This window comes from Spirillospora sp. NPDC052242 (assembly GCF_040679555.1).
In the GTDB taxonomy this organism is placed as follows: domain Bacteria; phylum Actinomycetota; class Actinomycetes; order Streptosporangiales; family Streptosporangiaceae; genus Spirillospora.
In genome coordinates this window covers 56990-112454 of record NZ_JBFAUZ010000021.1, presented here as the reverse complement: position 1 = coordinate 112454, position 55465 = coordinate 56990, and the positions used below count along the sequence as shown (strand labels likewise).

The 55465-nt window shown below is 74.0% G+C and carries 53 protein-coding genes and 2 riboswitches (2 of these 55 cut by a window edge); of the genes, 24 read left to right on the top strand and 29 right to left on the bottom strand.

The genetic code is table 11. The features are described 5' to 3' along the window. The 3 genes from AB0L25_RS18990 to AB0L25_RS18980 form a co-directional block, all read right to left on the bottom strand. Positions 1–1263, bottom strand: partial view of an alanine/glycine:cation symporter family protein gene (locus AB0L25_RS18990; RefSeq protein WP_500173778.1) — the 5' portion only. It extends 129 nt beyond the left edge of the window; 1263 of the gene's 1392 nt are visible here — the first part of the coding sequence; the start codon lies at positions 1261–1263; the stop codon falls past the left edge of the window. Positions 1264–1333: 70 nt separating this feature from the next. Further along, complete coding sequence (locus AB0L25_RS18985) at positions 1334–2587, bottom strand: APC family permease (RefSeq protein ID WP_500173777.1); 1254 nt, start codon at positions 2585–2587, stop codon at positions 1334–1336. Between the two features lie 80 nt (positions 2588–2667). Beyond that, entirely contained in the window at positions 2668–3375 is a 708-nt protein-coding gene (locus AB0L25_RS18980) for an SDR family oxidoreductase (protein ID WP_500173775.1), read from the bottom strand. Positions 3376–3461: 86 nt separating this feature from the next. Between AB0L25_RS18980 and AB0L25_RS18975 the strand changes: the two genes are divergently transcribed. The 3 genes from AB0L25_RS18975 to katG all read left to right on the top strand — a co-directional run bounded on the left by AB0L25_RS18975 (position 3462) and on the right by katG (position 6870). Continuing rightward, on the top strand, positions 3462–4028 hold the full coding sequence (locus tag AB0L25_RS18975) for a TetR/AcrR family transcriptional regulator (RefSeq protein ID WP_500173773.1): 567 nt from the start codon (positions 3462–3464) through the stop codon (positions 4026–4028). 175 nt (positions 4029–4203) lie between these two features. Next, complete coding sequence (locus tag AB0L25_RS18970) at positions 4204–4608, top strand: Fur family transcriptional regulator (RefSeq protein WP_500173832.1); 405 nt, start codon at positions 4204–4206, stop codon at positions 4606–4608. 33 nt (positions 4609–4641) lie between these two features. Continuing rightward, positions 4642–6870 (top strand): catalase/peroxidase HPI, encoded by a 2229-nt coding sequence (gene katG, locus AB0L25_RS18965; protein WP_500173771.1) that lies wholly within the window; start codon positions 4642–4644, stop codon positions 6868–6870. A 40-nt stretch (positions 6871–6910) separates the two neighbouring features. Here katG and AB0L25_RS18960 read toward each other — a convergent pair whose 3' ends face one another. After that, positions 6911–7339, bottom strand: a complete 429-nt coding sequence (locus tag AB0L25_RS18960) for a Fur family transcriptional regulator (RefSeq protein ID WP_500173769.1) — start codon at positions 7337–7339, stop codon at positions 6911–6913. A 210-nt stretch (positions 7340–7549) separates the two neighbouring features. Next, the gene (locus AB0L25_RS18955; protein ID WP_500173767.1) at positions 7550–8632 is read right to left on the bottom strand and encodes a glycerophosphodiester phosphodiesterase family protein; all 1083 of its coding nucleotides are present in this window, start codon (positions 8630–8632) and stop codon (positions 7550–7552) included. Positions 8633–8919: 287 nt separating this feature from the next. On the opposite strand from AB0L25_RS18955, the gene AB0L25_RS18950 reads away from it, so the two are divergent. Further along, complete coding sequence (locus AB0L25_RS18950; RefSeq protein ID WP_500173766.1) at positions 8920–9942, top strand: sulfotransferase family protein; 1023 nt, start codon at positions 8920–8922, stop codon at positions 9940–9942. A gap of 12 nt (positions 9943–9954) precedes the next feature. On the opposite strand, the gene AB0L25_RS18945 is transcribed toward AB0L25_RS18950, so the two are convergent. From AB0L25_RS18945 to AB0L25_RS18935, 3 genes are read right to left on the bottom strand one after another with little or no spacing between them, the layout of a single operon-like run. Continuing rightward, a complete protein-coding gene (locus AB0L25_RS18945; protein ID WP_500173764.1) occupies positions 9955–10740 on the bottom strand; it encodes an ABC transporter ATP-binding protein in 786 nt (261 codons plus the stop codon). Next, entirely contained in the window at positions 10737–11795 is a 1059-nt protein-coding gene (locus AB0L25_RS18940) for a FecCD family ABC transporter permease (RefSeq protein ID WP_500173762.1), read from the bottom strand. Before AB0L25_RS18940 ends, AB0L25_RS18945 begins: the two co-directional genes overlap by 4 nt. Next, a complete protein-coding gene (locus AB0L25_RS18935) occupies positions 11792–12805 on the bottom strand; it encodes an ABC transporter substrate-binding protein (protein WP_500173759.1) in 1014 nt (337 codons plus the stop codon). The genes AB0L25_RS18940 and AB0L25_RS18935 overlap by 4 nt, the downstream gene beginning before the upstream one ends. A 37-nt stretch (positions 12806–12842) precedes the next feature. Then, a riboswitch (cobalamin riboswitch) is annotated at positions 12843–13023 on the bottom strand. 55 nt (positions 13024–13078) lie between these two features. Here AB0L25_RS18935 and AB0L25_RS18930 point away from each other — a divergent pair. Continuing rightward, positions 13079–13897 carry a class I SAM-dependent methyltransferase gene (locus tag AB0L25_RS18930; RefSeq protein WP_500173757.1) on the top strand — a complete coding sequence of 273 codons (819 nt, stop codon included), beginning with the start codon at positions 13079–13081 and terminating at the stop codon, positions 13895–13897. 147 nt (positions 13898–14044) lie between these two features. Here the strand turns inward: AB0L25_RS18930 and AB0L25_RS18925 are convergent, their stop codons facing one another. After that, on the bottom strand, positions 14045–14611 hold the full coding sequence (locus AB0L25_RS18925; RefSeq protein WP_500173755.1) for a suppressor of fused domain protein: 567 nt from the start codon (positions 14609–14611) through the stop codon (positions 14045–14047). A gap of 77 nt (positions 14612–14688) precedes the next feature. On the opposite strand from AB0L25_RS18925, the gene AB0L25_RS18920 reads away from it, so the two are divergent. The 3 genes from AB0L25_RS18920 to AB0L25_RS18910 all read left to right on the top strand — a co-directional run bounded on the left by AB0L25_RS18920 (position 14689) and on the right by AB0L25_RS18910 (position 19557). After that, complete coding sequence (locus AB0L25_RS18920) at positions 14689–15330, top strand: hypothetical protein (RefSeq protein ID WP_500173753.1); 642 nt, start codon at positions 14689–14691, stop codon at positions 15328–15330. Continuing rightward, on the top strand, positions 15327–15812 hold the full coding sequence (locus AB0L25_RS18915; protein WP_500173751.1) for a DUF6644 family protein: 486 nt from the start codon (positions 15327–15329) through the stop codon (positions 15810–15812). The genes AB0L25_RS18920 and AB0L25_RS18915 overlap by 4 nt, the downstream gene beginning before the upstream one ends. Before the next feature lie 118 nt (positions 15813–15930). Then, a complete protein-coding gene (locus AB0L25_RS18910; RefSeq protein WP_500173749.1) occupies positions 15931–19557 on the top strand; it encodes a WD40 repeat domain-containing serine/threonine protein kinase in 3627 nt (1208 codons plus the stop codon). A gap of 63 nt (positions 19558–19620) precedes the next feature. Here the strand turns inward: AB0L25_RS18910 and AB0L25_RS18905 are convergent, their stop codons facing one another. Both AB0L25_RS18905 and AB0L25_RS18900 read right to left on the bottom strand, forming a co-directional pair. Beyond that, entirely contained in the window at positions 19621–20496 is an 876-nt protein-coding gene (locus AB0L25_RS18905; RefSeq protein WP_500173747.1) for a M56 family metallopeptidase, read from the bottom strand. Then, positions 20493–20867, bottom strand: coding sequence for a BlaI/MecI/CopY family transcriptional regulator (locus AB0L25_RS18900; RefSeq protein ID WP_500173745.1), 375 nt, complete (start codon positions 20865–20867; stop codon positions 20493–20495). Before AB0L25_RS18900 ends, AB0L25_RS18905 begins: the two co-directional genes overlap by 4 nt. 164 nt (positions 20868–21031) lie before the next feature. Between AB0L25_RS18900 and AB0L25_RS18895 the strand changes: the two genes are divergently transcribed. Both AB0L25_RS18895 and AB0L25_RS18890 read left to right on the top strand, forming a co-directional pair. After that, positions 21032–22003 carry a sporulation protein gene (locus AB0L25_RS18895; protein ID WP_500173743.1) on the top strand — a complete coding sequence of 324 codons (972 nt, stop codon included), beginning with the start codon at positions 21032–21034 and terminating at the stop codon, positions 22001–22003. A 71-nt stretch (positions 22004–22074) separates the two neighbouring features. Then, a complete protein-coding gene (locus AB0L25_RS18890; RefSeq protein ID WP_500173741.1) occupies positions 22075–23400 on the top strand; it encodes a hemolysin family protein in 1326 nt (441 codons plus the stop codon). 67 nt (positions 23401–23467) lie between these two features. Here the strand turns inward: AB0L25_RS18890 and AB0L25_RS18885 are convergent, their stop codons facing one another. Beyond that, a complete protein-coding gene (locus AB0L25_RS18885; RefSeq protein WP_500173739.1) occupies positions 23468–24709 on the bottom strand; it encodes a poly(ethylene terephthalate) hydrolase family protein in 1242 nt (413 codons plus the stop codon). 160 nt (positions 24710–24869) lie between these two features. On the opposite strand from AB0L25_RS18885, the gene AB0L25_RS18880 reads away from it, so the two are divergent. Next, complete coding sequence (locus tag AB0L25_RS18880) at positions 24870–25253, top strand: helix-turn-helix domain-containing protein (RefSeq protein WP_500173737.1); 384 nt, start codon at positions 24870–24872, stop codon at positions 25251–25253. 13 nt (positions 25254–25266) lie between these two features. On the opposite strand, the gene AB0L25_RS18875 is transcribed toward AB0L25_RS18880, so the two are convergent. Next, complete coding sequence (locus tag AB0L25_RS18875) at positions 25267–25869, bottom strand: ClpP family protease (RefSeq protein WP_500173735.1); 603 nt, start codon at positions 25867–25869, stop codon at positions 25267–25269. After that, complete coding sequence (locus tag AB0L25_RS18870; RefSeq protein ID WP_500173733.1) at positions 25866–26489, bottom strand: ClpP family protease; 624 nt, start codon at positions 26487–26489, stop codon at positions 25866–25868. Before AB0L25_RS18870 ends, AB0L25_RS18875 begins: the two co-directional genes overlap by 4 nt. A gap of 9 nt (positions 26490–26498) precedes the next feature. Between AB0L25_RS18870 and AB0L25_RS18865 the strand changes: the two genes are divergently transcribed. The 6 genes from AB0L25_RS18865 to AB0L25_RS18840 all read left to right on the top strand — a co-directional run bounded on the left by AB0L25_RS18865 (position 26499) and on the right by AB0L25_RS18840 (position 33090). After that, positions 26499–26870, top strand: a complete 372-nt coding sequence (locus AB0L25_RS18865) for a hypothetical protein (protein ID WP_500173731.1) — start codon at positions 26499–26501, stop codon at positions 26868–26870. Then, on the top strand, positions 26867–26956 hold the full coding sequence (locus AB0L25_RS18860; RefSeq protein ID WP_500173729.1) for a potassium-transporting ATPase subunit F: 90 nt from the start codon (positions 26867–26869) through the stop codon (positions 26954–26956). The genes AB0L25_RS18865 and AB0L25_RS18860 overlap by 4 nt, the downstream gene beginning before the upstream one ends. Then, on the top strand, positions 26956–28623 hold the full coding sequence (kdpA, locus tag AB0L25_RS18855) for a potassium-transporting ATPase subunit KdpA (protein WP_500173726.1): 1668 nt from the start codon (positions 26956–26958) through the stop codon (positions 28621–28623). The genes AB0L25_RS18860 and kdpA overlap by 1 nt, the downstream gene beginning before the upstream one ends. Next, on the top strand, positions 28623–30791 hold the full coding sequence (gene kdpB, locus AB0L25_RS18850) for a potassium-transporting ATPase subunit KdpB (RefSeq protein ID WP_500173724.1): 2169 nt from the start codon (positions 28623–28625) through the stop codon (positions 30789–30791). Before kdpA ends, kdpB begins: the two co-directional genes overlap by 1 nt. Position 30792: 1 nt before the next feature. Further along, positions 30793–31704, top strand: coding sequence for a potassium-transporting ATPase subunit C (locus AB0L25_RS18845; protein WP_500173722.1), 912 nt, complete (start codon positions 30793–30795; stop codon positions 31702–31704). A 291-nt stretch (positions 31705–31995) separates the two neighbouring features. Then, positions 31996–33090 (top strand): NBR1-Ig-like domain-containing protein, encoded by a 1095-nt coding sequence (locus AB0L25_RS18840; RefSeq protein ID WP_500173720.1) that lies wholly within the window; start codon positions 31996–31998, stop codon positions 33088–33090. Between the two features lie 25 nt (positions 33091–33115). Here the strand turns inward: AB0L25_RS18840 and AB0L25_RS18835 are convergent, their stop codons facing one another. From AB0L25_RS18835 to AB0L25_RS18825, 3 genes are all read right to left on the bottom strand, one after another. Next, complete coding sequence (locus AB0L25_RS18835) at positions 33116–34072, bottom strand: SpoIID/LytB domain-containing protein (RefSeq protein ID WP_500173718.1); 957 nt, start codon at positions 34070–34072, stop codon at positions 33116–33118. A gap of 28 nt (positions 34073–34100) precedes the next feature. Further along, a complete protein-coding gene (locus tag AB0L25_RS18830; RefSeq protein WP_500173716.1) occupies positions 34101–34988 on the bottom strand; it encodes a peptidase inhibitor family I36 protein in 888 nt (295 codons plus the stop codon). A 78-nt stretch (positions 34989–35066) separates the two neighbouring features. Next, positions 35067–35918: a peptidoglycan-binding protein gene (locus AB0L25_RS18825; protein WP_500173714.1), complete on the bottom strand. Its 852-nt coding sequence runs from the start codon at positions 35916–35918 to the stop codon at positions 35067–35069. A 240-nt stretch (positions 35919–36158) separates the two neighbouring features. Between AB0L25_RS18825 and AB0L25_RS18820 the strand changes: the two genes are divergently transcribed. Next, positions 36159–36809, top strand: a complete 651-nt coding sequence (locus AB0L25_RS18820; protein WP_500173712.1) for a nitroreductase family protein — start codon at positions 36159–36161, stop codon at positions 36807–36809. A gap of 22 nt (positions 36810–36831) precedes the next feature. On the opposite strand, the gene AB0L25_RS18815 is transcribed toward AB0L25_RS18820, so the two are convergent. Both AB0L25_RS18815 and AB0L25_RS18810 read right to left on the bottom strand, forming a co-directional pair. After that, complete coding sequence (locus tag AB0L25_RS18815) at positions 36832–37395, bottom strand: TetR/AcrR family transcriptional regulator (protein WP_500173710.1); 564 nt, start codon at positions 37393–37395, stop codon at positions 36832–36834. Continuing rightward, complete coding sequence (locus tag AB0L25_RS18810; protein WP_500173708.1) at positions 37388–38224, bottom strand: alpha/beta fold hydrolase; 837 nt, start codon at positions 38222–38224, stop codon at positions 37388–37390. The genes AB0L25_RS18815 and AB0L25_RS18810 overlap by 8 nt, the downstream gene beginning before the upstream one ends. Before the next feature lie 216 nt (positions 38225–38440). On the opposite strand from AB0L25_RS18810, the gene nhaA reads away from it, so the two are divergent. Beyond that, entirely contained in the window at positions 38441–40324 is a 1884-nt protein-coding gene (gene nhaA, locus AB0L25_RS18805) for a Na+/H+ antiporter NhaA (RefSeq protein ID WP_500173706.1), read from the top strand. Between the two features lie 525 nt (positions 40325–40849). After that, positions 40850–40977: riboswitch (cyclic di-AMP (ydaO/yuaA leader) on the top strand. Positions 40978–41022: 45 nt separating this feature from the next. Beyond that, a complete protein-coding gene (locus AB0L25_RS18800; RefSeq protein ID WP_500173703.1) occupies positions 41023–41808 on the top strand; it encodes a CHAP domain-containing protein in 786 nt (261 codons plus the stop codon). 88 nt (positions 41809–41896) lie between these two features. Here AB0L25_RS18800 and AB0L25_RS18795 read toward each other — a convergent pair whose 3' ends face one another. Continuing rightward, on the bottom strand, positions 41897–42517 hold the full coding sequence (locus AB0L25_RS18795; RefSeq protein WP_500173701.1) for a TetR/AcrR family transcriptional regulator: 621 nt from the start codon (positions 42515–42517) through the stop codon (positions 41897–41899). Positions 42518–42630: 113 nt separating this feature from the next. Here AB0L25_RS18795 and AB0L25_RS18790 point away from each other — a divergent pair, with 113 nt between their 5' ends. Beyond that, entirely contained in the window at positions 42631–43335 is a 705-nt protein-coding gene (locus AB0L25_RS18790; RefSeq protein WP_500173699.1) for a FadR/GntR family transcriptional regulator, read from the top strand. Positions 43336–43357: 22 nt separating this feature from the next. On the opposite strand, the gene AB0L25_RS18785 is transcribed toward AB0L25_RS18790, so the two are convergent. The 8 genes from AB0L25_RS18785 to AB0L25_RS18750 form a co-directional block, all read right to left on the bottom strand. Next, positions 43358–44749, bottom strand: a complete 1392-nt coding sequence (locus tag AB0L25_RS18785) for a GntP family permease (RefSeq protein WP_500173697.1) — start codon at positions 44747–44749, stop codon at positions 43358–43360. Between the two features lie 105 nt (positions 44750–44854). Then, the gene (locus AB0L25_RS18780) at positions 44855–46075 is read right to left on the bottom strand and encodes a glycosyltransferase (RefSeq protein ID WP_500173695.1); all 1221 of its coding nucleotides are present in this window, start codon (positions 46073–46075) and stop codon (positions 44855–44857) included. A gap of 262 nt (positions 46076–46337) precedes the next feature. Then, positions 46338–48071 (bottom strand): ABC transporter permease, encoded by a 1734-nt coding sequence (locus tag AB0L25_RS18775; protein WP_500173693.1) that lies wholly within the window; start codon positions 48069–48071, stop codon positions 46338–46340. A gap of 64 nt (positions 48072–48135) precedes the next feature. Further along, positions 48136–48792 (bottom strand): response regulator, encoded by a 657-nt coding sequence (locus AB0L25_RS18770; RefSeq protein WP_500173691.1) that lies wholly within the window; start codon positions 48790–48792, stop codon positions 48136–48138. Then, entirely contained in the window at positions 48789–49937 is a 1149-nt protein-coding gene (locus AB0L25_RS18765) for a sensor histidine kinase (protein WP_500173689.1), read from the bottom strand. Before AB0L25_RS18765 ends, AB0L25_RS18770 begins: the two co-directional genes overlap by 4 nt. A gap of 5 nt (positions 49938–49942) precedes the next feature. Continuing rightward, entirely contained in the window at positions 49943–50488 is a 546-nt protein-coding gene (locus AB0L25_RS18760; RefSeq protein ID WP_500173687.1) for a hypothetical protein, read from the bottom strand. Between the two features lie 42 nt (positions 50489–50530). Further along, positions 50531–51586 carry an ABC-2 membrane transporter-related protein gene (locus AB0L25_RS18755; RefSeq protein WP_500173685.1) on the bottom strand — a complete coding sequence of 352 codons (1056 nt, stop codon included), beginning with the start codon at positions 51584–51586 and terminating at the stop codon, positions 50531–50533. Further along, on the bottom strand, positions 51583–52467 hold the full coding sequence (locus tag AB0L25_RS18750; RefSeq protein WP_500173683.1) for an ABC transporter ATP-binding protein: 885 nt from the start codon (positions 52465–52467) through the stop codon (positions 51583–51585). Before AB0L25_RS18750 ends, AB0L25_RS18755 begins: the two co-directional genes overlap by 4 nt. A 170-nt stretch (positions 52468–52637) precedes the next feature. On the opposite strand from AB0L25_RS18750, the gene AB0L25_RS18745 reads away from it, so the two are divergent. From AB0L25_RS18745 to AB0L25_RS18735, 3 genes are all read left to right on the top strand, one after another. Beyond that, a complete protein-coding gene (locus AB0L25_RS18745) occupies positions 52638–53501 on the top strand; it encodes an oxygenase MpaB family protein (RefSeq protein ID WP_500173681.1) in 864 nt (287 codons plus the stop codon). Between the two features lie 13 nt (positions 53502–53514). Next, positions 53515–54156 carry a TetR/AcrR family transcriptional regulator gene (locus tag AB0L25_RS18740; protein ID WP_500173679.1) on the top strand — a complete coding sequence of 214 codons (642 nt, stop codon included), beginning with the start codon at positions 53515–53517 and terminating at the stop codon, positions 54154–54156. 123 nt (positions 54157–54279) lie between these two features. Beyond that, the gene (locus AB0L25_RS18735) at positions 54280–54474 is read left to right on the top strand and encodes a CsbD family protein (RefSeq protein ID WP_500173677.1); all 195 of its coding nucleotides are present in this window, start codon (positions 54280–54282) and stop codon (positions 54472–54474) included. Positions 54475–54526: 52 nt separating this feature from the next. Here AB0L25_RS18735 and AB0L25_RS18730 read toward each other — a convergent pair whose 3' ends face one another. After that, positions 54527–55465, bottom strand: the final stretch of a protein-coding gene (locus tag AB0L25_RS18730) for an indolepyruvate ferredoxin oxidoreductase family protein (RefSeq protein WP_500173673.1). The gene runs 2595 nt beyond the window's last position; only the last 939 of its 3534 coding nucleotides appear in the window; its start codon lies beyond the right edge, outside the window; it ends in the stop codon at positions 54527–54529.

The window sequence follows — 55465 nt, the reverse complement described above, 5'->3', positions numbered from 1 at the left end:
CACGTCGGAGAAATTCCACACCACGGTGATCGTGGAGACCGAGCCCACGTAGACCATCGCGATGAAGACCAGCCGGTAGGGCAGCACGGACTTCCTGCCGAACAGGTACTCCATGCAGCGCTCGCCGTAGTACGACCAGCCGAGGATGGTGGAGGAGGCGAAGAACAGCACGCCGAGCGTGACGATGACGCTGCCCCAGTCGCCGGGCAGGCCCTCGTCGAACGCGTAGGCGGTGAACGTGGCCGCCTCGTCCTCGCCGCCGATCTTCCAGGCGTCCGTCACGATGATCGTCAGCGCGGTGAAGCTGACGACGACGAGGGTGTCGATGAAGGTCTGGGTCATCGACACGAGCGCCTGCCGCACCGGGTGCGTCGTCTTGGCGGCCGCCGCGGCGATGCCGCCGGTGCCGAGGCCGGACTCGTTGGAGAAGATGCCGCGCGCGACGCCGTACTGGATGGCGGCGGCGACGCCCGCGCCGACGAACCCGCCGGTGGCGGCCGTGCCCGTGAAGGCGTCGGTGAAGATGAGGCCGAGCGCGCTCGGCAGCTCGCCGAGGTTGAACGCCAGGACGCCGAGCGCGCCCACGATGTAGAAGACGATCATGATCGGCACGAAGGCGGCGGTGATCCGGCCGATGCTCTTGATGCCGCCGACGATCACCACGGCGGACAGGCCGGTGAGCAGCAGCCCGGTGACCCAGGTGTGCACGCCCCACTCGGACTCGACGTTGCTGGTGACCGTGTTGGCCTGGACCATGTTGCCGATGCCGAACGAGGCCAGGACGCCCGCGATGGCGAAGAACCCGCCGAGGAACCAGCCGAGGCGGCCCTTGATCCCCTCGCGGAGGTAGTGCATGGGGCCGCCGCTCTGCTCCCCGGCGGCGTCCTTGCGCCGGAACCGCACCCCGAGGAACGCCTCGCTGTACTTGGTCGCCATGCCGACGAGGCCGGTGCACCACATCCAGAACACCGCGCCCGGCCCGCCGAGCGCGATGGCGGTCGCGACGCCCGCGATGTTGCCGACGCCGACCGTGGCGGCCAGCGCCGTGGTCAGCGCCTGGTAGTGGGCGATGTCGCCCTCGCTGTCGTCGCCGTCGCTGCGTTTGACGAACGCCAGCCAGAAAGCGAGCTTGAAGTGACGGAACTGCAGGCCGCGCAGCAGGATCGTGAGATAGAGGCCGGTCAGCAGAAGAAGGGGGATGAGCAGCCACGGGCCCCAGACGAAGCTGCTCACGTCGGACAGGAAGTTCTCCAGGGACTCCATCGAACCACCGCGCTCCGTGAGACTGACGTTACTGGACGGAACGTAGCCCTCATTTGCGGCTTTGTGAAGATCAAGCGTGTGACGTCGCGAATCGCCGGACCGCGTACCAGGCGGCGCCCGCGGCCAGGACGGCCGCACCGGCCGCGACGGACGCGAGCGGCAGGGCGAACGCCAGCACGAGGCAGCCCGCGAGACCGAGCAGCGGGACGGCGCGCGGCGGCCGGCCCTCGTCCGGTGCGAGCGTCCACGCCGCGGCGTTCGCGATCGCGTAGTACGCCAGCACCCCGAACGACGAGAACCCGATGACGTCGCGGAGGTCGGCGGTCGCGGCGACCGCGGCGACGACGGCGCCGACCGCGAGCTCGGCGCGGTGCGGGACGCCGAACCGGGGGTGGACGGCGGCGAGCGCGTGCGGCAGGTGGCGGTCGCGGGCCATCGCCAGCACGGTCCGCGAGACGCCGAGGACGAGCGCGAGCAGTGCGCCCAGCGCCGCGATCGCGGCGCCCGCCCGGACGACCGGTTCCAGCCCGGGGGCCCCGGCGGCGTCGACGGCCGCCGCCAGCGGCGCGGCCGTCCGCGCGAGGCCGGCGCCGCCGAGCACGGCGAGGGCCGCCGCCGCGACCGCCGCGTACACCGCGAGGACGATCCCGAGCGCGATCGGGATCGCGCGCGGGATGGTGCGGGCCGGGTCGCGGACCTCCTCGCCGAGGGTGGCGATGCGCGCGTACCCGGCGAACGCGAAGAACAGCAGCCCGGCCGCCTGCAGCACCCCGCCCGCGGTGGCGCCGGCGCCGGGGTCGAGCCGGCCGGCGTCCGCCGCGCCGGAGGCGAGGACGGCCGCGACCACGGCGGCCAGCACGGCGAGGACCGCCGCGACGATCACGCGGGTGAGCAGCGCGGACTTGTGCACCCCCGCGTAGTTCACCGCCGTCAGCGCGACCACGGCGGCGACCGCCACGGCGTGCGCGTGCTCCGGCCAGACGTAGCCGCCGACGGTCAGCGCCATCGCCGCGCACGACGCGGTCTTGCCGACCACGAAGCCCCATCCGGCGAGGTGGCCCCAGAATTCGCCGAGCCGTTCGCGGCCGTAGACGTACGTGCCGCCGGACGCCGGGTACCGTGCGGCCAGCCGCGCCGACGACGTCGCGTTGCAGTAGGCGACCGCACCGGCCAGCGCGAGCCCGAGCAGCAGCCCGGACCCCGCCGCGCGGGCGGCCGGGGCCAGTGCCGCGAAGATCCCGGCGCCGATCATCGCGCCGAGCCCGACGACGACCGCGTCGAACGTCCCGAGCCGGCGCCGCAGCTCGTCCGGTGCTTCGCTCACGTCACGGGCCTTCCCACGGCGGACCTGCCCCACGGACGCCGCAACATATCAGCCCGCGTCGATACGACGTGGCGCGGACGTTAGGGGATGGGGGCCGGGGAGTAACGCGCGGGTGCCCGGCCCGGACGGACGACGAGTTCGGTGCCGGGCTCGCCGTCGCGGAGGACGTCCACGATCGCGGCGGCGACCTCGTCGGCGGTGAGCATCGGGACGCCCGCGGCCCGGAAGCGGTCGCGCGCGCCCGCGGTGAGCGGGGTGTCGACGAGGCCGGGGCAGACGGCGGAGAGCCGGATCCCCTCGCGCGCCAGCGGGCCGGACAGGGCGCGCACCAGGCCGATGACCGCGTGCTTGGTCATCGTGTAGATCGGGTCCTGCTCGACGCCGTGCAGCGCGGCGAGCGACGCGGTGACGACGATCGAGCCGCCGCCGCGCCGCCGCAGCACCGGCAGCGCCGCCCGCAGCCCGTAGGTGACCGAGTGCTGGTTCACGCCGACGACGGCCTGGTACCGGTCGAGGTCGAGCGCGGCCGGGTCCTTGTCGGGCGAGTTCGTCCCGGCGTTGAGGACGACCAGCGCCAGCCCGTCGCCCGCCTCCGCGGCGGCCCGGGCCGACAGGTCGGGGTCGGTCAGGTCGCCCACCACGGCGGTGCCGCCGATGGACGCGGCGACGTCCGACACCTTCGGGTCGCGGTCGACGAGCACGCACCGGACGCCGGACGACGCCAGCCGCCCGGCCGTCGCCGCCCCGATGCCGCCCGCCGCCCCGGTGATGATCGCGGTTTCGCTCATGCCGCGCAGCGTACCTACTTACCTGTAGGTAGGGATAGGGGGCGATTTGCGGAGATGGGCCGGTACGGTCGGTCCGTGGAGATCGCATGACGAGGAGCAGGCGCGAGGAGATCGTGGACGTCGCGCTCGGGATGTTCGCCGCGCGCGGCTACCGCGGGACGTCCCTCGACGCGATCGCGGCGGAGGTCGGCCTGACCCGGCAGGGCGTCCTGCACTACTTCCCGAGCAAGAAGAAGCTGCTGGTCGAGATCCTGCGCCGCCGCGAGGAGCTCAACCGCGAGCACCTGCTCGCCGAGCACGCCGACGCGGACTGGCCCGCCCAGATGGCCGAGGTCGTCGCGCACGACCACGCGCACCCCGGGCTGGCGCGGGTCTACAGCGTCCTCATGGCCGAGAGCGTCACCGAAGGCCATCCGGCACAGGAGTACTTCCGCGACCACTACGCGACGGTGCGCGAGCGGATGGTGCGGAGTTTCACCGAGCGGTGGGGCGAGCGGCTGCCGAGCGGCCTCACCCCGCGCGCGGCCGCGACGGCGCTGCTGGCGCTCCTGGACGGCATGCAGCAGCAGTGGCTCCTCGACCGCGGGCAGGACGACCACTCCGAGATCATCGAGGACGTCCTCACCGTTCTGTTCGGCCTCCGCGACGGCTGACCGCGACCACCGGACGACCACCGGACGGCCGCCGGACGGGCGCGCGTCCGGGCGCGTCCGCGCACGTCGCGCGGCATGAGATCAAGGTTTTCCCCCTTATCGATTCCTACTCTTGACTCGTTCAAGAAACTGGGACAGTCTTTCCGACGTGGCGACGGCCTTGGACTTCCAGCGGATGCTGCGCGGGGCCGCTCTGCGCGTGACCCGTCCCCGGACGGCCGTGCTGAGCGCGGTGCGGGCGCACCCCCACGCGGACACGGACACGATCATCGGCGCCGTGCGCAGCCGCCTTCCCAAGGTCTCCCACCAGGCCGTGTACGACTCGTTGCACACGCTGACCGCCGCGGGGCTCGTCCGGCGCATCCAGCCGTCCGGGTCCGTGGCGCGCTACGAGTTGCGGGTCGGGGACAACCACCACCACCTCGTGTGCCGGGCCTGCGGCGCGATCGCCGACGTCGACTGCGCCGTCGGCGAGGCGCCCTGCCTGACCGCCTCGGACGATCGCGGCTACGCGGTCGACGAGGCCGAGGTCGTCTACTGGGGGCTGTGTCCCGACTGCTCCACCGCCCAGAGTTCCTGATTGCCACCCACGCTCAGCACCGGAAGGAATCACATGGCCGACAACGTTCACGACACCGGCACGACGAGCGAAGGCGGCTGCCCCGTCGCGCACACCCGCGCCCCGCACCCGACGCAGGGCGGCGGCAACCGCGGCTGGTGGCCGGACCGGCTCAACCTGAAGCTGCTCGCCAAGAACCCCGCCGTGGCGAACCCGCTGGGCGAGGACTTCAACTACGCCGAGGCGTTCAACAGCCTCGACCTGCCCGCCGTGAAGGAGGACATCGCGCGCGTCCTCACGGACTCGCAGGACTGGTGGCCGGCCGACTTCGGGCACTACGGCCCGCTGATCATCCGGATGGCGTGGCACAGCGCGGGCACCTACCGCGTCAGCGACGGCCGGGGCGGCGCCGGCGCGGGCCAGCAGCGGTTCGCGCCGCTGAACAGCTGGCCGGACAACGCGAGCCTGGACAAGGCCCGCCGCATCCTGTGGCCGGTCAAGCAGAAGTACGGCCGCAAGATCTCCTGGGCCGACCTGATGATCCTGGCCGGCAACGTCGCCCTGGAGTCGATGGGCCTGGAGACGTACGGCTTCGGAGGTGGCCGCGAGGACGCCTGGGAGGCCGAGGAGGACGTCTTCTGGGGTCCGGAGACCGCCTGGCTGGACGACGAGCGCTACAGCGGCGACCGCGACCTGGAGAAGCCCCTCGCCGCGGTGCAGATGGGCCTCATCTACGTCAACCCGGAGGGCCCGAACGGCAACCCGGACCCGGTGGCCGCGGCCCGCGACATCCGCGAGACCTTCGGCCGCATGGGGATGAACGACGAGGAGACCGTCGCGCTGATCGCGGGCGGCCACACCTTCGGCAAGACGCACGGCGCGGCCCCCGGCGACGAGCACATCGGCCCCGAGCCCGAGGGCGCCCCGCTGGAGGACATGGGCCTCGGCTGGAAGAGCACGCACGGCACCGGCAAGGGCCGCGACTCCCACACCAGCGGCCTCGAGGTCACCTGGACGCCCACCCCCACCAAGTGGGACAACAGCTTCTGGGACGTCCTGTTCGGCTACGAGTGGGAGCTGACGAAGAGCCCGGCGGGCGCGCACCAGTGGCGGCCGAAGGACGGTGCGGGCGCCAACACGGTGCCCGACCCCGAGGACGGCACGCTGAACCGCCAGCCGATGATGCTGACGACCGACCTGTCGCTGCGCTTCGACCCGATCTACGAGCCGATCTCGCGGCGCTTCAAGGACAACCCGGACGAGTTCGCGGACGCCTTCGCCCGCGCCTGGTTCAAGCTGACGCACCGCGACATGGGCCCGGTCGTCCGCTACCTCGGCCCCGAGGTGCCGACCGAGGAGCTCGTCTGGCAGGACCCGGTCCCGGCGGTGGACCACGAGCTCGTCGGCCCCGAGGACGTCGCCGCCCTCAAGGCGCGGCTGCTCGACTCGGGCCTGTCGGTGTCCCAGCTGGCCGCCACCGCGTGGGCGGCGGCCGCGTCGTTCCGCGGCACCGACAAGCGGGGCGGCGCCAACGGCGCCCGCATCCGGCTGGAGCCGCAGCGGAACTGGGAGGTCAACGACCCCGACCAGCTCGCGACCGTCCTGCGCACCCTGGAGCAGGTGCAGGAGGCGTTCAACGCCGAGCAGACGGGCGGCAAGCGGATCTCGCTCGCCGACCTGATCGTGCTCGGCGGGTGCGCGGCCGTCGAGAAGGCCGCGAAGGACGCCGGCCACGACATCGAGGTGCCGTTCACCCCGGGCCGCACGGACGCGTCGCAGGAGCAGACCGACGTGGAGTCGTTCGAGGTGATGGAGCCCACGCACGACGGGTTCCGCAACTTCCTGAAGAAGGGGAACCAGCTTCCGGGCGAGTTCCTGCTGGTCGACCGGGCGAACCTGCTCACGCTGAGCGCGCCCGAGATGACCGTCCTCGTCGGCGGCCTGCGCGTCCTCGGCGTGAACCACGGGCAGACGTCCCTGGGCGTCCTCACCGACACCCCCGGGAAGCTGACGAACGACTTCTTCGTGAACCTGCTCGACATGGGCACGGTGTGGAAGCCGGTGGACGAGAACTCCGAGACCTTCGAGGGCCGCGACGCGTCCGGGAACGTCCGCTGGACGGGCAGCCGCGCCGACCTCGTGTTCGGCGCGAACTCCGAGCTCCGCGCGGTCGCGGAGGTCTACGCCGGCGACGACGCGAAGGAGAAGTTCGTCACCGACTTCGTCGCCGCGTGGGACAAGGTCATGAACCTCGACCGGTACGACCTCGCCGCGCTCGCCTGACCGACCGTTCCGGGCCGGCCCGCACGGGCCGGCCCGGCCGTCAGGCGGCCCGGCAGCGGGGGCACAGGCCCCAGAACGTCACATCCGCCTCGTCGACCAGGTACCCGGAGTCGTCGACCGGGTCGAGGCACGGCGGGTGCCCCACCGCGCAGTCGACGTCCTTGACGGCGCCGCACTTGCGGCACACCAGGTGATGGTGGTTGTCGCCGACGCGCCCCTCGAACCGGGCCGGGCTCCCGGCGGGTTCGATGCGCCGCACGAGGCCCGCCGCGGTGAGCGCGTGCAGCGCCTCGTACACCGCCTGCAGGCTGATGTGGCCCACGCGGTCGCGGACCCCCGACGCGATCGCCTCGACGCCGAGGTGGTCGCCGGCCCGGACGGTCTCGAGCAGCGCGACGCGGGCGGCCGTCACCCGCAGGCCGGCACCGCGCAGCTCCTGGGCGGCGTTCGGGGTCTGGGATGCGGTCATGGCGCCAACCTAACTTCACAAATGCGAACGATTCAAGACAACGAATGATGCGGCCGGGCGCGGCCAGCAGTAAACTACCCGCCCGCATCGACCGCCCGGGCACCCCTCCCGGCCCCGCGGCGGCCCGCCGCGCCCCGCGTCGGCGCACGAAAAGAGCCGGACCGCCCCCCGAGGGGCGATCCGGCTTCCGCGTCCCGGACGTGTCCGGAGTCACCCGGCGCGGACGTCCTCCCGGGGGTGCGGCTTGCGCGCCTCGTACCGCTTCGGCAGCCGGAACCCGCGCTCGTCCATCACCGCGCGGAGCAGGTCGGGCCGGTCGGTGATGATGCCGTCCACGCCGTCATCGATCAGCTTGTTCATCGTGGCCGTGTCGTTGACCGTCCAGGGCACCACCTTCAGCCCGAGCCGGTGCGCCCGCCGCACCATGTCCCCGGTGACGTAGGGCCGGTAGCCGGGGTCGGTGACCTTCCCGTTCTGCGGGAATCCGTGCACCGGCGAGAACGCGGACGCCCCGAACGACCGGACGGCCTTCAGCGGGTCGCCGCCGAAGTCGTCGATGTCGATGCCGCCCAGCCACGGCGACCGCCCGGGCTGACCGGTCTGCAGGAAGTCGTAGTTGGTGAGCGCCACCAGCTCCAGCCGCGGCTCCACCTCGCGCATCCGCATCAGCGCGCCCCAGTCGAAGCTCTGGATCGTCACCTGCCGCAGCATCCGCGCCTTGCGCACCTCGTGCGCGGTGATCCGGACGAACTGCTCGCGCGGCGCCGTCTCGTGCGGCGCCCCCGCCTCGACCTTCGTCTCGATGTTGAGCTTCACGCCGTACGCCCGGTACCGGTGCACGAGGTCGAACACCTCGCCGAGCAGCGGCATCCGCGCCCCCGGCACGGGCCGCTGGCCCGGGTGCTCCGGCAGCGTCAGCGACCCGCAGTCGAGGGTCCGCACCTGCCGCAGCGTCAGGTCCTTGACGTACTTCCCGACGTACGGGTACTCGGGGTCGCCGGGGAACGCGGGCCCGGTGTCCCGGCACTTGCGCGCGCTGACCTGCCGGTCGTGGGTGACGACCGCGCGCCGGTCCGCGGTGATCTGCACGTCCAGCTCCAGCGTGCTCACGCCGAGCTCCAGCGCGTTCGCGAACGCCGCCGTCGTGCTCTCCGCCACCAGCCCGAGCCCGCCCCGGTGCGCCTGCAGGTCGAACCGCGTCCCGCGCCGCTCCCCGGCCTCCGCGGGCACCGCGAGCCCGCCCGCCAGCACGGCCGCCGCGCACACCGCCGCCGCCCTCCGCCACATCCTCATGAGCGCTCTTCCTTCCGCCACGGCGCCGCGCCGGGGCGGCCACCACCCTCGACGCCGGCCGCTGCGCCCGCCCGTGCACCGGATGACGCGCACATGATCACCGCCTGAACACCCGACCACGGCCCTCGGCGCGCGCGGCCCTAAGCGGCTACCGGCACAATGTGCGGGGTGTCCTACTTGTGCCACGGAGCCGCCCACCAGGGCCGACCGGGGTAAGAGGGTGCAGGATTCCACTCGTCATCACCGTGGGCGTGAACATGAACTCTGAGACCGAAGAGGCTCCGGCAGTGCCCGGAAGGCTCCTGAACCTTCGATCCCGGCTGCCCAAGGCGCCGGATCGGCCTCCGACGTCGGTCTTCGTCCTCGGCACCCTGTTCTCGGGGTCGACGCTGATCGGCCGCGACATGACGACCCGGATCAAGAAGGCCCACTACGTGGGCGAGCTGAACAACTTCACCCAGCTCCCCGGGTTCAGCCACAAGGACGCCGGGATGATCTGCGGCCCGTGCTCCCTGCTCGGCCGGGAGTGCCGCCACTTCACCGACGCGCTCCGCGAGCGCGTGACGTACGACGACATCCTCGGCATGCACGGGGAGTTCGCGCGGTCGCTGGGCGCCGCGGCGATCCTCGACGGGAGCAAGTACGTCGCCTGGCTCCGCCGGGCCGTCGAGCAGAAGCAGGCCGACCCGGCGAACCGGACCCCGATCAGCGTCATCCTGACCGCGCGGAACCCGATCGCCTTCGCGATCAGCCACCGCAACCGGACGGGCGAGCCGCTGTGGCAGGGCGCGGGCATCTGGCGGAACACCTACGTCGACGCGCTCCGGACGGTGAACACGCACGGGCTCCCGCACATGGTGGTGCGCTACGAGGGCTACATGGCGCGCCCGGAGCGGCACCTCGACCGGCTGGCCGCCTTCCTGCACCTCCCGCTCCGCGACAAGGCGGACAACAGCCGCATCCACGACGCCGGGGGCAACTGGAGCTCCTTCGTGCCCTACGTCGGCAAGGAGCAGCTCGAGGCGCACATCGGACGGCTCGACGGGCCCGCCCGCGCCGAGGCGGAGCTGTTCGTGGAGAAGGCGCGCCCCTACTGGAACAACGAGAAGCCCAAGGCGGACACCCGCTGGCACCGCAGCCTCACCACGGGCGAGGCCAACGCGATCCTGAGCACCCCCGGGCTGGCCGACATCGCGAGCCTCGTCGGCTACAACGTCGCCGAACTGGTCCACCGGGCCGTCAAGCCGAACCGGCCGCCGGCGGACCGCGGCGGCGTCCCCGCGAAGGGCGCGGAGCCCGCCGCGGGGTGAGCGACGTCCGGCTCACTCCGGCAGGACGGTGATCTGCGGGGCGCCCGTGCGGGGATGCGCGGTGACCTCGGCGTCGACGCGGTACACGTCGGCGAGCAGGTCCGCGGTGAGCACCTCGGCGGGCGTCCCGGCGGCGACCGTCCGCCCGCCGTCCAGCACGTGCACGCGGTCGCAGTACGCCGCGGCGAGGTTCAGGTCGTGCAGCGCGATGACGGCCGTGACGCCGAGGCGGCGGACGAGCCGGAGCGCGTCGATCTGGTGGCGCAGGTCGAGGTGGTTGGTCGGCTCGTCCAGTACCAGCGTGCCGGTGCGCTGGGCGAGCGCGCGGGCGATGAGGACGCGCTGCTTCTCGCCGCCCGACAGCCGGTCGAACGGCGCGTCCGCCAGGTCCGCGGCCTCCAGCTCGGCCAGCGCGCCGAAGATGATCTTCCGGTCGGCGTCGTCGTCGCCCTGGAACGCGCGCTTGTGCGGGGTGCGGCCCATCGCGACGACGTCGTACGCGGTCAGCTCGAAGTCCCCCGGGGCCTCCTGCAGGACGGCGGCGAGCCGCCGCGCGAGGTGCCGGCCGGGCATCCGCCGCACATCGTCGCCGTCCAGCAGGACGCGCCCGGACGCCGGGCGCAGCGCCCGGTAGAACGTGCGCAGCAGCGTCGACTTGCCCGCCCCGTTCGGCCCGACGAGGCCGATGACCTGGGACGGCGCCGCGACCAGCGACACGCGGTCGACGAGCGTCCGGCCGCCGAGCACCACCGACACCGCCTCCGCCTCGAGCGTCCCGGGCTCGATCCCCGCGGTCATCGGGCCGCCTTCCGCCGCATCAGGTACAGGAACACCGGGCCGCCCACCAGGGCGGTGAGGATGCCGACGGGGATCTCCTCCGGGCTGACCAGGGTCCGCGCGGCCAGGTCGGCGGCGATCAGGAAGGACGCGCCGAGCAGCGCGACGACCGGGAGCGCGCGGCGGTGGTCGGCGCCGACCAGCAGCCGGACGGCGTGCGGCATGATCAGCCCGACGAACCCGATCGCGCCGCTGACCGCGACGATCGTCCCGATCATCAGCGCGACCAGCACGAACAGCGCGGCGCGGAAGCGGTGCACGTCCATGCCGAGCGCCGTCGCGGCCTCCTCCCCGGCCAGCAGCAGGTTCAGCGGGCGGGACAGCCCGAGCAGGACCGCGGTGCCGGCCAGCACCGCGGCCGCCGGGATCCACAGCACCGTCCAGGTGGTGCCGCCCAGGCCGCCGAGCATCCAGCGCAGCGCCGACTCCGCGCCGTGCGGGTCGTCCGAGGTGATGACGAGGTAGCTCGCGACCGCCGACAGCACCTCGGCCGTCGCGACGCCCGCGAGGACGAGCCGCACGGTCGTCATCCGGCCGCCCGAGCGGGCGAGCGCGTACACCAGGACGAGGGCGAGGAGGGCGCCGCCGAACGCCGCCAGCGGCAGCGAGAACATCCCGAACCAGGACACGTGGAACACCACGACCAGCACCGCCCCGACCGACGCGCCGGACGACACCCCGAGCAGCATCGGGTCGGCGAGCGGGTTCCGGACGATCGCCTGCAGCGCCATGCCGCACACCGACAGGCCCGCGCCGACGACCCCGCACAGCAGGACCCGCGGGAGCCGGACGTCCAGCACGATCGTCTCGCGGGCGGGCGTCCAGTCCACGGCGGCCAGCGCGGGGTGCAGCCGGTGCAGCAGGACGCCCCACACCTGGTCGGGCGGGATGCCGACGGACCCGACGGCGATCCCGGCCGTCGCGGTCCCGAGCAGCAGCGCGCCGAGCAGCCCGAGGACGAGCGGGTACGGCGCGCGCACGCGGGGGAGCGCGGCCCGTCCGGCGGCTCCGGTCACGCGAAGCGGTCCGGATGGAGCTGGCGGGCGAGCGCCTCCACCGCGCCCGCCGCCCGCACGCCCGTGACCGTCGACGACAGCGGCAGCACCGCGAACCGCTCGTTCCTGATGGCGGGCACGTCCTGCAACGCGGGGTTATCCAGGAGGAACTTCTTCTTGTCCTCGACCGGCTGATCGCCGTAGTCGTAGATGAGGATCACCTCGGGGGCGCGCTCGGCGAACTGCTCGAACGAGACGTCGCCGTACGCGTCGTCCAGGTCGGCGAACAGGTTGGCGCCGCCCGCGAGCCGGATGATCTCGTTGCCGATCCCGGCGCCGCCCGAGGTGAACACGGTCTTGTCGCCGCTGTCGTACACGGCGACCTTCAGCGGGCCGGCGCCCGCCAGCGCGGCGGCGGTCCGCCCGAGGACGGCGCGCATGGCCGCGATCCGCTCCTCGGCCCGCGCCGACACCCCGAAGATCTTCGCGACGGTGCGGATCTCCTCCTCGACCGTCGCCATCGTCACCGGGCCGCCGGGGCACTCCTCGATGTTGAGGTGCGTGTCGATGCCGGCCTCGCGGAGGGCCGCGCGGCTCCGGCCGTCCTTCTCCGCGAACGCGCTGGCCCACCCGCCGTACACGAAGTCGGGTTCGGCGGCCAGCAGCACCTCGAACGACGGGTACTCGTCGGCCAGCACCTCGATCCCGCCGTACGCCCGCTCGAACTCCGGCAGGACGGCGTCGTCCGGGAACGCGGTCCCGACCATCGACTTCTCGAGGCCGAGCGCGAGCATCACCTCGGTCGCGTGCTGGTTCAGCGACACCGCGCGGCGCGGGGGCCGCTCGTAGGAGGTCGTGACGCCGCAGTTCTCGATCGTCACCGGGAAGCCGGGCGGCGCGGCGCCGTCCCGTCCGTCCGCGGCGCGCCCGGACGCGCCGCAGCCCGACACCAGGAGCACGAGCGCGAGCACGAACGCGGGCACCGGCGCCCGTCCGCCACGATCCCGGACCACCGGGATTCCAACGGCCATGTCAGCCTCTCCTCTCTGGGGAGATCCGCCCCAGTTCCCATGAGGAGGCGACCGCGTGAGTCTCCTGGCTCTCGGGTCGTCGCTCGCCCCGGCCTTCCCGCCCCGGGAGGGGCGGTGGCGTGTTCGGGGTCCGCTCGCCGATCACAGTGGCGGGACCGCGCCGGATTCGCACCGGCTTCCTCGTTCCGCCGTCGCCTACGCGGGCCATTGTGACACAGCAGGCAAGCCTCGCCTTCGTGGACATATTGCAAACAACTCGCATTTGCGGCTTAGATGCATCAGGTGGGCGGCGGCGCGTCCATCGACGAGGAGGAGCCCGACATGACGGAGACCGCCGTCTGGCAGGACTGGCAGGACAGCTGGGACCGGCAGCAGGAGTGGTACATGCCGGACCGGGAGGAACGCTTCCGGGTGATGCTCGACATGGTCGAGGCGCTCGCCGGGCCCGAACCGGTCGTCCTCGACCTCGCCTGCGGCACCGGCAGCATCACCGACCGGCTGCTGAAGCGCCTCCCCGGCGCCCGCGCCACCGGCGTCGACATCGACCCGGCCCTGCTCACCATCGCCCGCGGCCACTTCGCCGGCGACGACCGGGTCGAGCTCGTCACCGCCGACCTGACCGACCCCCGCTGGACGGACGCGCTGCCCCGCCGCGGCTACGACGCCGTCCTCACCGCCACCGCCCTGCACTGGCTCGACAGCGAACCGCTGCGCGTCCTGTACGGGCAGGTCAGGGACGTGCTGCGGGACGGCGGCGTCTTCCTCAACGCCGACCACATGACCGACGAGTCGGCCCCGCGCCTCAACGCGGCCGCCGCGGCCCTGCACGCCGCCCGGCAGGAGCGCGCGCGGGCGGACGGGGCGCTCGACTGGCGCGCCTGGTGGACGGCCGTCGCCGACGACCCCGTCCTCGCCGAACCGGCCCGCCGTCGGTTCGCCGCCCTCGGCGACCCGCGCGGCCCCGCCCGCCCCCAGGCCGACCGTCCCACCACCACCCGGTGGCACCTCGACGCCCTGCGCGAGCAGGGGTTCGCCGAGGCGCGGCAGGTGTGGTGCTCGCACTGCGACGCCCTCGTGGCGGCCCTGCGGTAACCGGACCGATGATTTCCGGCTCCCCGCCCGGTCGACCCTCTCGACGATGACGAAGGAAGAACCACCGGCCCCGGCGGCACGCGCGTCCGGCTGGAACCGCTCAAGGACGAGTCCGCGCACTGGTACCGCGTCGTCTACCCGTGACGCCTAGACGGCCGACTTCCGGTGGAGGTCGAGGATGTCGGTGCCGTTGAGCCGCCACACCTCCATCAGGCCGTGGAAGCCGTCCTCCCCGTCGCGGACGAACAGGAACTCGGCGTCGGTCATCGGCACGACCGTCACGAACCGGAGCACGGCCTCCCCGGCGGCGTCGCGGAAGTAGCAGAACTCCTGCGGCAGGAGCGGGTGCAGGAAGTAGGCGAAGGCGGAGATCCGGGTGTCCGGGATGAGCGGCTCCGCGTTCCGGTACCCGCCCCCGTAGCCGTGCCCCCGCCCGTTCTTCACCGCGTTCGAGGCGGCGACGTGCACCAGGTAGCCCGCCTCCCCCTCCTGCCCCGGACGCGCCGAACACACGATCTCCTCCGGGAACTCGAACTCCAGGTCCTGGAACCGGAGCCCGGTGCTCGCGGCCGACACCATCTCCAGCTCGGGGTGCCGGTGGTAGCCGATCGCGAACCCGCGGTTGTACCCGAGGACGTCCGGCGGCTCGGCGTGCGTCACCGGGCCGAGGTGGCGCTCGGCGTGCTCGAACAGACCTTCGTAAGGGGACGTCATCCCCGAACCCTAGGGGCCTTTCGCGTTCCTTTATGCGCGCTTCAGTAGAAAATGGGGACGCACACGGGAGGGCACGCATGATCGTCGGTTTCCTCATGTCGCACGGCATGCTCGCGCACCACGGGGGCGGGGGCAGCTACGACGCGAGCCGTCCGCTCTACCTGCGCGGCCGGGTGATCCAGGCGCGGTACGGGTTCCCGCACGCCCAGCTGCGGATCGAGGTCCCGGCGAACCTGACCGTCCCGTCCCGGCTGCCCGGCGCCGACCGGCTGCGCGGGCACGACGCCTGGGGCGGGCCGCCCGCTCCGGAGGGCGCGGGGCAGGTCCGCGACCTGCTCCTCCCGCCCGACATCACCGGCACGCTGAACGACATGTCCGGCCGCCCGAACGTCGGGGACGAGGTCGCGGCGATCGTCTACCGCCGCTGCGACGCCGAGGGCGACGAGTACTCGGGCGAACTGCGCGTCCAGATGATCTACACCGGGACGGGGACCCACCGGTACCGGGGCAGCATCACCCGCATCGTGGACCGCTGCCTCGACGCCGCCCGCCCCCGCTCGTCCGGTCCCGCCGCCCGCGGCGCCCCCGCCCCGGCGGGCGCCCCCGCGGCGACCGGCGCGGACGACCCGCCGGTCTTCCTGCTGGGCGGGAGCGCGCTCGTGGCGGCGGGCGTCGTCGCGGGCCTCATCCGGCTCCGCAACCGCCGGGCCGGCCGGTGACCCTGGACGGCGTCCTCGCCTGGCTCGAGGCCACCGCCCCGGCCGCCGCCGTCCGGGACGGCCGCTGGACGTACGCGCTGACCGCGTCCGCCCACCTCATCGGCCTCGCCACGATGTTCGGCGCCATCGCGCTCCTCGACCTGCGGCTGCTCGGCGCGTCCCGCCGCCTGCCGGTCGCGACCCTCGCCCGGCACACCCTCCCGCCCGCCCGCGCGGCCTTCGCCCTGACCGCCGCCAGCGGCCTCCTGCTGTTCTCCGCGAACGCCACGCAGGTCGCGCACAACACCGCGTTCCAGGTGAAGATCCTGCTCATCGGCGCCGCGGGCCTGAACATCCTGCTGTTCCACACCGGCGTGTTCCGCACCGTCCGCGACTGGGACACGGGCGTCCGCCCCCCGCCGTCCGCCCGCGCCGCCGCCCTCGTCTCCCTCACCGCCTGGCCCCTCGTCATCGCCTGCGGCCGCCTCATCGCCTACACCTGACCCCGTGGACCCCCGGTGCCCGTCCGGCTACCGTCCGAACAAGCGGTGCCGCCGGAGCGTCTACTCGTTTCGATGATCGGCACTGGACGCGACGGTCTCGGCTCCCCGGGGGATCACCATGGCTGGACTGCATGACGGCGAGCCGCAGCAACTCGGCGGGTACATCCTCGACCGGCGGCTGGGCGAGGGCGGGCAGGGGGTCGTCTACGAGGGGTACGGCCCCGGCCCCGCGCACGCACGGGTGGCGGTCAAGGCGCTGCACGGCGTCCCGGACCTGGGGAACCGGAAGAGGCTCGCCAAGGAGATCGAGGCCTGGCGGCGGGTGGAGCCCCACTGCACCGCGAAGATCCTGGACGCCGAGCTGGACGGCCCGGTCCCGTTCGTGGTCAGCGAGTACGTGCCCGGCCCGAACCTGCGGCAGGCCGTCGACCGGCGCATGATCGAGCCCGACCCGTACGGCCCGGAGGAACTGCGCCGGCTGGCGATCGGGGTGGCCGCCGCCCTGGTGGGGATCCACCGGGCGAAGGTGGTCCACCGCGACCTCAAGCCCGAGAACATCCTGCTCGGCCCGGACGGCCCACGGGTCATCGACTTCGGCATCGCGCGGATCGTGGCGGGGCCCGGCACGACCGGGCTCCTCAAGGGCACCCTCCGGTACATGCCGCCGGAGCGGTACCGGGGCGAGCCCGGCGACGCGAAGGTGGACGTGTGGAGCTGGGGCGCGGTCGTCCTGTTCGCGGCGACCGGCCGGCACGCCTTCGACGGCGCGACCGTGCACCTCGTCGCGAAGGCGGTCGACACCCACGAGCCCGACACGTCGATGCTGGAGGAGCCGCTGCGGTCGCTGGTGTCGGCGGCGCTGTCCAAGGACCCCGCCGGCCGGCCCAGGTCCGAGGACCTGCTCCTCGCCCTGGCCGGCGGGCTGGACCTGAAGGCGGCCACGGCGCAGGCCGCCGCCGCGGGCGCGCCCGAGCCGGTGCCGCCGTCCCGCGCCGAGTCGGCGGAAGAGGTGTTCGCCGGACTGGACGGGCGGGCCCAGGACGCGGTCCCCGGAATCCTGCTGCGCCTGGTGGCCCCCGGCGAACGCGCCGAGGACACGCTGCGGTCGGCGCGCAGGGCCGACTTCTCGGACGGCCGGACGGACGAGGCGCTCGTCGACGAGGTACTGGACGCCTTCGCCGCGGCGGACGCCGTCGTCCGGGACGGCGACGCGTACACGCTCGCCAGCGCCGCGCTCATCCGCGCCTGGCCCCGCCTGCGCGGTTGGGCCGCCGCGGAACGCGGCGGGCTGGAGATCCATCGGGATCTGGCCGCCGCCGCGCGGCTCTGGGACGACCACGGACGCAAGGGCGCCGACCTCTACCAGGGGACCGCGCTGGAACGCGCGCGGTCGTGGGCGGCGACCGGCCGCGTACACCTGACGCTCAACCTCGTCGAGCGCGCGTTCCTGGACGCCGCCGCGGCGGGGGCGCGGCGGCGCGCCCGGCGGCGCGCCCTGGTCGGTCTCGCCCTGGCCGTCCTGCTGGTCATCGCGACCGGCGCCGCCGCCGTCGCGGTCCGGCAGCGGGAGATCGTCGCCGGGCAGCGCGACCGCGCGACCTCCGTGCAGATCGCCGGGCTCGCCCAGTCCCTCCGGCGGACCGACCCGGACCTCGCGCGGCGGCTCGCGGTCGCCGCGGCCCGCCTCGGCCGCAATCCCGACTCGCATTCCGCCCTGCTCACCCTGCGCTACCAGTGGGAGAAGAGCGCCGTCCGGCTGCACGGGTTCCGCGCGGAGCACTCCGCCCTGGACGGCGCCGGGCGGATCCTGGCGGTCGCCGGCGGCACCCGGGTGGAGTTCTGGAACACCGAGACCCGCGAACGCACCGGCGTCTACGCGCCCCCGGCGGAGGTCGTCCACCTGTCGCTCGCGGACGACGGCCGGACCGCCGCGGTGACCGTCGCGAGCGGGCGGACGCGCTTGGTCGACACGTCGGGCGGGCGCCTCCGCGACGAGCGCACCTACCCCGCGCCGGGCACGGGCATCATCGGATTCCGGACGGCCCTCAGCCCGCAGGGCGCCTACCTCGTGATCGGCCGGCCCGACCGGGCCGGCGCCGATGTCTGGGACACGCGGACCGGCAAGAAGGTCGTCACCGTGACCGGTCTGCGCAGCGCGGCGCGGCGGACGTCGTTCACCCACGACGAACGGCTGATCTCGCTCCCCGGGGAGGACGGCGAGCCGTTCACCTGGCTCGACACGCGCACCGGCGACCGGGTGGACGTGCCCGACCTGCGGCCCGGCGTCGACGAACCCGTCGGCTTCAGCCGGGACGGCCGGTTCGCGGCCTTGAACGCCGAGGGCGGCGGGATCCGCCTTCACGACCGCGAGTCCGGCCACGTCGTCGAGCTGCGGGGCGCCGACGAGTTCGCGCTGTTCCCGCCCCGCTTCAGCCATGACGGCCGGTTCGTCGCCCAGGGCGGCATCATCTGGTCGACGGACGGCGTGCGGCGCGACCCGCTCCGGCGCTACGTCACCACCGGAAGCGAGTGCAGCGGCGAGATCGCGCACCCCTTCACCCCTGACGGCTCGGCGATGCGCTGCGTGGGCGAGGACGGAGCCGTCCGGACCTTCGACATCGGCGCGGTCACCAAGGTGCCGCCCATCAAGGGCGATCGCTACGGTTCGAGCTCCTCGCGCGGCGCGGTGAGCGCCGACCGCTCCACCTTCGCGGCGGTCGCCGAGGAGAACATCGAGATCTGGTCCGCGACGGATCAGACCAGGCGCGCCGTCATCAAGGCGGGCACCGGGCGGTCGTCGGCGACGGCCGCCGACGCGAGCGGGAACGCCGCCTCGCGCGCGTTCGTCCCGCTCAGGCGGTACGTCACCGGGATCGAGCTCAGCCGGGACGGTCGTCTCGTGGGGGTTCTCGCCGGCACCGCGGACGGGCCCGCGCCGACCGAGATCGAGATCTGGGACACGGTGCGCGAGGCGCGGCTCGGCAGCGTCCCCACCCCGCTCGGCCGGGACCGGATCGGCCAGGCGGTCCAGGAGTTCGCGTTCTCGCCCGACGGGAAGTCCCTCGCCGTCCACGCCAAGGCCACCGACGGGTACAACGCCCTGGCCTTCTGGGACCTGGCCACCATGACCAAGATCCGGGAGATCCGCGGCAACCTCGGCTACGGCCACGAGTCCGCGCTGGTCTTCCACCCGGACGGCCGGTCGGTGATCGCCGCGCCGAACTTCGGCCGCGTGGAGTTCCCCTCCGGCCGCGTCCTCACGAAGGGCGTCCACGACCTCCGGGTCGACGCGATCGGCGCGGACGGCGCGACCCTCTTCGAGTTCCCGGGGTACGACCGGCCGTTCCTCCGGTCGCGGGACGCCCGCACCTTCCGGGCGTCCGGCGGGGACATGCGCACCGGCCCCGTGCCTCGGTCGGACGGCGGGTCCGTCGCCGCCGGACCGGACGGCCGCCTGTTCGCGACCGTGCACGAGAGCACCGACGGCCCGGACGTCAAGCTGTGGGACCGCACCGCCCGCAGGCAGCTCGGCCCGACCTTCACCGGCCCGATCGACGGGATCGTCGCGATCGCCTTCGCGCCCGACGGGTCCACCGTGACCGCGATGGACCAGCGAAGCAGGTTCTTCACCTATACGGTCGCCCCATCCCGCCTGGTCCGGGAGCTGTGCGAGCGGTCGGGCGCGCTGACCGAGCGGGAATGGCGGGCCCACATCCCCGACGTCCCGTACCGCGACACCTGCTGACCGCCCTCGACCGGAGACGGCGGTTCACGTCCGGGTTCGGCGCGGACGTCGGCGTGGCGGGGGTCAGAGGAGGGCGATGCCGAGGGCGTGGTCGAGCTGCCAGGCGGTCGACGCCAGGACGCCCGTGCACAGGCCGGCGCCGGCGAGGACGACGGGGCCGGTGACGGGGTTCTTGGCGGGGGCGGAGGTGAGCAGGGCCTGGACGCGCCGGACGACGCCGGAGTCGGTGAACGCGGAGAGCGGCGGCGCGGACGGGCCGGCGGACGAGCGGGCGAGGGCGACCCGCGCGATGGTGCGGGCGACGAGTTCGCGGTCGCCGACGGCCTCGGCGGCGTCCTCGTCCGCCCAGCGCTCCAGGTGGAAGCGGAGCCGCCCGTTGAGCCGCCGCAGGAACGGGAGGGTGCCCGCGGCGAGCGCGCCGGCGGCGAGGTAGCGGTGGTGGCGGTGCCGCAGGTGGGACGCCTCGTGGTGGAACACCGCGCGCAGTTCGGCCGGGTCGAGGAGGTCCACCAGCCCGCGGGAGACCAGGACGCCACGGCCGGGGACGGCGAGGGCCAGCGGCACGTCGGAGTCGACGATCGAGCGCGCGGCGCGCCCGGCGCGGCGGACCTCGGCGGTCCAGCGGGCGGCGAGCCGGGCGGCGGCGAGGACGCTCAGGCAGGTGAGCGCGCAGGCCGGGACGCCGAGGGCGGCGTGCACCGGGCGGTCGTCGCCGAACAGCGCCCATTCGGGCAGCCGGTCGGCGGCGTCCGGGAACAGGGTGGCCGCGTAGTTGAGGCCGATGAACAGCAGCGTCCCGATGACGGTCGTCACGGCCGTGCCGGCGACCGTGGCGAGCAGCCGGGCCGTCCAGGACGGGTGGAGCGGCAGCGGGACGGCGCTCAGCGCGGCGGCGAGCGCGAGCGCCAGCGTGGCGGGCAGGAGCGTCAGCCAGATCACGCGGTTTCTCCGGGGGAGCGGCGGGGGTCGGCCAGGACGGCGCGCAGTGCGCGTTCCTCGTCGGCGGTGAGGTCCTGCACGAAGCGGCTGAGGACGCTGGACGGGTCGCTGGCGAGGCGCAGGTGGTCGCGCATCCGGTCGGCGACGAGCCGGGACTCGTCGACGGCCGGCCGGTAGCGGTAGTGCCGGCCCTCCCGCTCCCGGGTGACGAGGTGCTTGGCGTGCAGCCGGAACAGGATGGTGTTGATCGTGGTGTAGGCGGGGTCGCCGGGGATGCGGTCGCGCAGCTCGGCCGTGCTGAGGGGGCCGTCCGCGGCGGCGAGCGCGGCCAGCACCTCGGCCTCCAGATGTCCCAGCGCGCGTCGCGCCACCGGCCGCACCTCCCTCGTCCTGCGGGCGCTGCGCCCGTCCCGGCAGCCTAATCGTGCCCGTTCCCCGCCGCGGATTCGCCGGACTGAAAACTACAAGTGTAATAACGTTGTCCCGGGAGACGCCGGCGGCGGAGCCGGCGTCGCGCGGCGCGAAGGAAGGCGTTGTGGGGTTCAAGAAGATGATGGGCGCGTTCGGGGTGGGCGGCCCGAAGGTCGACACCGTGCTCACCGAGCCGCGCCGCCGGCCCGGCGAGACCCTGGCGGGCGAGGTGCGCATCACCGCCGCCGATTACGCCGTGGACGTCCAGCGGGTCACGCTGGGCCTGGTCACGCGGGTCGAGGTCGAGCACGGGGACGGCGAGTCGACCGGCGCGCTGGAGTTCCTCCGCGCGGACGCCGCGGGGGCCTTCCGGCTGGAGGCCGGGGCCGACCGGGTCGTCCCGTTCGAGCTGGCGCTGCCGTGGGAGACGCCGATCACCGAGGTGCACGGGCGGCCGCTGCACGGCACGGCGATGGGCGTGCGCACCGAGCTGGCGCTGGCGAGGGCCGTCGACAAGGGCGACCTGGACCCGGTCGCGGTGGCCCCGCTGCCGTCGCAGGAGCTCGTCCTGGACGCCTTCGACCGGCTCGGCTTCGGGTTCAAGGGCGCCGACGTCGAGCACGGCCGCGTCCACGGCGTCGCCCAGGAACTGCCGTTCTACCAGGAGATCGAGTTCTTCGCGCCGCCCGCGTACGCGGGCCGGATCGGCGAGGTGGAGCTGACGTTCGTCGCCGACCCGGTCGGCATGGCGGTGGTGCTGGAGGCGGACCGGCGCACCGGCCTGTTCGGCTCGTCCGACCAGGTCTTCCGGCTGCGCATCGGCCACGACGAGGCGGCGTCCCTCGACTGGACGACCGAGCTCGCCCGCTGGCTGGACGACCTGACCGGCGGGCCGTCCGGTCACGGCTTCGAGCACGCGCACCACCACGGCCACCACGGCCACCACGGCCACGACGGCCACGAGGACCGCGGGCGCGGCCCGGGCTGGGCGGGCGTCGCGGCCGGGGCGGCGGCGGGCGTCGCCGTCGGGGTCGCGGGCGGCATGATCGCCGACGAGGTCCTGGAGGAGGTCTTCGAGGACGACGAGGAGGACTGAGCGCCCGCGCCCGCCTACCGTCTACACGTGTAGTTTGTCTGGCGTCGGCGAAGGCGGGTGGACGGGAAGTCATGGGCGATTACTGGGTGAACATCGCGCTGGTCGCGGTCCTGGTGCTGCTGAACGCGGTGTTCGCCGGGAGCGAGATCGCGCTGATCTCCCTGCGCGAGGGCCAGATCCGGCAGCTCGACCGCCGCGGCGGCGCCACCGCGCGCACCCTGGTGCGGCTGGCGCGCGACCCCAACCGGTTCCTCGCCACGATCCAGGTCGGCATCACGCTGGCGGGCTTCCTGGCCTCGGCGGCCGCGGCGGTGTCGCTGGCCGAGCCGCTGGTGGCGCCGCTGGGCTTCCTCGGCGGCGCGGCCGAACCGGTCGCGATCGCCCTGGTGACGGTGGTGCTGTCGTTCATCACCCTGGTCTTCGGGGAGCTGGCGCCCAAGCGGCTCGCGATGCAGTTCGCCGAGCGCTGGGCGATGCTGGTCGCCCGCCCGCTGGACGTCCTGTCGCTGGTCTCGCGCCCGGCGATCTGGGCCCTCGGGGCGTCCACCGACCTGGTGGTGCGGATGCTCGGCGGCGACCCGCGCGCCGACAAGGAGCAGCTCAGCCCGGAGGAGCTGCGGGACCTGGTGGCGGGGCACCGCGGGCTGACCGCCGAGCAGCGGCTGATCATCTCCGGCGCGCTGGAGATCCACGAGCGGACGCTCCGCGAGGTGCTGCGCCCGCGCCGCGAGGTGTTCACCCTGCCGGACGACCAGCCGACCGGGCGGGCGCGCACCGCGCTGGCCGAGTCGGGGCACTCGCGGGCCCCGGTCATCGCGGCGGGGGAGCTGGACGACGTCGTCGGCATCGCGAACCTGCGCGACCTGACGACCGGCGACCCGGCGGCCCCCGTCGCGGCGCTGGCCCGCCCGGCGGTCGTCTTCCCCGACTCGGTGCGGGTGTCGGACGCGCTGCGCCGGTTCAAGGCCGAGCACCAGCAGCTCGCGCTGGTCGTGGACGAGCACGGCGGCGTCGAGGGCATCGTCACCCTGGAGGACCTGCTGGAGGAGATCGTCGGGGAGATCTACGACGAGACCGACCGCGACGTCATGGCGGTGCGGACGGAACCCAACGGGGCGCTGCTGGTCCCGGGCACGTTCCCGGTCCACGACCTCCCCGACCTCGGCGTGGAGGTCACCGATCCGCCCGCCGGGGACTACACCACCGTCGCCGGGCTCGTCCTCGCGAAGCTGCGCCGCGTCCCCGAGCGGGCCGGGGACCGCGTCGACGTCTCCGGCTGGACGATCGAGGTCACCGATGTCGACCGGCACGCCATCACCGGCGTGCGGATGCGCCCCGCCCGGAAGGGCGCGGGAGGGCGCGACGCCGCCGACCCGGCGGACCCGGCGGACCGGTAGGGCGCGGCGCCGGCGCGCGGACGAGCGCCGCCCCGGGCACGCGGGACGGCGCTCGCTCACCGCGGCGTCACCAGTTCTTGTACTGGACGTCGCCGAGGCCGCAGAACGTGCAGCCGGCGCTCAGGAAGTCCTCCGTGCGGCGGAACTCCTCGTCGGCCAGGTGCCACCGCAGCCACGCCGTGATGATGTGCTGGCCGTTGCGCGTGGCGAGGATGTGGTCGGTGTTGTCGAGGATGTTGAACCAGACGGGGACGTCGGTGTTCGTGTAGTCGCGCTCCATGTTGCCGGTGGCGAAGTCGTCGTCGCCGCCGACGTAGAGCGCGGGCTTGCGGAGGCTGTCCGGGCCGTTGCCGTCGAAGGAGCCGCCGGCCACGTGGATCGTCGTCGTCAGGCGCGGCTCCTCGGCCACGTCGAACGTCCCGATCGACCCGCGCGAATGGCCGCCGAACGCGATCTCCGACGTGTCGAGGTCCTGGTAGAGCGGGCTGAGCGGGCTCGCGTTCTGCCCCTCCAGCCAGTCGAGGGCCTCGACCATGTAGTCGCCGCTGCTGGACGACACCTCGCTGTAGACGACGAACCCGTGCGAGGCCCACTGGCGCAGCATGTCCTCGTAGTCGGCCGGGTCGGACCCGGCGCCCGGGCCCCACACGAGGATCGGGTGGTCCACGCCGTTCGCGCCCGCGTTCGCCGGATACACGAGCCATCCGTCGTCGCCGGGGCCCGCGGACTCGTCGATCGTCACCCCGTAGGGGCCCGGCGCGGTGACGTCGTCCACCGGGGGCAGCGACCCGGTCGGGGGCTCCCCGCCGTCCCCGGCCTCGACGCGCACGTCGTCGACGGTGAGCGTCTCCAGGAGGCTGCTCGCGTCGAGCGAGAAGCGCAGCCGCAGGTCCCGGCCGTCCACCGAGGACGGCAGGCGGAACGACGCCGGGCCCGCGGCCGTGCGCGCCGACTCGAGCGTGGTGAACGAGCCGCCGTCGACCGAGTAGGCCACGGTGAAGGACTCCCCGGCGTCCAGCCCGGACGCCTCCCGGGTGTAGGAGACCGTCACCCCCTCGTGCCCGGTCAGGTCGATGGGAGCGGACGTCATGGACGGGTCGGAGAACAGCGACGCGCGCAGCTCGGCGGCGCCGTCGGCGGCGTCGACGGAGCCGCTTGCGGTGAAGGTGCCGAGCCCGCCGGCGAAGTCCTCGCTGTAGACGGGCGTGGCGGCGGATGCGGGGGTCGAGATGGCGCCCGCGGCGCCGATGGCCGTGATGCCGATGGCGACGGCGCCGCAAGTTCGCAGGCGCCCGCTGATGCGCGACATGGTCTGGTGATCCCTTCTGGCCGCGCCGGAATCGGACGATGCCGATTGAAGCCGCGATCCCGCCGCCGGGAATCGGGGAAATCACCGGTGCGCGCCCCGGCCGTTCCGCGGTGGGCGGAACGGGATGGGCCCGGCGGCGCCGCCGACCTACGATGTGCGCATGGCCGAGAGCATCCGACCGGACGAGACGCCGCACGAGCCGACCGCGACGCGACCGGCGGCGGAGCCGCTGTGGCGCGCCGCGCTCGGCTCGTGCCTGCGGCGCCTGCGCCTGGAGCGCGGCGAGATACTGGTCGAGACCGCGCGCCGCGCCGGGGTCTCGCCGCAGTACCTCTCCGAGATCGAACGCGGCGTCAAGGAGCCGTCGAGCGAGATGATCGCCGCGGTCGCCGGCGCCCTGGACACCACCCTCGCCGACCTGACCCTCGCCGTCGCGACGAGCCTGCTGGCCGCCCCGGCCGGCGCCGCGCGGGCGGGGACGGCGCGGGCCGGGTCCGCCCCGGCGAGCCCGACCTGCCGCGCCGCCTACGCCCTGGCCGCCTAGCCGTCCGCGGGCCCTACACGAGGGTCGGCGTGCGCTCCTCGAGCACGTGGTCGAGGAGGCCGTATTCCAGCGCGGCCTCCGCGGTGAACACGCGGTCGCGGTCGGTGTCGGCCCGCAGCGTCGCGGTGTCCCGGCCGGTGTGCCGGGAGAGGATGCGCTCGATGTCCGCGCGCACGCGGACGACCTCGTCCGCCTGGAGGATGAGGTCCGGGATCGCGCCGCGCCCCTGCCCCATCGGCTGGTGCAGGACGACCCGGGTGTGCGGCAGCGCGGCGCGCTTGCCGGGGGCGCCCGCCGCGAGGAGCACGGCGCCGACGGCGACCGCCTGCCCCACGCACGTCGTCGCGACCTGCGGGCGGATGTAGCGGAGCGTGTCGTACACGGCGAGCATCGCGCTCGGGTCGCCGCCCTCGCAGTTGATGTAGAGCTGGATGTCGCGCTCCGGGTCGTCGGACTCCAGGTACAGCAGCTGCGCGACGAGCGCGTTCGCGACGCCCGCGTCGATGGCGGTGCCGAGGTAGATGATGCGTTCCGTCAGCAGGTGCGAGTAGACGTCCATGATGCGCTCGCCGCGGGGGTTGCGCGCGATGACGTTCGGGATCGTGTAGGTGCTCATCGGACGTTTCCTTCCGGGCGGAGCCCGGCGGGCCGGCGGCCGGCGGGCGCTATCTCCTCGAAGTCGTCGACGATGGCGTCGACGAACCCGTACTCCAGCGCCTCCCGCGCCGTGTACCAGCGGTCGTGCAGCGAGTCCTCGAAGACCCGGTCGAGGGGCTGGCCGGTGTCCTCGGCGATGAGCCCGAGGACCGTGTCGCGGGTGTGGCGCAGGTCGCCGGCCTGCAGTTCGATGTCGACGGCGGCCCCGGCGATCCCGGCGGAGCCCTGGTGCATCAGCACGCGGGCGTGCGGCAGCGCGCGGCGCTTGCCGCGGGTTCCGGACGACAGCAGGAACTGGCCCGCGCTGTAGGCGATGCCGAGCACCAGCGTGGACACGTCGCACGGGACGAGCCGCATCACGTCGCGGATCGCGAGCATCGACGGCACCGACCCGCCGGGGGAGTGGATCCACAGCGAGATGTCGGACGACGCGTCCTCCCGCGCCAGCGTGATCAGCTGCGTGGCCAGCAGCGTGCCGTTGTCGTCGTCGAGGGCGCCGTCGAGGACGAGGACGCGCTGCCGGTAGAGCTCGCTCCGTACGCGTTCGTTGAACAACGGGATTCTCTGTTCCTCGCTCATGCCTCCACTGTGCGGTGGCGCGGCCACCGCACCCGGCCCGATCTGCCCACGGCGGATCTGCTCTCAGCAGCGCGACCGCGCCGCGGCGGGCCCGCCGAGCGGCCGCCGGGCTTATTCGGAGGCTTTTTCGGCGCATCCGGAAAATGGCCTGTTTCGGGGCCCGTTAGGGACGCGTTAATTCTGGCCGCGCGCCCGCTAAGAAGCCGTCAAGATCGGTCGAACTTCGCAAAAGAGGCGATTTACTGCAAGCCGGTCCTGGAAGGGCCGCTGCGGAGAACTCTCGACAAGGAACCAACCATGAGTGACGTGGCCTTCGTGCTGCTGACGGTGGCGGTCTTCGCCCTGCTCGGCCTGGTCGTGAAGGGCGTGGAGAAGCTGTGACGGCCGAGAACGCGGTCGGGCTCGGCCTGGCCGTCCTGCTGATCGCCTTTCTGGTGGCCGCCCTCCTGTTCCCGGAGCGCTTCTGATGAGCACGACCGTCGCGGGGATCCTGTTCGTCGGATCCCTCGTGCTCGCCCTGGCCCTGGTCTACCGGCCGCTGGGCGACCACATGTACCGCGTCTACTCCGGGACGAGGCACGCGCGCGTCGAACGCGTCCTCTACCGGGCCGTCGGCGTGAAACCGGACGCCGAACAGACGTGGGCCGTGTACGCCCGGAGCGTCCTGGCGTTCTCGGTCGTCGGCGTCCTGGTGCTGTACGCGCTGCAGCGCCTGCAGAACCGCCTGCTGCTGTCGCTCGGGTTCGACCCGGTGAAGCCCGACCAGGCGTGGAACACCGCGGTCAGCTTCGTGACCAACACCAACTGGCAGTCGTACTCGGGCGAGTCGACGATGGGCCACCTGGTGCAGATGTCCGGGCTCGCCGTGCAGAACTTCGTGTCGGCGGCGGTGGGCATGGCGGTCGCCATGGCCCTGGTGCGGGGCTTCGCCCGCAAGCGGAGCGAGCACCTGGGCAACTTCTGGGTGGACCTCGTGCGCGGCAGCCTCCGGATCCTGCTGCCGATCGCGTTCGCCGGAGCGGTCCTGCTCGTCGCGGGCGGGCTCGTCCAGAACTTCGCCGCCGCCGACGACCAGGTGGTGCGCACGGTCACCGGCGGGGAGCAGGCGATCACCGGGGGACCGGTGGCGAGCCAGGAGGTCATCAAGGAACTCGGGACGAACGGCGGCGGCTTCTACAACGCCAACTCCGCGCACCCGTTCGAGAACGGCACCGCCTGGACGAACTGGCTGGAGATCTTCCTGATCCTCGTCATCCCGTTCACGCTGTGCCGGACGTTCGGCCGGATGGTCGGGCAGAACCGGCAGGGCTACGCGATCCTCGCCGTGATGGCGACGATCGCGCTGGCCGGCGTCACGCTCGTCAACGCGTTCCAGCTCGCGCACCACGGCACCGTCCCGACGGCGGTGGGAGCGTCGATGGAGGGCGTCGAGAACCGGTTCGGGGTGTCGAACTCCGCGACGTTCGCGGGCGCCACCACGCTCACCTCGACCGGCGCCGTGAACTCGTTCCACGACTCCTACACGAGCCTCGGCGGCATGGTCACCATGGTCGACATGATGCTGGGCGAGGTCGCGCCCGGCGGCGTCGGCTCGGGCCTGTACGGGATGCTGATCCTCGCCGTCATCACCGTGTTCGTGGCCGGGCTGATGGTCGGCCGGACGCCCGAGTACCTCGGCAAGAAGATCGGCTCCCGCGAGATCAAGTTCGCGGCGCTGTACTTCCTGATCACGCCCGCGCTGGTGCTCACCGGGACGGCCGTGGCCATGGCCACCGAGAGCGGGCGCGCGGCGATGCTGAACAGCGGGCCGCACGGCCTCAGCGAGGTGCTGTACGCGTTCACGTCCGCCTCCAACAACAACGGCTCGGCGTTCGCGGGCGTCACCGTCAACACCGTCTGGTACGACACCGCGCTCGGACTCTGCATGGCGTTCGGCCGGTTCCTGCCGATGATCTTCGTGCTCGCGCTGGCGGGCTCGCTGGCCCGGCAGGGCGGCGCCCCCGCCTCCGCCGGGACGCTGCCGACGCACCGGCCGCAGTTCGTCGGGATGGTCGTCGGCGTGACGATCGTCCTGGTCGCGCTCACCTTCCTGCCCGCGCTCGCGCTCGGGCCGCTCGCCGAGGGGCTGCAGTGATGACGACACAGACCGTTGAGGCGCCGGATCGGGCGCCGCGGCCGCCGGCCCGCCGCGGCGGCGGCCGGATCCGGGGCGGGCTGCTCGACCCGGCGCAGCTCGCGAGGTCGCTGCCGGACGCGTTCCGCAAGCTCGACCCGCGCACCCTGTGGCGCAACCCCGTCATGCTCATCGTCGAGATCGGCGCGGTCTCGACGACCGTGCTCGCCGCCCTCGACCCGAGCGTGTTCGCCTGGCTGATCGTGGCCTGGCTGTGGCTGACCGTGCTGTTCGCCAACCTCGCGGAGGCGGTCGCCGAGGGCCGCGGCAAGGCCCAGGCGGACGCGCTGCGCCGCGCCAAGACCGACGCGGTCGCCCGCCGGCTCCTCGACTGGACGCCCGGCACGGCCGTCCCGCGCGAGGAGCGGATCGGCGCGACCGAACTGCGGCGGGGCGACCACGTCGTGGTCGAGGCGGGCGAGACCGTCCCCGGGGACGGCGACGTCGTCGAGGGCATCGCCAGCGTGGACGAGTCCGCGATCACGGGCGAGTCCGCGCCGGTCATCCGCGAGTCGGGCGGTGACCGGTCGGCCGTCACCGGCGGGACGAAGGTGCTGTCGGACCGCATCGTCGTCCGGATCACCCAGCGGCCCGGCGAGTCCTTCATCGACCGGATGATCTCGCTGGTGGAGGGCGCGAACCGGCAGAAGACGCCGAACGAGATCGCGCTGAACATCCTGCTGGCCGCGCTGACGGTCGTCTTCCTGCTGGCCGTCGCGACGCTGCAGCCGCTCGCGATCTACTCCACGGGCAACGATCCGGGCGCCGCCGACTCCGCCGCCCTCGGCGCGGACGGCGTGACCGGCATCGTGCTGGTGGCGCTGCTGGTGTGCCTGATCCCGACGACGATCGGGGCGCTGCTGTCGGCGATCGGCATCGCGGGCATGGACCGGCTCGTCCAGCGCAACGTCCTGGCGATGAGCGGGCGGGCCGTCGAGGCGGCCGGCGACGTGAACACGCTGCTGCTGGACAAGACCGGCACGATCACCTGGGGCGACCGGCAGGCGGCCGCGTTCGTCCCGGTCGGCGGCGTCACCGAGGACGAGCTGGCGGACGCGGCGCAGTTGTCCAGCCTGGCCGACGAGACGCCCGAGGGCCGCTCCGTCGTCGTCCTCGCCAAGGAACGCCACGGGCTGCGCGAGCGGACGCCCGGGAAACCGGCGCACGCCACCTGGGTGCCGTTCACCGCGCAGACCCGGATGAGCGGTGCGGACCTGGACGAACCGGGCGGCGCCCGCGGCCTCCGCAAGGGCGCGGCGAGCGCGGTGGCCGACTGGATCCGCGAGCACGGCGGCACCGTCCCGGACGAGCTGGGCCGCATCGTGGACGGCATCTCCGCGTCCGGCGGGACGCCGCTGGTCGTCGGCGAGCGCACGGCCGGCGGGGCCCGCGTCCTCGGCGTCGTCCACCTCAAGGACGTCGTCAAGGACGGCATGCGGGAGCGGTTCGACGAGATGCGCCGGATGGGCATCCGCACCGTGATGATCACCGGCGACAACCCGCTGACCGCCAGGGCCATCGCCGACGAGGCCGGGGTGGACGACTTCCTCGCGGAGGCCAAGCCGGAGGACAAGCTCGCGCTCATCAAGAAGGAGCAGGAGGGCGGCCGGCTCGTCGCGATGACCGGCGACGGCACCAACGACGCGCCCGCGCTCGCGCAGGCCGACGTCGGGGTGGCGATGAACACCGGCACGTCCGCCGCCAAGGAGGCCGGGAACATGGTCGACCTGGACTCCGACCCGACGAAGCTCATCGAGATCGTCGAGATCGGCAAGCAGCTCCTCATCACCCGCGGCGCGCTGACCACGTTCTCGATCGCCAACGACATCGCCAAGTACTTCGCGATCATTCCCGCGCTGTTCACGGCGCTGTTCCCCGGGCTGGACGCGCTGAACGTCATGCGCCTGCACAGCCCGCAGTCGGCGATCCTGTCCGCGGTCGTGTTCAACGCGCTGATCATCGTCGCGCTGATCCCGCTCGCCCTGCGCGGGGTGCGGTACCGGCCCGGCGGCGCCGCCGAGCTGCTGTCCCGCAACCTGTACGTCTACGGGCTCGGCGGACTCGTCGCCCCGTTCATCGGCATCAAGCTCATCGACCTCGTGGTCCAGTTCCTTCCGGGGATGTCCTGACATGCGTTCGCCCATGTGGATCCGGCGGCACCTCGCCGCCGTCCGGGTCCTGCTCGTCCTCACCGTCGTGCTCGGCCTGCTCTACCCGCTCGCCGTGTTCGCGGTCGCGCAGCTGCCGGGCCTGAAGCACAAGGCGGACGGCTCGTTCGTGGAGGCGGACGGCCGGCGGGTCGGCAGCACGCTGATCGGCCAGCCGTTCACCGACGCGGACGGGAACCCGCTCGAGCGGTACTTCCAGAGCCGCCCGTCCAGCGGCGGCCACGACCCGACGGCCACCGGCGCGAGCAACCTCGGGCCCGAGGACGTCGTCGACGTCCTGCCCGACCCGGCGCTCGCCGCCGCCGGGAAGGAGGACGAGGACGCCCGGCAGAGCCTCCTGACCCTGGTCTGCGAGCGCAGTGCGCAGGTCGGGGAGCTGGAGGGCGTGGACGGTTCGCGGCCGTTCTGCACTCCGGGCGGGGTCGGCGCGGTCCTCGCGGTCTTCGGGACGCGGACGGCGTCCGGCGAGGTCCCGCACCCGACCCGGGTCGTCAGCCTGAACGAGCAGGCGGGCGTGGTGAAGGCCCCGTTCACGCCCGTCTACAAGGGCGTGAAGGTCGAGCTGGCCCGGTACGGCGAGGACTACGCGAAGGGCCTCGTGGTGCCGGTCCGGGGCGACGCGCCCGCCGACCCGGCCGTCCCGGCCGACGCGGTCACCGCGAGCGGCAGCGGCCTCGACCCGCACATCTCGCCCGCCTACGCGCGGCTGCAGGCCGACCGGGTCGCCGCGGCCCGGGGCGTCCCCGCCGCGGACGTGGCACGCCTGGTCGAGGGCCACGTGGACGGCCGCGCCCTCGGCTTCATGGGCGAGCCCACCGTGAACGTCCTCGAACTCAACATCGCCCTGGACGACCGCTACCCGGCCCGGAACTGACCCGCCGGACGGAGCGGCGGCGGGTCGCCGGACCCCCGGCGGCCCGCCACCGCGCGGTTATGCGACTCCGCTTCACCCGGTCTCATTTCCGTACCCATTTCGTAGGACCCTTCCCTTTCGGCCGACAATGCCGGTCGCGTGGCGACGCCTTGCCGCCGGGCCGTCCATGACGTGCGCGTTCTTTCCGGCCACTGATCCTTCACGTGGGGGAAACCGTTCTGCCTTGTACCGGACCCCGCCGATACCGATTCGGGCTTGAGCGACGACCGCGGGCGCTGTTAGCTTCACCCGGTGGGCGACAAGCGTGCACAGGCGGCGGCGATCGCGGATTTCGCGGCGGCTCTGCGCGAGTTGCGCAACTCGGTCGGCAACCCGCCTTTCCGGGAGATGTCGGGACGGTCCGGGGCGATCTCCCATACGACCTTGCACGAAGCCACGAAGGGCAACAAACTCCCGAGCTGGGGCACCACCGTCGAGTTCGTGAAGGCGTGCGGCGGCGACCCGGCCGACTACCGGGACCGCTGGGAGAGCGCGAACCGGACGGTCCGGTCCGCGACCGCCAAGGGGGCCTCGGCCGCCGCAGACACCGCCGAGCCCGCGCCGGACGTCCCGACCACCGAAACCGTCCAGGACGCGGCCGTCGTGCAGGACGCCGACACCGTGCAGGACGCCGACACCGTGCAGGCTTCGGACGCGCCCCCGCCCCCGCCCGGCGAGATCGCGGGCGGTGCGGGCGACGGCGTGCCCGCCGCCCCCGTGTCCGGGCGGTGGGGACGTCTCCGGCCGTCCCGCGCCGCCGCGGCGGCGCTCGCCACGGCGGCCGTCGGGATGGGCACGGTGGCCCTCGTCGTGGTCGTCGTCAATCGCGGTTCCGCCGCGGACGGGAACGGGCCGGAGCCGTCCGGCGCCCGGCCGGCGAAGGCCGCGCCGTCCCCGGCCGACTGCCCGGTGCGCGCGACCAACCCGCCGCCGGCCCCGCCCGCGCACAAGGGGGACGCGGCCACGTTCATCACGGACGTGACGCTGCCCGACTGCACGCCCGTCGGCGCCCGCAGGACCGTGACGAAGGTGTGGCGGATCAAGAACGCCGGGACCGTGCCGTGGGAGGGGTATTCGCTGCGCCGCCTCGACCTCCCGCAGCGCGCCGACCAATGCCAGACCATCTCCGACGTGCCGATCGACGACACGGAACCGGGAGAAATGGTCGACATCCGGGTCGACATCGCCACGCCGAAGAAGCCGGGTTTATGTTACGTGCGCTTCAAGATGGTGGACTCCGCCGGAAAGGTGGCGTTTCCCGGGAGCCGGCCGGTCAACTTCCAGGTCATCGTCCAGGGGCCCCGGTTCCCCGTCGTGGACGACACGGCGGGGAGCCGGGGCCGGTGATCCGCGGGATCACGGAATCGGGGGATCAGGAAAGGACGATCCCGCTGTAGTAGGACTTGAGGATCCTGGAGTGGTTCCAGCCCGCGTTCGCCTTGTCACGGGAGCCGTACTGCGACATCCAGTCGCCGTTGACCCAGGCGCCGCACGCCGTCGTCGTGGCGCAGTAGTGGGCCTGGAGGATCTTCCCGCCCCGGGTCATCCGGGTGTTCCACGTGGCGTCCACCGCGGCGCTCGTCGACGCCTTCGCCGAGCCCGGCCGGTAGACCTGGCTGGACGTGGTGTCGTAGACGTCGAAGCACTGGCCGCCCGGCGTCTTGCGCGTCGAGTGCAGCGCCCAGTACCAGCCGAAGCTCTTGACCGCCATCGCCCCGGCCCGCAGGGACTCCGTCGGCCAGCTCGGCACCCACTCGTTGGGCAGGACGTTCTTGACGTAGGTCTTGAAGTCCACCCGGTCCACACGGTTCAGCGACACCCGGTACACCAGGATCGTCGTGGGCAGTTTGCTGTGCGTCCCGTCGGTCTTGCAGCCGGTCGGCGGCGTGGAGTCCAGGAACCGGTGCGAGGCGTTCTGGTTCTTGAGGGTGGCGTTCAGGTTGCCCTTGGCCCCAGGCTTGAAGTCCTGGTAGGCGCCGCCGTAGTTGCTGTTGTAGTAGACCCGGACGGTCTTGCCGCTGCGGTTCCAGGCGGACGCGGCCTCGTTCTTGACGCACTCGCCCTTGCCGTTGCCCGGGCCCTTGAAGTCGTAGCAGGAGGGCTGCTGGGTGCCGTAGTCGGCGACGGAGCCGGTGAAGTCCGAGACCGAGCCCTCGTTGCCGCTGTTGAAGTAGTAGCAGAACTCGCCGCCGTCGCAGACGCCGTCGCGGCCCGCCGCCGACGCGGTCGCCGCCGGGACGAGGATCGTCCCGCCGAGCAGCGCCGCGGCGGCCACTGCGACCAGCCGCGGGACGAGCCGCGGGACCAGCCGTCCGGTTCGTGTCGACACAGTCGTCATCCTCTTCTGCCGGGTGGCGTTATCGGACGTTGTAGCCCTGCGACTGCCAGAACGAGTTCGGGTTCGGGTTGTCGAGGACCGGGTCGCCGACGCTCTTGGCCGCGTGCGTCTGCCGTCCGGGACGCATCTCGACGTGCGTGTGCGCGCCCGAGCTGGACGACACCCCGCGCCACGACTCGTCCGCGATGATCTCACCGCGGCTGATCGCGTCGCCCACGCTCACCCCGGACCGCGGGGCCGTGTGCAGGTAGATCACCGTCTTGTTGAGCGAGGAGTTGTAGACGGAGACCGTGGAGAGCCCGCCGCTGCCGGTGGCCCCGCGCGCGACGTAGATGACCGTGCCGCTCACCAGGGCGTGGACGTCCGAGCCGACGCCGCGGGCGAAGTCGATGCCCTCGTGCCGGCCGGGGGTGTTCTCGTAGCCGTCGAAGGCGGCGGTGAGCCGGCCGCCGCTCGCCTTGTAGAGCGCGTACGACATGTTCGTCCGCGACGACGGCGAGAACTGGTGCGAGGCGTTCTGGTTCTTGAGGGTGGCGTTCAGGTTGCCCTTGGCGCCCGCCTTGAAGTCCTGGTAGGCGCCGCCGTAGTTGCTGTTGTAGTGGACGCGGACGGTCTTGGTGCTGCGGTTCCAGACCGAGGCGGCGTTGTTCTTGATGCACTGGCCCTTGCCGTTGCCCGCGCCCTTGAAGTCGTAGCAGGAGGGCTGCTGGGTGCCGTAGTCGGCGACGGAGCCGGTGAAGTCGGAGACCGACCCCTGATTGTTGCTGTTGTAGTAGTAACAGAACTCGCCGGTTTCGCACACGCCGTTGCGGGCCGCCGCCGAGGCGGGCGCCGCGAGGACGGACGCCGCCCCGCCGAGCGCGATCGCGGCGGTGGACACGGTGAGGATCCTGGTGAACGTGCTCATGCTGGTCTCCTTGCTGTTCGCGGACTGCGACCGTCGGACGGACGGACGGGTGAACGGGCGGGGCGGACGGGGCGGGGGTCAGCGGCGGCGGTACTCCTCCCAGGTGCGGATGGTCACCTTCGGACCGTCGTCGGGGCCGCGGCGGGCGAGCCCGTCCAGGCCGAGGTAGTAGTCGCCCACCTGGTGCTGGGCCTGGCCGGAGAGGTCGGTGTCGCTGATGGCGACCGCGTGGACGTGCCACGGCCAGTCGCCCTGCGCGGGGCTGCGCACCCAGGCGGCGAAGCCGACCCGGCGCAGTGCGCGGGCGGCCGCGGTGCGGTCGGCGGGGCCCATCCCCGCGACCGAGATGTCGACGGCGCCGCCGCCGTCGTGCGTCCCCGCGGACGTCGGGTCGCCGCCGGGGTTGTACGAGCCCTGCTCGAGGACGAACGCGCGGCCGAACAGCCGCTCCGCCTCGGCGAGCATGCTCCGCGTCCGGGTGTTGACGACGACGCCGCCGGTGGACACCCGTTCGCCCGGCCCGATGACGCGGGTGACCCGGAAGCGGCCGGCCCCGAGTTCGGCGAGCGACGTCTTCCCCGGCAGCCCGCTGGCGTCCAGGCCGGTGTAGCCGAGCGACTTCTGGTACTTCGCGTATGCGGCGATCGTCGTGGTGCCGAAGTACCCGTCGACCCACTTGGCGTCGAGCAGGCGGCGGTCGCGCAGCGCCTGCTCGACGAGCAGCACGCTCGCCTCGGCGCCGGGCGTCCGGGTGTCGTCGGCCCTGCGCGGGTCGATCTGGGCGGCCTTGACGGTGGCCTCCATGTCCACGCTCGGCAGGGCGGCGGCCCGCGCGGCGGGCGTCCCGTGCGTCGCGAGCGGAAGGGCGAGCAGTCCCGCCGCGGCGAGCGCGGCGGTGGCGAAGGCGGACGGTCGGAAGGGCAGCTTCATCGGTTCCCCTGGATGCGGGAGCTGGGGGCGAAGCCCATGGCGGATCCACCGTCACCGACCGCTCACGGATGCACAAGAAGATCGTTGTTGTCAGCTTGTCCGCGGCGCCGTTCCGTACGGTCGCGCGCGTCATCTGACAGCCGGAGCCCCTGCCGGAGCGGGGATCGGGGCCGCTGCGAGAGTGCTACTTCCGCGTGATGTAAATTAGATTTCCGAACATCGCGACGATCGGAGCCGGGCATGACGGGACCAGCCGCCGACGTGTGGACGGTGATGTCGACGGCGCGGACGATCCGCCGGTTCACCGGCGAGCCGGTCGACGACGCGACGCTGGGGCGCTGCCTGCGCGCCGCGACGTGGGCGCCGTCCGGGGCGAACGCGCAGCAGTGGCGGTTCGTCGTGCTCCGCTCGCCGGAGGCGCGCGCCGCCGTCGCGAAGGCGGCGGCGGAGGCCCTCCGGGTGATCGAACCCGTCTACGGGATGACCCGCCCGGACGACGGGGACGACGGCCGCCGCGCGCGGGCCGACCGCGCGGTGTACGAGCTGCACGACCGCGCGGGCGAGTTCACGTCCGTCCTGTTCACGCAGAAGCGCTTCCCGACGGCGTCGGAGCTGCTGCTGGGCGGGTCGATCTACCCCGCGATGCAGAACTTCCTGCTCGCCGCGCGCGCCCAGGGCCTCGGCGCCTGCATGACGAGCTGGGCGTCCTACGGCGGCGAACCGCTCCTGCGCGCGGCCGTCGGCGTCCCGGACGACTGGATGCTGGCGGGGCACATCGTCGTGGGCCGCCCCCGCGGCAACCACGGCCCCGTCCGCCGCCGCCCCGTGACGGACGTCGTCTACCTGGACCGGTGGGACGAACGCGACGGCCTCGACCTCGACCCGTCCTGACCCGCCCGGTCCCGGGACGTCCTCAGAGGGTGCGCAGGCCGCGGTCGGCGAAGGCGATCAGCCATTCGAAGCTCTCGTCGACGTCGGCGCTCCACTGGAAGCCGCCGCCCGACTGGAGCGTGGCGAAGCCGTGGAAGAGGCTGCGGAGCAGGCGCAGCGCGTGGTCCACGTCGGCCTCCCCGATCTCGTAGCCGCGCAGGACCGCCATGAACGCGCCGAGCAGCCGCGCGCCCGCGGCGGCCATCGGGTCGTCCGGGCCGGACGGCTCCACGCCGATCGTCGCGGCGTACCGGCCGGGGTGCTCGAGGACGAACGCGCGGAACGCGCGGGCCGCGGCGGCGAGGGCGTCGCGGCCCGCGTACCCCTGGATCGCGCCGCCGACGGCGTCGGCCGCCTCGCCCAGCGCCAGGGCCGCGATGCGCCGGTTCAGGTCCTCCTGGCCGTTGACGTGCTTGTACAGGGACGGGGTCCGCACGCCGACCCGCTGGGCGACCATGCTCATCGTGAGGCCGGCGAAGCCGACCTCGTCGGCGAGGTCGGCGCCCGCCGCGACGACGGCCGCCGCGTCCAGTCCGGCCCTAGGCACGGGCGTCCGCCGAGCGGAGGAAGTCGAGCACGAGCGAGGCCGTCCGGTCGGGGAACTGGTCGTGGGGGTAGTGCCCGGCGCCCTCGATCATCTCGAGGCGGCCGAGGCCGGACGGCAGGGCGTCCACGATCGCCGCCCCCTCGGCGCGCGGGTCCGCCCAGTCGGGGTCGAGGGTGCCCATCACCACCAGGACCGGGCTGCGGACGTCGCCGAGGTGCGCGCCCGCGTCGGTCGGGGCGCTGCGCCCCATGCGCTGCATGGCCTTCATCCGGCCGGGCTCGCGCATCAGGGCGTCGATGCGGCGGAGCCGCTCGTCCCAGTCGTCCGGCTTCGTGCCGGGGTAGGCGACGTCGAGGTAGGAGCGCCACAGCGGCAGGCTGCCGAGCGCGCCCGTGCCGAGCAGCCGCAGCATGCCCCGCCGGAACCGCTTCACCCGCAGGTCGCCGAGCCGGACGGACTGCTTGCGGGTGAACGGCGCCAGCTCGACGACCGCGGTGACCAGCTCGGGCGCCCGCGCCGCGGCGATGGTGGCGGCGCCGCCGGAGACCGAGTGGCCGACGAGGACGGCCGGGCCGCCCAGGTGGCGGATCACGGCGAGCAGGTCGCCGGCGATGGCGGTGCGGCTCCAGTCCGGCCAGTCGACGCTGGACTCGCCGCAGCCGCGCAGGTCGACCGCGGCGACCCGGTGGCCCGCCGCCACCAGCGCCGGGATCATCGCGCGGTACGCGGCGCGGCTGTCGCCCATGCCGTGCGCGAGGACGATCAGCGGGCCGGATCCCGCCACCTCGTATGCGATCGTGCCGCCGTCGACGGCGAGGTACTCGGTCATGACGCCTCCATGGCTAAGAGCATTAGCTAAAAGCTAATGTCATTCGCCGACGGTGTCAACACCCGCCGGGTCATGTTCGGCGGCGATGCGGGAAGAGGTCCCACGCGGTGATCGTTGTAGGGGACCCGGGGACGGACGGGCGGGCGCGGCGGCGCCCGCGGGAGGGGGACGAGCTCATGGCGGACCGTGCACCGGGCACCGGTTGAGCGTCCGACCATGGCACGCGGATCCGGCGACTACACGGGGCGGACGCAGTGCGGGGGCGACGCCCGCACCCCGCTGCGGGACTTCCTGCGCACCGAGACCGGAAGCGCGGCCGTCCTGGTGGCGGCGGCGGTCGCCGCGCTCGTCTGGGCCAACGCGGCGCCCGCGGCGTACGAGGCGTTCTGGGGCACGCACCTGTCCGTGCGGCTCGGCGCGCACGGGATCTCGCTCGACCTGACCGAGTGGGTCAACAGCGGGCTCATGACCCTGTTCTTCTTCGTCGTCGGGCTGGAGGCCCGCCGCGAGTTCGACATGGGGGAACTGCGCGAGCGCCGGCGGCTGGCCCTGCCGCTCGCCGCCGGGCTCAGCGGCATGGTCGTGCCGATCGTCCTGTACCTCGCGATCAACGCGGGGCACGGCACCGAGCAGGGGTGGGGCGTGGCGATGTCCACCGACACCGCGTTCGCCCTCGGCCTGCTGGCCGTCGTCGGCCGCCGCCTGCCGCCGGGCCTGCGGGTCTTCATCCTCACGATGAGCGTCGTCGACGACTTCCTGGCCCTCGCCGTCATCGCCGTCGCCTACGGCGACCGCCTCTCCGTGCCCGCGCTCGCCGCCGCCGCCGTCGCGTTCGCCGCCATCCTGCTCGTGCGGCGCCTCGGCGTGCACCGGGGCGCGGTCTACGCGCTGCTCGGCGTCGTCTTGTGGGCCGCGCTCCTCGAATCGGGCGTCGACCCGATCGTGACCGGGCTGGCCATGGGGCTGCTCACCTACGCCCACCCGGCGCAGCGCGCCGACCTGGAGCAGGCCAGCGGGCTGTTCCGGCTGTTCCGCGAGCAGCCCACCCCCGAACTCGGACGGGACGTGCGCGCCCGCATCGCGTCGGCGATCTCCCCGAACGACCGCCTGCAGCGCATGTACCACCCGTGGACGAGCTACGTGATCGTCCCGGTGTTCGCGCTGGCCAACGCCGGGATCGACGTCGGCGGCGGGGAGCTGGCGCGGGCCTTCACCTCGCCCGTGACCCTCGGCGTGCTCATCGGGTACGGCGTCGGCAAGCCGCTCGGCGTCGTCGCCGCGGCCGCGCTGACCACCGCCGCGTCCCGCGGGCGCATCCGGATCCCGATCGGCTGGGGAGCGCTGACCGCGGGCGGCACGCTGTCCGCGGCCGGGTTCACCGTCTCCCTCCTCATCGCGACGCACGCCTTCCACGGCGAGCACCTGGACGACGCCAAGATCGGCATTTTGAGCACGCTCGTGCTCGCGTTCCTGACGTCCCGGCTCGTCACCGCCGTGATCGCCGTCCTGCCGCCCGAGCCGCGGCTCCGCGCGCTGCTGGGGAAGGCGGAGGCGATCGTCGACCTGGCCGTGCCCGTCGACCCCGACCACGATCACGTGCGCGGACCGCGGCACGCCCCGGTGACGATGGTCGAGTACGGCGACTACGAGTGCCCCTACTGCGGGCGCGCCGAACCCGTCGTCCGCGAACTCCTCGCGGAGTTCGGGGACGACGTGCGCTACGTCTGGCGGCACCTCCCGCTGACCGACGTCCACATCCACGCGCAGCTCGCCGCCGAGGCCGCGGAGGCCGCCGCGCGCCAGGGCCGCTTCTGGGAGATGCACGACGCGCTGCTCGCCCACCAGGGCGCCCTGCGCGCCGGCGACCTGCGCGCGCACGCGGCCCGCATCGGCCTGGACGTCGCCCGCTTCGACCGGGACATGGCCGCCCGCGCCGGCGTCGCCCGCGTCGCCGCGGACGTCGAGTCGGCCGACCTCAGCACCGTCGCGGGCACACCCACCTTCTTCGTCAACGGGCGTCGGCACCACGGCGCCTACGACATCGCGAGCCTGTCCGCCGCGATCCGCGCCGCCCGCGAGCGCGCCGCCCTCACCGGCTGACGGGCCGGCGGGGTGAGGGGCGTCACCGGCGCCGGACCGCGTGCCCGCCGCGCGGCTCGGCCGTGGTGCTCTCCGTCACACGCCCTCCGGTGATCCGTGGGATGTCGGAGCGCCCGGTCGGCCCGGTTTGCGCGGGCTCCTGCGCGCGTCCGGACGGCGGCGGAGGCGGGCGGAACGGGCCGTGTCCGGGCGGATCGGGGCGGGTGGGAAAAGATCGGGAAGAACATCCTGCGGGTGGGTGTTGGTAAGTCCTTGGAAGCTGCTTGACCAGGGAAAAGATCGCTTTTGGTCGGGTTTGCTTTCCTGGGGATGGTTGGTACCTTCAACCTGAACCTCGCAGCAGTTCGAATGCTGCGGTCGGCCGTGCCAGGGATGCGGCCGTCGTCGCGGAGCGGATCACGCACGCGACGCGCGCCAGGAACGCGCGCCTCTTCCAGAGCAGTCGCTCAGAAAATCCCAGAGCCATCGCTCAGCGAAATCTGACAATCCAGCGCCGTATCGCGGCGCGCAGGCCGAGTCCGCACGAGGCCCTGAGGGCCGAGCGGAGCCGGGGACCCGAGTACCAGGGGTGAATCGGCGCGTCCCGAGCGCGCCGTAGGGCTCTTCCATGCCCGAATCCGTCAGCTAACCCGGTAGGCGCCATGGGAGACAAGGAGATTCCCTGCATGACCGGTCGTTTCGATCGTATTAGCGAGTCCGTGAAGCGTCTCAACCCTCAGTCCGCCGTGCAGCGGCTGGCCCCCGTCGCGGCCGTCAAGCGGCTGAGCGCGGAGGAGCGGGCCGTCGGCGTCGCCGTCGGCGCGGTGCTGGCCGGCACCGTCGGGCTCGCCACGTTCCACCCGCTCGGCGGGGCCGACGCGGCCACCGAGGCGCACGGCGCGGCCGGCGGCGGCGCCGTCGCGGTGGCGCAGAACTCCGCGAAGACGGAGGCGTCGGGCGCGATGACCGCGGCCGAGGCCAAGGCCGAGGGCTGGAAGGTCCCGCCGCGCGCCGTCGAGGCGTCCGAGGTGATCGACCTGGCCAAGGAGCAGGTCGGCATCCAGGAGGAGGGCCCGGGCGACATGACCAAGTTCCACGACTGGTACGTCTCGACGCCGCACGCCGAGGCGACCGCGGCCCGCGACGGCGGCTTCTCCGTCGACGCCTACAAGGGCGCCCAGTGGTGCGACATGTTCGTGTCCTGGCTCGGCTCGCAGACCGGCGTCAAGAACATGGGCTGGGACGCCTACACCGTCCAGCACGCGAGCTGGTTCAAGGACGAGGGCCGCTGGGGCCAGAAGGCCAAGCCCGGCGCGGTCGTCTTCTACGACTGGAGCGCGGGCTCCGGCGGCGACATCGGCGCCATCGACCACGTCGGCATCGTCGAGAAGGACAACGGCGACGGCACCATCAGCACCATCGAGGGCAACGTCGACAACTCCGTCCAGGAGAAGACCCGCGACAAGGGCCAGGTCGTCGGCTACGGCTACCCCGACTACGCCTGATCCCCCGATCACGCCCGAAGGCGCCCGGCATCCCGCCGGGCGCCTTCGGCGTCTCCGGACGGCCCCCGGACCCGGGCGCGGTGCCGGGTCACCCGTCCAGCGCGGGGACGACGGACGCCAGGAACGCGCGCAGGCCGTCCTGGACGTCGACGGTCTCGCGGTCGTAGAGCCACTGGGCCTGCAGGCCGTTGAGCAGGGCGATCGTCATGGTGGCGAGGGTCTCCGGCGGAAGCCGCGAGTGCAGTTCGCCGCGTTCGTCCAGGGCGGTGAAGGCGGCCGTGAAGAAGCGGCGGAGCCTGCCGTAGCGGTCGGCGTAGTAGGCGTGCGCGGGATGGTGCGGCGACGTCGCCTCGCCCGAGATCACGCAGTGCAGCTCCAGCAGGCCCGGGCTGTGCGCGTTGTCGGCCGCCACCGCGAGCATGCCCCGCAGCGCCTGCAGCGGCTCCCCGGCGGGGTCGCGCCCGCCGGCCGCCGCCAGCAGGCCGGCGCTGCGTTCGCCGCGGAACTCCAGCACCGCGAGCAGCAGGTCCTCCTTGCGGGGGAAGTGGTGCAGCAGCCCGGTGTAGCTGATGCCGGCGCGCTTGGCGACGTCCTTCATCGTGGCGCCGTAGAAGCCGGTCTGCGCGAAGGCGTCCACGCACGCCTCCAGCACGCGGCGCCGGATCGCCGCCGACTTCGCGTACGGGCCGCGGGGCGTCCGAGAGGCCATGGCGTTCCCCCTCCATCCGATCGGCACGGGACCCCCACACTCTCCACCGGCCGGCCCCGGGACGGCCACATCGCGGCCGGGGCGCCGCGCCGCCCGCGGGTACGCTGGCGGGCATGCCGACCCTGCACGAGGAGGTCCTCGCCAAGCTCGGACCGCTGATCATCTCGGGGGCGCTCGAGCCGGGGTCGAAGGTCAACCTGGAGTGGGTGCAGCAGGAGTTCGGCGTCTCCCGGACGGTCGCCCGGGAGGCGGTGCAGGTGCTCGCGTCGATGCGGCTGGTCGCCAGCCGCCGCCGCACCGGCGTCACCGTCCTGCCGGAGGACGAGTGGGACTCCTTCGACCGCGCCGTGATCAGGTGGCGGCTCGGCGGGCCGGAACGGGACGTCCACCTGCACCAGCTCTCGCAGCTGCGCACCGCGATCGAGCCGCCCGCCGCCGCGCTGGCCGCCCGGTACGCGGACGCCCGGCAGCGGGACCGGATCGTCGAGCTCGGGGCGGCGATGGAGACGGCGGGCGCGGCCGGCGACCTGGCCACGTTCCTCGAGCACGACATCGCCTACCACCGGCTGCTGCTCGAGGCGTCGGGGAACGTGATGTTCGCCGGTCTCGCCCACGTCGTGGAGGAGGTGCTGCGCGGGCGCACGCGGCACCGGCTGATGCCGGCGCGGCCCAAGCCGGAGGCGCGCCGGCTCCACCTCGTGGTGGCCGAGGCCGTCGCCGGCCGCGAGTCCGAGGTGGCGCGGGCCGCGATGACCGCGATCTGCGTCGAGGTCGCCGACGAGATGGGCCGGCTGGGCGGCCACGGCGCCCCGTCCTGACCGGCGCCCGCCCCCACCGGAACTAGACGACCAGCCAAAGAAGCGAGGCGATCGCGAACACCGACAGGCCGAGCGTCGTCTCCAGGACGGTCCAGGTCTTGAGCGTGGTCTTCTCGTCCATCCCGAACAGGCGGCTCACCAGCCAGAAGCCCGAGTCGTTCACGTGCGACAGGACGGTCGCGCCCGCCGCGATGGCGACCACGAGCAGGACCAGCTTGACGTCGCCGAGGCCGGCGTCCGCGACCGCCCCGGCGATCAGCCCGCCGGTCGTGGTCAGCGCGACGGTGGCCGAGCCCTGCGCGACGCGCAGCAGGGTCGCGATGATGAACGCCTGCAGGATCAGGGAGATGCCGAGGTCGGACAGGCTCCCGCTCAGCGCGTCGCCGATGCCGCTGAGCTCCAGCACCCCGCCGAACATGCCGCCCGCGCCGGTGATCAGGATGATCGCGCACACCGGCCCGAGGGCCTGGTCGACGATCCCGCTGACGGTCGCCATCGACGCGTTGGGGCGGCCGAGCACCAGGATCGCGGCGATGACCGTGATCAGCAGCGCCACCGGGGTGATGCCGAGCAGGCTCAGGTAGTCGACCCAGGCCTGGCCCTCGGCGAGCACGCCGCTGTCGACCAGCGTCGTGAGCACCGTGTTGAAGGAGATCAGCACCAGCGGGATGAGCAGCAGGACGAGGACCGTGCCGAAGGACGGCGGCCGCCAGTCGGCGTCCTCGGCCTTGTCGCCGTTCCGCACCTCGCCGAAGATGACGTCCGGCACCGACACGTGGACCCTGGCGGCGAGGAACCGGGACACCAGCATGACGCCGACGTACCACGCGACCACCGCGATCGGGAGGCCGATGAGCAGCGTGAGCCCGACGTTGGCGCCGATCAGGTTCGCCGCCGCGACGGGACCGGGGTGGGGCGGGACGATCGCGTGCATCGCGGCGAACGCGCCCGCCGCGGGCAGCGCGTAGTACAGCACGGACCCGCCGAAGCGCCGCGCCACGGTGAGGATGATCGGGACGAAGACGACGAGCCCGGCGTCGAAGAAGATCGGGAACCCGAACAGCAGCGACGCGACGCCCAGCGCCAGCGGGGCGCGTTTCTCGCCGAACCGGCCGATGAGAGTGTCCGCGAGCGTCTGCGCGCCGCCGGTCACCTCCAGCAGCCGCCCGAGCATGACGCCGAACGCCACCAGCAGCGCGACGCCGCCGATCGTGTCGGCGAACCCGTACATCAGCACGTCCGGGATGTCGCCGGGCTCGAACCCGACGGCGACGGCCGTCAGCACGCTCACCAGGACCAGGGACACGAAGGCGTGCAGCTTCACCTTCATGATCAGGAAGAGCAGCACCGCCACGGCGCCCGCCGCTATCAGCAACAGCGTGACGGTGCCGAACTGCGGCTCGATCGCTTCCACGGCGCCTCCGTCCGTCCGACCCGCCCGTCGTCGGGCGGCGTACGCACACCTTGCCGCAAAGGTAGTACCTTTACAAGACCCGGCGTGTTTCGCCGTTCCGGCCGGTCACCGGCCCTTTCGCCGGTCCGCCGCGTCGAGCAGCAGCCGCGCCGCGACCCGCGCCCCGTCCGTGCGGATCCGTCCGGCCAGCGCCTTCGCCCGCGCCCGGGTCTCCGGCTTCAGGGCCGTTGCGAGCGCGGCCGACAGGGACTCGCGGGTCGGCACCGGGCCGAGGTGTGCCGCGCCGACGCCAAGCTCGGCGACCCGGCCGGCCCAGTACGGCTGGTCGCCCATCTGGGGCACCACCACCTGGGGCGCGCCCGCCCGCGCCGCCGCGGTCGTCGTGCCCGCGCCGCCGTGGTGGACGACCGCCGCCACCCGCCCGAACAGCTCCTGCTGGTTCACCTCGCCGACGGTGCGGCAGTCGTCCCGGTCGTCGATCGCCGACAGGCCCGCCCACCCGCGGGCGAGGACGACGCGGCGGCCGTGCGCCCGGACGGCCTCGACGGCCGTGCGGGCGGCGTCCGCCGGGGCGGGCAGGCTGCCGAACCCCACGTACACCGGCGGGGCCCCGGCGTCCAGGAACGCCCGGAGGCCGTCCGGCAGCGGGCGGTCGTCCGGCAGGATCCACGCGCCGGTCTGGACGACGTCCAGGTCCGCCGGTTCGCGCCAGGGGGCCAGGACCGGGTCCGCCGCGAGCAGCGGGCGGTCGCCGAGCATGTAGGCGCGGACGTCGCCCACCGGCGGCAGGCCGACGGACGCCCGGCCGGCGTTGAGCGCCGCGCCGAAGACCGCGTTGTAGTTCCGGACGGACAGCTCGTCCAGCTCCCGCCGGTCGGTCACCTCCGGCGGGATCGGACGGCCCGGCAGCGGCGTCGGCCGGTGGTGCGGCGACGGCAGGAAGAGCGGGCAGTGGCTCACGTGCACGGCGACGGCGCCGAGCCGCTCGGCCACCGTGCGCGCGCCGACCGCGGCGGGCACCAGGCCGGACACCACCATCGCGTCGCAGCCCCCGGCGGCCGCGGCGCCGAGTTCGTCCAGCTGCGTCGCGATCAGGTCCCGCGCGAACCGGGGCACGTCCGCCGCCGACGGCCGTTCCCCGTGCGCGATCGCGCGCGCCGGCGGCCCGACCGGCACCAGCGGCACTCCCGCCTCGGCCAGCCGGCCCGCGCAGTCCGGCGGCGCGCACACCACCGCCTCGGCGCCGAGCTCCCGCAGCCGCACCGCCAGCGCGGCCAGCGGCTCGACGCCCCCGCGCGAGTCGTACGTCGACAGCAATACCCGCATTTCGATTCCCCGTTTCCGCAGGTTCCGGCCTCGGGCGACGATTCTGCGGCACCGCCCGGGTCTTGCCGCAAGCCCCCGGGTGCGCTATAGATTGAAAATGGCGAGAGGTGTCCATTCCCCTCGTATTCGCGACCTCGCATTCACGAATGGGCGCGCGCGGAAAAGGCGTCCGCGAGGAGCGTTCAGGTCGCTTCCAGGGTGAGAGTCCGGGCGACGGACCGGCGGGCTGCGAGGCGGGCCGGGACGGCGGTGAGCACGGCCGTCACGGGCAGGGCGGCGAGCGCGGCGGCGAGCAGCAGCCAGCGGGCGGCCAGACCGTGTTCCCGGCGCTGAAGGGCAGGCACAAGACGAGGCCCATGGGGATGCCCGCGAGGGCGCCGGGCAGCGTCGGCAGCAGTTGCGCGGCGGACAGCCCGGCGGTGATCTGCGCGGGCGTCGCGCCGAACGTGCGCGCTACGGCCATCGTCGGCCGGGCGTCCTGCGCCGTCGTCCAGGTGACGGCGACGGTGTTGACGGCGGCGAGGACGATCAGCGCGAGGGTGACGGCCAGGATGACGTGGCGTTCCTGGGCGTCCCGCAGCGCGGTCGCCATCGCCGAGCCCGGATACCCCTTCGTCGGCTGGGCGTAGATCACCAGCAGGCCGATCACCGTGGTCATCGTGAAGGCGGTGTTGCAGGCGTGCAGGAAGGCGCGGCCGGGGCGGCGGGCGACCAGCCGCAGCCCGAGCAGGAGCGGGGTCGGCAGCAGCGCCGACACCCGCGTCAGCCGGGCCCGCTGCGCGGGCGGGCGGGCCCCGTCGGCGAGGGCGCCGACCGTGTCGGTGCGCAGGGCCCGCACGGTCGGGCCGAGGGTGGTCAGGACGGCCGCCGCCAGGGCGACGACGGTCGTGACGGCGACGGTGTCGCCGGACGGCCCGATCGCGGTGGTGATCAGGCTCCCGCTGGGATTCACGACGGCGGGCCCGGCCAGCCGCGCGGCGAGCAGGCCGAGGACGTCCGCGACGAGCGCCAGGGCGAGGTACTCGGCGAACAGGACGGCGGCGACGAGGCGGGGCGTGGCGCCGATCGCCTTGAGCAGCCCGACCCGGCGGGTCTGCCGCACGGCGCGTCCCGCGGCCAGCGTGGCGACGCCGCCGATGGCGAGGAAGGCGAGCAGCCAGCTCCCGATGGCCAGGATCGGCTTGCTGCCCCGGAGGATGACCTCGTCCTGCCCGGCGATCATCTCGGCGGACGCGAAGTGCGTCCAGGTGTCCGCGAACTCCGGGCCGAGCGGGGGATCGTCCCGGGTCAGCCGCTCGGCCGCGCCGGGATCCCGCAGCCTCAGGTAGGCGAAGGAGGTGACCGGGACGTCGTCGGACGACGCGAGCGCGCGGGTGTCCGGTTCGGCCAGCCAGACCAGGCCGCCGCCGTCGCTCGGCCCGCCGCCCGGGCCGATCCCGATCGCCCACGGGTAGACCGAGCGGGCCGCGGTCACCGCGATCCCGACGACGGGGTACGTGCGCCCGGCGACGGTGACGTCGTCGCCGACGCGGACGTCCAGCGCGGTGGCGAACCCGCGTTCGAGCACGGCCCCGCCGGGCCGGACCCAGCGGCCCGAGGTCACCAGCGGACGGTCGACCGGGCCCGGCTTCCCCGCGACGGCGTGCACGACCGCCGCGCCCGTGGCGCCGTGCGCCGTGAGCGACGTGTGGTACTGGCGGTGGGGGCCGCTGTGCGCGACCACCTCGGGCGCGTCCGCCAGGGACTCCAGGGCCCGGACGGTGGCCCGGTCGGCGCCGGGCGAGTACGCGGCGACGTCCGGTCCGGCCGTGGCCGCCCGAGTGTGCTCGTAGAGCTTCCCGGTGGCGCCGTGCATCGACAGGCCGAGGCTCAGCATGGCGGTGGCGGCGGTGATCGAGACGAGGAGGAACGCGGCCTGGGCGGGGTGCCGGCGCACGTCGGCCAGGACGAGGCGGAAGACGAGCAGGAAGCGGCCCACGGCGTTCGATCTCCTCATGCCTAACGGTTAGCCAATAGATAGCGGTCGGCCGCGACGGGTGTCAAAGCCGGTGCTCGCGCGGTCAGCCGGGCTCGACGATCCGGTTCTCCCACGCCCACGTGACGATCCCGACCCGGTTGCGCACCCCGAGCTTGGCCTGGATGCCCGACAGGTGGCTCTTGACCGTGCTCACCGAGATGAACAGTTCCGCCGCGATCTCCTGGTTGGTCCGGCCGCGCGCCAGGGCCCGGACGACCTCCAGCTCGCGGTCCGACAGCGGCGGGGGCCGCACGTCGCGCGCCGGTGCCGCGGCGGACGCCAGGTGCCGCAGCAGCCGGACCGTGACGGCCGGCGAGACCAGCGCCTCGCCGTTGCGGGCGGCCCGGACCGCCTCGACGAGCAGGGCGGGCCCGGCGTCCTTGAGGACGAAGCCCGCCGCGCCGCCGCGCAGCGCCCCGTACACGTACTCGTCCAGGTCGAAGGTGGTGACGACGACGACCCGCAGCGGGTCGCGCACCCGCGGCCCGGCCAGCGCGCGGGTCACCGCGATGCCGTCGAGCCGGGGCATCCGGACGTCCACCAGGCACACGTCGGGGCGCAGCCGCCGCGCCAGGGCGACCGCCTCGGCCCCGTCGGCGGCCTCCCCGACGACGGTGATGTCGGGCTGGTCCTCCAGGATCAGCCGCAGCCCCCGCCGGACCATCGCCTGGTCGTCGGCGAGCAGCACCGAGATCGTCATCGCGGCTCCGCCGCGGGCACCGGCAGGGTCGCCCGGACGGACCAGCCCGCGCCGGCCCGCGGCCCCGCGTGCAGCGACCCGCCGAGCGACTCGACGCGCTCCCGCATGCCGATCAGCCCGTAGCCGCCGCGGTGCGCGGGCCGGGCCGGGGCCGCCGGGGCGTCGTCGGCGACCTCGACGGTGATGCCCCGCGCGTCCCGCTCGACGGTGACCGTGACGGACCGGGCCCGGGGCGCGTGCCGCAGCACGTTCGTCAGCGCCTCCTGGGTGACGCGGTACACGGTGGTCGTCACCTCCGGCGGCCACCCGTCGTCCCCCTCCGGCATGCTCAGCCGCACCTCGGGGCCCTGCCTGCGGAAACGCTCCACCAGCGCCCCCAGGCGCTCCGGCCCGGGGGACGCCGGGGCGGCGTCGTCGGCGTCGCGCAGCAGCCCGACGATCCGCCGCATCGCGGCGAGCGCGTCGGTGCCCGCGGTCTCCAGCTCGCCGAGGTAGGCGCCCACCCGTTCCGGGTCGCGCCGCGCCACCACCTGGGCGCCCTGCGCCTGGAGCACCATGCCCGTGATGTGGTGGGCGACGACGTCGTGCAGCTCGCGGGCCAGCTCCAGCCGCTCGTCCCGCCGCACCCGCTCGGCCGTCGCGCGCGCCCGGACGTCCAGCGCCCGCAGCGACAGCCCCGCCCCGGCGGCGGCGAGCCAGAGCAGGCCGTCCAGCGCGGTGACCGCGGCGAGCCCGGCGGACGGCGGCCCGGCGGCGAGCTGCCCGGCGACGATCACCACCGGCCCGGCGGCCGCGACGGCGGCGGCCCGGACGGGCGCGAGGACCCGGAGCGCGGCGGCCGTCAGCACCGCGAGCCCGAGGACCATGGCCGGGCTGGGCTCGGCGGGGAGGTCGGGCCCGGCCGCGCGGGTGCCCGCGATGGCCGCGGCGGCGAGGACGAGCGCCGCGACCGCGGGCCACAGCGGGCGGCGCAGCCCGAGCAGCGCGGGCCCGCACACCGCCGCGGCGGACACGGCGCCCGGCACCCAGTACCAGGAACCCCAGCTCTGCGCGATGGCCAGCGCCTGCACGGCGATCGCCGCCAGGAACACCGCGCCGAGCCCGGCCGTCGAGGCGCCCCGCACCCATCCCCCCGGAACGCTCACGCCGGTCAGGGTACCGGCGGGCCGCCCGGACGGCGCCCGCCGCCGGACGGCCGGACCGGCGCGAGCACGCGCAGCAGCGGCCCGGTGACGACCCCGCCCGCGAGGATCACCGCGGCGAGGGCCGTCACTCCGCCGGGCCCGGTGACCCAGCCGAGCGCCGCCACCGCGACGCCGCCCGCGGCGACGGCGACGGCCGCGGGCGCGGGCAGCGTCCGCAGCGCGGAGCCGACGAGCACGGCGAGCGCGAGGGCCGCCACGGGCGACGGCTCCTGCGGCAGCCCGGCCGTCGCCGACACCCCCACGGCGGCGGCCGCGACGCCCACGCCCGCCGCCGCCGGCCACGTCCGCCGCCGTCCGCGCAGCAGCGCCAGCCCGGACAGCGCCGCCGCGATGCCGCTGGTGGGGACCCAGTAGGCGCCGCCCCAGCTCACGGCGAGCATGTACGCCGTGAAGGCGATGCCCAGGGCGAACACCGCGCCGAGCGCCGCGTTGACCAGTGCGCCCGGTCTCGCTGGAGACGGATCGTGCTCATGACTGTTGGCGAACGGCATGGAAGCCTGCCTTCGGTTTCGTGTGGTGGGACCGGCGGGCGCTCAGGCGCGCCGGACGCGCCGCAGCGCGATGCCGGTGAGGAGCGCGCCGGCGGCCAGGTAGAGCCCGGTCTCGGCCGCCTGGAACGACCAGTAGCGGTCGCCGGGCTGGTACTCGAGGTCGACGTGCAGGTCGAGGGCGGCGAGGCACACGGCGGTGTCGCCGAACGTGCCCTCGGCGCCGGTGCCGCCCGGGGTGCCGCCCGGGGTGCCGCCCGGGGCGTCGTCCGGGGCGTCGAGGCAGTTGTTGAACGCGTCGGCGTCGACCGTCCGTCCGTCCGCGGTGCGCATCGGGCTGGTGTCGCTGACCCACGCGTCGGGGGCGCCGGGCACCTGGAGCCCGCCGATGACGGGGTCGCCGGTGATGCTGCCCAGGTTCTTGGCCCCGTTGATGGTCTGCGCGGTCATCGGCAGGGTCGCCGTCTCGGACGGCATGAGGTGCGGCCGCACGAGGTTCGGCACGGCGAACTGGACGGCGAGGAACGCGACGCCGGTGAGGGCCATCGCGGGGAGCGTCCGGCGCGCGAACAGGCCGATCGTCGTGCCGAGGGCGAACGCGAGGAAGGCGTACCCGATCGGGACGATGTTGCGGGCGCCGAACTCGATCGTGCCGAACCGGTCGCCGGCGAGCCGGTCGTAGGGGGAGGCCGCCCAGGTCAGCAGGAGGGCGGCCAGGCCCGCCACGACCATCGCCGCGGCGCCCGCGAACGCCATCCTGCCGAGGAGCCAGCCGCGCCGGGTCACGCTCTGGCTCCACACGAGCCGGTGGGTGCCGAGCTCCAGCTCCCGGGCGACCAGCGGCGCGCCCCAGAACACGCCGGTGACGAGGGGGATCGCGCCGAGCCCGGCGGCGGCGAACAGCAGCGTCGTCCGGTAGGCGCCGAGGAACTGGCTCTTCGCCTCCGCGCAGCCCGCGGGGTCGGTGCATCGCGCGCGGTAGGCGTCGTGGGCGTCCCGGATGTCCATGCCGAGGTACAGCAGGTAGCCCGCGATCGCGGCGAGCGCGACGGCGGCGGCGAGCGCCTGGACGCGGAACTGCCGCCAGTTCAGCCAGATCATCGCGCGGCCTCCGGGTCCGGCGCGCCGTTCGCGCGCGACATGTAGCCGAGGACCAGCTCCTCGAGCGTGACGGGCTCGGCGCGGAACGGCAGCCGCGACGGCGGGAGGTCGGTGCGCACCACCGCGCCGCCGCGCTCCGCCCGGACGACCTCGACGCCCGCGGGCAGGCCGCCGAGGTCGCCGCCCGGCACCGACAGCCGGTGGTGGCGCGCCAGCAGCTCCTGGACGTCGCCCGCGACCTGGACCCGCGCGTCGCAGAGCACGACGAGGTGGTCGCAGACCTGCTCGATGTCGCCGAGCAGGTGCGACGACAGCACCGCGGCGGCCCCGAGTTCGGCGACGAACTCCATCAGGTTGGCCAGGAAGCCCTGGCGCGCCAGCGGGTCCAGCGCGGCGGCCGGCTCGTCGAAGACCAGCAGTTCGGGGCGCTTGGCGGCGGCGACCGTCAGCGCCAGCTGCGCGCGCTGGCCGCCCGACAGCCGTCCCGCCTTCTGCCCCGGGTTCAGCCCGACCTGCGCGATGCGCCGCTCCGCCAGGCCCTGGTCCCAGGACGGGTTCAGCCGGGCGCCCAGGCGGAGGTGGTCGGCCACGCTGAAGGACGGGTAGACCGGCGTGTTCTGCGCGACGAACCCGACCCGGGCCAGGTGCGCGGCGCTCGCCGCGGGCCGCGCCCCGAGGACGCGCAGCGAACCGGACGTCGGCTCCAGCAGCCCGCAGGCCAGGTTCAGCAGTGTCGACTTGCCGGCCCCGTTCGGGCCGACCAGCCCCACGACGCGTCCGGCCGGAACGCGGAGGTCGACTCCGCTCAGCGCCTCGCGGCGGCCGTATCTCTTCGTCAGTCCCTCGGCGTGCAGCACCGGGACCGGATCCTCATGCGACATACCCGCATCCTCGGGAACGGCCCCGTACCGCGGCACCGGCCCTAAGCACGGTCGGGCCCGCCGCCGGTCGTACTTTCGGCCGGTTCTCCGGCGGCCGTCGGGCATTGGCGGCGCCGCCCCGGTGTGAGATGGTGAGACGAAAGAAGTATGAACGTCTCACGGAGGCCGCCATGACCGACCTGGACGTCCGTCCCCGCGCCGCCGGCGCCATTCCCGGACCCGACTCCCTCACCTGGCGGTACGCGGGCGACTGGCGCGGCGCGCTGACCGGCCGCGCCACGCTGCTGCTGCAGGTGGCCCACCCGGTCGTCGGCGCGGGCGTCGGCCAGCACTCGGTGTTTTTGGAGGACCGGTGGGGACGGCTCATGCGCACCCTCGAGTCCACGTTCGACTTCCTGGGGTACCGCGGCGAGCAGCGGGGACGGCGGGAGGCGGCGCGGCTCCGCGAGGTGCACAAGGACATCAAGGGAGTGGACGACCAGGGGCGCCGCTACCACGCGCTCAACCCCGAGGCGTACCTGTGGGTGCACGCCACGCTCTTCCACGGCATGGTGCAGACCCAGCGGCTCTTCGGCCGCGGCGTTCCGGCGGCGCGGGAGGAGAAGTTGTTCGGCGAATGGCGCGACCTGGCCCTCGCCCTCGGCATCACCGAGCGCCACCTCCCCGCCGGCCCCGCAGCCTTCCGGGAGTACTTCGACGCCATGGTCGAGGACCGCCTGGAGTGCAACGACACCGTCCGGCTGCTCATCGACCTCGACCGGACGCCGCTCCCGCCCCCGCCGAACTGGCCGCTTCCGGACCCGGCCTGGTCCGGGCTCGCGCTGCCGACGACCGCCGTGCTGCGCCGGGTCGGCATCGGCGCGCTGCCGCCGGTCCTGCGCGAACGGTTCGGGCTGCCCTGGTCGGCCGCCGACGAGCGCCGGTTCCGCCGCCTCGCCGCCGCCATGCGGACGGCCGACCGGGGGATGGTCGGGCCGCTGCGCTACTCGCCGATCGCCTCCCGCGCGCTGCTGCGCGCCCGCCTGCGCCGGTAGGCTCGACGGCGGCATGAGCGACCAGGACGACGCGGGACCCGCCGACGACGCGGTGCTGCGCGGGCTGCTCGCCGAGCCGTCCGGGACGGCGTCCGGGCCCCAGGCCGACCGGATCCTGGACGCCGCGCTCGAACTCTTCACGACCTTCGGGCTCCGCCGCACCACGATGGACGACGTCGCGCGCACGTCCGGGCTCGCCCGCGCCACCGTCTACCGGCGCTTCCCCGGCAAGAACGACCTGGTCACCGGGGTCCTGCTGCGCGAGGCCCGGCGCTTCTTCGGCGAGCTCGACCGGTCCGTCGCCGCCTACGACACCCTCGAGGAGCGCCTCGTCGAGGGCTTCGTCACCACGTTGCGGATCAGCCGCGAGCAGCGGCTGCTGAACCGCCTGATGGTGCTGGAACCGGACGTCCTGCTCCCGCACGCCACCGGACGGGCGGGGCCCCTGCTGGCCGCCGCCCGCGGCTACCTCGCCCGCCGCCTGCGCGCCGCCCAGCGGCAGGGCGACGCGGGCGACTTCGACTCGGAGGTCGTCGCGGAGATCCTCGTCCGGCTCACGCAGTCGCTGCTGCTGACCCCGGCCGGGCTCATCCCCCTCGACGACGAGGGCGCCCGCGCCTTCGCCCGCCGCTACCTCGTCCCGATCCTGCGCTGAGCCCCGGCGCCCCGGAGCCGCCCCGGCCTCGGGCCCGCCCGAACGTGAGCGCCGCCACGCATGGAACGTCCGTTATGGGGGACGTTGTCGCCCGTACGGCGGACTCCTGGAGAGGAGGGCCCCATGGGCATGCTCGACAAGCTCAAGAACCGGACGCAGCGCGCGAAGGGCCGCGCGAAGGAGAGCGCGGGACGCGAGTCGCGCGATCCGTACCTGGAGGCGGAGGGCCGCAAGGACCGCGTCGCGGGCGGCGCCAAGCAGGTCGGCGAGAAGGCCAAGGACGCGGTCCGCGAGGCGGGCCGCACCACCGAACGCTGAGGCACCCGCGCACGGACGCCCCGCGCGAGCACGCGCGGGGCGTCCGTTGCGGTCAGCGGGCCACCGGGGAGCGTTCGGTGCGCCACTCCGCCAGCAGTTCGCGGAGGCGCTCCTCGTAGCGGGTGATGTTCGCCGTCTTGACGTCCTCGTAGCCGCGGACCATGTCCGGCAGCTCCGCGATCCGCACGGCGAGCTCGTGCCGCTCCGGCGACGCGCCGTCCCGGAGGCTCGCGACCAGCTCGTTCACGACGGCCACGTAGCCGGTGACGAGGCGGCGCTCCTCGCGGCGCTGCGCGGCGGCGCCGAACGGGTCGAACGGGGTGCCGCGCAGCCGCCGCATCGCGCGCAGCGCGCGGAACGCCGGGCGCGCCGTCCGGCCGAGCGCGATCTTCCGGTCCAGCCCCACGGCCCGGAGCAGCGGCGGGTGCAGCATGTACCGGACGGTGGTGCCCTCGCCGAACCGCTCCTCGACCTGCCGGGCCAGCTCCGGGTCGAGGTGCAGGCGGGCCACCTCGTACTCGTCCTTGTAGGCCATCAGCTTGTGCAGGTTCCGCGCGACGGCGACCGCGAGGCGCTGACCGTCGGCACCGGAGGCCCGCTCGGCGGCGGCGACGCGCATCACGGCCGCCAGGTACCGCTCGGCGAGCGCGAGGTCCTGGTACGCGGCGAGGTCCGGCACGCGGATCCGCAGGACGCGGGCCAGCTCGCCGTCCGCCCCGGACGCGTCGACCAGGCGCGCCGCGGCGGGCGCGGTGCCGTCCAGCGGGCGCCGCACCGGAGCGGGGGACGGCGCCGCGGGCTCGTCCGCCCAGCCCGGTTCGAGGACGAGCCGGCGCCCCGCCCGGAACGCCTGCACGTTCGCGTCCACCTGGACGCCGTTCAGCTGGAGGGCCCGCTCGATCGCGTCCGCCGAGAGCGGCAGCAGTCCCGCCTGGTACGCGGCGCCGACCACGACGAAGTTCGCGGTGGTCGTGCCGCCGAACCAGCGCTC

Coding starts and splice junctions, on each gene's coding strand:
- AB0L25_RS18980 (WP_500173775.1), bottom strand. CDS start 3,375: ATGAGCGAAACCGCGATCATCACCGGGGCGGCGGGCGGCATCGGGGCG.
- AB0L25_RS18975 (WP_500173773.1), top strand. CDS start 3,462: ATGACGAGGAGCAGGCGCGAGGAGATCGTGGACGTCGCGCTCGGGATG.
- AB0L25_RS18970 (WP_500173832.1), top strand. CDS start 4,204: ATGCTGCGCGGGGCCGCTCTGCGCGTGACCCGTCCCCGGACGGCCGTG.
- katG (WP_500173771.1), top strand. CDS start 4,642: ATGGCCGACAACGTTCACGACACCGGCACGACGAGCGAAGGCGGCTGC.
- AB0L25_RS18960 (WP_500173769.1), bottom strand. CDS start 7,339: ATGACCGCATCCCAGACCCCGAACGCCGCCCAGGAGCTGCGCGGTGCC.
- AB0L25_RS18955 (WP_500173767.1), bottom strand. CDS start 8,632: ATGAGGATGTGGCGGAGGGCGGCGGCGGTGTGCGCGGCGGCCGTGCTG.
- AB0L25_RS18945 (WP_500173764.1), bottom strand. CDS start 10,740: ATGACCGCGGGGATCGAGCCCGGGACGCTCGAGGCGGAGGCGGTGTCG.
- AB0L25_RS18935 (WP_500173759.1), bottom strand. CDS start 12,805: ATGGCCGTTGGAATCCCGGTGGTCCGGGATCGTGGCGGACGGGCGCCG.
- AB0L25_RS18930 (WP_500173757.1), top strand. CDS start 13,079: ATGCATCAGGTGGGCGGCGGCGCGTCCATCGACGAGGAGGAGCCCGAC.
- AB0L25_RS18925 (WP_500173755.1), bottom strand. CDS start 14,611: ATGACGTCCCCTTACGAAGGTCTGTTCGAGCACGCCGAGCGCCACCTC.
- AB0L25_RS18920 (WP_500173753.1), top strand. CDS start 14,689: ATGATCGTCGGTTTCCTCATGTCGCACGGCATGCTCGCGCACCACGGG.
- AB0L25_RS18910 (WP_500173749.1), top strand. CDS start 15,931: ATGGCTGGACTGCATGACGGCGAGCCGCAGCAACTCGGCGGGTACATC.
- AB0L25_RS18890 (WP_500173741.1), top strand. CDS start 22,075: ATGGGCGATTACTGGGTGAACATCGCGCTGGTCGCGGTCCTGGTGCTG.
- AB0L25_RS18885 (WP_500173739.1), bottom strand. CDS start 24,709: ATGTCGCGCATCAGCGGGCGCCTGCGAACTTGCGGCGCCGTCGCCATC.
- AB0L25_RS18880 (WP_500173737.1), top strand. CDS start 24,870: ATGGCCGAGAGCATCCGACCGGACGAGACGCCGCACGAGCCGACCGCG.
- AB0L25_RS18875 (WP_500173735.1), bottom strand. CDS start 25,869: ATGAGCACCTACACGATCCCGAACGTCATCGCGCGCAACCCCCGCGGC.
- AB0L25_RS18870 (WP_500173733.1), bottom strand. CDS start 26,489: ATGAGCGAGGAACAGAGAATCCCGTTGTTCAACGAACGCGTACGGAGC.
- kdpA (WP_500173726.1), top strand. CDS start 26,956: ATGAGCACGACCGTCGCGGGGATCCTGTTCGTCGGATCCCTCGTGCTC.
- kdpB (WP_500173724.1), top strand. CDS start 28,623: ATGACGACACAGACCGTTGAGGCGCCGGATCGGGCGCCGCGGCCGCCG.
- AB0L25_RS18845 (WP_500173722.1), top strand. CDS start 30,793: ATGCGTTCGCCCATGTGGATCCGGCGGCACCTCGCCGCCGTCCGGGTC.
- AB0L25_RS18830 (WP_500173716.1), bottom strand. CDS start 34,988: ATGAGCACGTTCACCAGGATCCTCACCGTGTCCACCGCCGCGATCGCG.
- AB0L25_RS18825 (WP_500173714.1), bottom strand. CDS start 35,918: ATGAAGCTGCCCTTCCGACCGTCCGCCTTCGCCACCGCCGCGCTCGCC.
- AB0L25_RS18820 (WP_500173712.1), top strand. CDS start 36,159: ATGACGGGACCAGCCGCCGACGTGTGGACGGTGATGTCGACGGCGCGG.
- AB0L25_RS18810 (WP_500173708.1), bottom strand. CDS start 38,224: ATGACCGAGTACCTCGCCGTCGACGGCGGCACGATCGCATACGAGGTG.
- nhaA (WP_500173706.1), top strand. CDS start 38,441: ATGGCACGCGGATCCGGCGACTACACGGGGCGGACGCAGTGCGGGGGC.
- AB0L25_RS18795 (WP_500173701.1), bottom strand. CDS start 42,517: ATGGCCTCTCGGACGCCCCGCGGCCCGTACGCGAAGTCGGCGGCGATC.
- AB0L25_RS18790 (WP_500173699.1), top strand. CDS start 42,631: ATGCCGACCCTGCACGAGGAGGTCCTCGCCAAGCTCGGACCGCTGATC.
- AB0L25_RS18780 (WP_500173695.1), bottom strand. CDS start 46,075: ATGCGGGTATTGCTGTCGACGTACGACTCGCGCGGGGGCGTCGAGCCG.
- AB0L25_RS18775 (WP_500173693.1), bottom strand. CDS start 48,071: ATGAGGAGATCGAACGCCGTGGGCCGCTTCCTGCTCGTCTTCCGCCTC.
- AB0L25_RS18770 (WP_500173691.1), bottom strand. CDS start 48,792: ATGACGATCTCGGTGCTGCTCGCCGACGACCAGGCGATGGTCCGGCGG.
- AB0L25_RS18760 (WP_500173687.1), bottom strand. CDS start 50,488: ATGCCGTTCGCCAACAGTCATGAGCACGATCCGTCTCCAGCGAGACCG.
- AB0L25_RS18755 (WP_500173685.1), bottom strand. CDS start 51,586: ATGATCTGGCTGAACTGGCGGCAGTTCCGCGTCCAGGCGCTCGCCGCC.
- AB0L25_RS18750 (WP_500173683.1), bottom strand. CDS start 52,467: ATGTCGCATGAGGATCCGGTCCCGGTGCTGCACGCCGAGGGACTGACG.
- AB0L25_RS18745 (WP_500173681.1), top strand. CDS start 52,638: ATGACCGACCTGGACGTCCGTCCCCGCGCCGCCGGCGCCATTCCCGGA.
- AB0L25_RS18740 (WP_500173679.1), top strand. CDS start 53,515: ATGAGCGACCAGGACGACGCGGGACCCGCCGACGACGCGGTGCTGCGC.
- AB0L25_RS18735 (WP_500173677.1), top strand. CDS start 54,280: ATGGGCATGCTCGACAAGCTCAAGAACCGGACGCAGCGCGCGAAGGGC.